56 protein-coding genes and 1 pseudogene are annotated in these 55,204 nt (G+C 59.4%); 33 read left to right on the top strand and 24 right to left on the bottom strand.

Features of this window, described 5'->3' with window-relative positions; all coding sequences use genetic code 11:
* Positions 1-258: 258 nt before the first annotated feature.
* Positions 259-1,422, bottom strand: coding sequence for a mandelate racemase/muconate lactonizing enzyme family protein (locus tag ACM5SV_RS23860; RefSeq protein ID WP_113545653.1), 1,164 nt, complete (start codon positions 1,420-1,422; stop codon positions 259-261).
* Positions 1,423-1,510: 88 nt separating this feature from the next.
* On the opposite strand from ACM5SV_RS23860, the gene ACM5SV_RS23865 reads away from it, so the two are divergent.
* Entirely contained in the window at positions 1,511-1,825 is a 315-nt protein-coding gene (locus ACM5SV_RS23865) for a hypothetical protein (RefSeq protein WP_012755597.1), read from the top strand.
* A gap of 13 nt (positions 1,826-1,838) precedes the next feature.
* Positions 1,839-2,756: a LysR substrate-binding domain-containing protein gene (locus ACM5SV_RS23870; RefSeq protein WP_012755598.1), complete on the top strand. Its 918-nt coding sequence runs from the start codon at positions 1,839-1,841 to the stop codon at positions 2,754-2,756.
* Positions 2,757-2,945: 189 nt separating this feature from the next.
* Here ACM5SV_RS23870 and ACM5SV_RS23875 read toward each other — a convergent pair whose 3' ends face one another.
* Positions 2,946-3,314, bottom strand: a complete 369-nt coding sequence (locus ACM5SV_RS23875; protein WP_017996224.1) for a winged helix-turn-helix transcriptional regulator — start codon at positions 3,312-3,314, stop codon at positions 2,946-2,948.
* Positions 3,315-3,414: 100 nt separating this feature from the next.
* Between ACM5SV_RS23875 and ACM5SV_RS23880 the strand changes: the two genes are divergently transcribed.
* Positions 3,415-4,161 (top strand): NADPH-dependent F420 reductase, encoded by a 747-nt coding sequence (locus ACM5SV_RS23880; RefSeq protein ID WP_017996223.1) that lies wholly within the window; start codon positions 3,415-3,417, stop codon positions 4,159-4,161.
* Between the two features lie 164 nt (positions 4,162-4,325).
* Here ACM5SV_RS23880 and ACM5SV_RS23885 read toward each other — a convergent pair whose 3' ends face one another.
* The gene (locus ACM5SV_RS23885) at positions 4,326-5,318 is read right to left on the bottom strand and encodes a LacI family DNA-binding transcriptional regulator (RefSeq protein ID WP_222051652.1); all 993 of its coding nucleotides are present in this window, start codon (positions 5,316-5,318) and stop codon (positions 4,326-4,328) included.
* Between the two features lie 213 nt (positions 5,319-5,531).
* Between ACM5SV_RS23885 and ACM5SV_RS23890 the strand changes: the two genes are divergently transcribed.
* From ACM5SV_RS23890 to ACM5SV_RS23915, 6 genes are all read left to right on the top strand, one after another.
* Entirely contained in the window at positions 5,532-6,479 is a 948-nt protein-coding gene (locus tag ACM5SV_RS23890) for a sugar ABC transporter substrate-binding protein (RefSeq protein WP_128438849.1), read from the top strand.
* Between the two features lie 131 nt (positions 6,480-6,610).
* Complete coding sequence (locus ACM5SV_RS23895) at positions 6,611-7,732, top strand: ABC transporter permease (protein ID WP_012755602.1); 1,122 nt, start codon at positions 6,611-6,613, stop codon at positions 7,730-7,732.
* A 2-nt stretch (positions 7,733-7,734) separates the two neighbouring features.
* Complete coding sequence (locus ACM5SV_RS23900) at positions 7,735-8,535, top strand: ATP-binding cassette domain-containing protein (protein ID WP_222051651.1); 801 nt, start codon at positions 7,735-7,737, stop codon at positions 8,533-8,535.
* Between the two features lie 21 nt (positions 8,536-8,556).
* Positions 8,557-9,354 carry a TIM barrel protein gene (locus ACM5SV_RS23905; RefSeq protein WP_222051650.1) on the top strand — a complete coding sequence of 266 codons (798 nt, stop codon included), beginning with the start codon at positions 8,557-8,559 and terminating at the stop codon, positions 9,352-9,354.
* A 29-nt stretch (positions 9,355-9,383) separates the two neighbouring features.
* Complete coding sequence (locus tag ACM5SV_RS23910; protein ID WP_222051649.1) at positions 9,384-10,406, top strand: Gfo/Idh/MocA family oxidoreductase; 1,023 nt, start codon at positions 9,384-9,386, stop codon at positions 10,404-10,406.
* Between the two features lie 32 nt (positions 10,407-10,438).
* Positions 10,439-10,765 (top strand): RpiR family transcriptional regulator, encoded by a 327-nt coding sequence (locus tag ACM5SV_RS23915; RefSeq protein WP_012755606.1) that lies wholly within the window; start codon positions 10,439-10,441, stop codon positions 10,763-10,765.
* Positions 10,766-11,078: 313 nt separating this feature from the next.
* On the opposite strand, the pseudogene ACM5SV_RS23920 reads toward ACM5SV_RS23915, so the two are convergent.
* The 3 genes and pseudogenes from ACM5SV_RS23920 to ACM5SV_RS23930 all read right to left on the bottom strand — a co-directional run bounded on the left by ACM5SV_RS23920 (position 11,079) and on the right by ACM5SV_RS23930 (position 11,936).
* Positions 11,079-11,368: pseudogene (locus tag ACM5SV_RS23920) on the bottom strand (type II toxin-antitoxin system RelE/ParE family toxin).
* The gene (locus ACM5SV_RS23925; protein WP_033183212.1) at positions 11,368-11,622 is read right to left on the bottom strand and encodes a type II toxin-antitoxin system ParD family antitoxin; all 255 of its coding nucleotides are present in this window, start codon (positions 11,620-11,622) and stop codon (positions 11,368-11,370) included. Before ACM5SV_RS23925 ends, ACM5SV_RS23920 begins: the two are co-directional and overlap by 1 nt.
* Positions 11,623-11,669: 47 nt before the next feature.
* Positions 11,670-11,936 (bottom strand): hypothetical protein, encoded by a 267-nt coding sequence (locus tag ACM5SV_RS23930; RefSeq protein WP_313904211.1) that lies wholly within the window; start codon positions 11,934-11,936, stop codon positions 11,670-11,672.
* 161 nt (positions 11,937-12,097) lie between these two features.
* On the opposite strand from ACM5SV_RS23930, the gene ACM5SV_RS23935 reads away from it, so the two are divergent.
* From ACM5SV_RS23935 to rsgA, 3 genes are all read left to right on the top strand, one after another.
* Positions 12,098-13,282, top strand: coding sequence for an MFS transporter (locus ACM5SV_RS23935; RefSeq protein ID WP_012755610.1), 1,185 nt, complete (start codon positions 12,098-12,100; stop codon positions 13,280-13,282).
* Positions 13,283-13,729: 447 nt separating this feature from the next.
* Complete coding sequence (locus tag ACM5SV_RS23940; RefSeq protein ID WP_003549623.1) at positions 13,730-13,906, top strand: hypothetical protein; 177 nt, start codon at positions 13,730-13,732, stop codon at positions 13,904-13,906.
* A 34-nt stretch (positions 13,907-13,940) separates the two neighbouring features.
* Positions 13,941-14,993, top strand: a complete 1,053-nt coding sequence (gene rsgA, locus ACM5SV_RS23945; protein ID WP_221971031.1) for a ribosome small subunit-dependent GTPase A — start codon at positions 13,941-13,943, stop codon at positions 14,991-14,993.
* Between the two features lie 86 nt (positions 14,994-15,079).
* On the opposite strand, the gene ACM5SV_RS23950 is transcribed toward rsgA, so the two are convergent.
* The 6 genes from ACM5SV_RS23950 to ACM5SV_RS23975 form a co-directional block, all read right to left on the bottom strand.
* The gene (locus ACM5SV_RS23950; RefSeq protein ID WP_025398143.1) at positions 15,080-15,328 is read right to left on the bottom strand and encodes a hypothetical protein; all 249 of its coding nucleotides are present in this window, start codon (positions 15,326-15,328) and stop codon (positions 15,080-15,082) included.
* Between the two features lie 388 nt (positions 15,329-15,716).
* The gene (locus ACM5SV_RS23955; RefSeq protein WP_221971030.1) at positions 15,717-16,022 is read right to left on the bottom strand and encodes a MurR/RpiR family transcriptional regulator; all 306 of its coding nucleotides are present in this window, start codon (positions 16,020-16,022) and stop codon (positions 15,717-15,719) included.
* A gap of 76 nt (positions 16,023-16,098) precedes the next feature.
* Positions 16,099-16,908: an ATP-binding cassette domain-containing protein gene (locus ACM5SV_RS23960; RefSeq protein WP_221971029.1), complete on the bottom strand. Its 810-nt coding sequence runs from the start codon at positions 16,906-16,908 to the stop codon at positions 16,099-16,101.
* 9 nt (positions 16,909-16,917) lie between these two features.
* Complete coding sequence (locus ACM5SV_RS23965) at positions 16,918-17,952, bottom strand: ABC transporter permease (protein WP_221971028.1); 1,035 nt, start codon at positions 17,950-17,952, stop codon at positions 16,918-16,920.
* A 1-nt stretch (position 17,953) separates the two neighbouring features.
* Positions 17,954-18,931 carry a sugar ABC transporter substrate-binding protein gene (locus ACM5SV_RS23970; protein WP_221971027.1) on the bottom strand — a complete coding sequence of 326 codons (978 nt, stop codon included), beginning with the start codon at positions 18,929-18,931 and terminating at the stop codon, positions 17,954-17,956.
* 148 nt (positions 18,932-19,079) lie between these two features.
* The gene (locus tag ACM5SV_RS23975; protein WP_222051648.1) at positions 19,080-19,889 is read right to left on the bottom strand and encodes an alpha/beta hydrolase; all 810 of its coding nucleotides are present in this window, start codon (positions 19,887-19,889) and stop codon (positions 19,080-19,082) included.
* Between the two features lie 203 nt (positions 19,890-20,092).
* Here ACM5SV_RS23975 and ACM5SV_RS23980 point away from each other — a divergent pair, with 203 nt between their 5' ends.
* The gene (locus tag ACM5SV_RS23980; RefSeq protein ID WP_221971025.1) at positions 20,093-21,079 is read left to right on the top strand and encodes a LacI family DNA-binding transcriptional regulator; all 987 of its coding nucleotides are present in this window, start codon (positions 20,093-20,095) and stop codon (positions 21,077-21,079) included.
* 249 nt (positions 21,080-21,328) lie between these two features.
* On the opposite strand, the gene ACM5SV_RS23985 is transcribed toward ACM5SV_RS23980, so the two are convergent.
* Positions 21,329-22,381: an AraC family transcriptional regulator gene (locus ACM5SV_RS23985; RefSeq protein ID WP_221971024.1), complete on the bottom strand. Its 1,053-nt coding sequence runs from the start codon at positions 22,379-22,381 to the stop codon at positions 21,329-21,331.
* Between the two features lie 223 nt (positions 22,382-22,604).
* Here ACM5SV_RS23985 and ACM5SV_RS23990 point away from each other — a divergent pair, with 223 nt between their 5' ends.
* From ACM5SV_RS23990 to ACM5SV_RS24000, 3 genes are all read left to right on the top strand, one after another.
* Complete coding sequence (locus ACM5SV_RS23990; RefSeq protein WP_221971023.1) at positions 22,605-23,411, top strand: SDR family NAD(P)-dependent oxidoreductase; 807 nt, start codon at positions 22,605-22,607, stop codon at positions 23,409-23,411.
* Between the two features lie 41 nt (positions 23,412-23,452).
* Positions 23,453-23,806 carry a hypothetical protein gene (locus tag ACM5SV_RS23995; protein ID WP_221971022.1) on the top strand — a complete coding sequence of 118 codons (354 nt, stop codon included), beginning with the start codon at positions 23,453-23,455 and terminating at the stop codon, positions 23,804-23,806.
* A 73-nt stretch (positions 23,807-23,879) separates the two neighbouring features.
* Complete coding sequence (locus ACM5SV_RS24000) at positions 23,880-24,176, top strand: YciI family protein (RefSeq protein WP_221971021.1); 297 nt, start codon at positions 23,880-23,882, stop codon at positions 24,174-24,176.
* Between the two features lie 309 nt (positions 24,177-24,485).
* Here the strand turns inward: ACM5SV_RS24000 and ACM5SV_RS24005 are convergent, their stop codons facing one another.
* Positions 24,486-25,544 carry a LacI family DNA-binding transcriptional regulator gene (locus tag ACM5SV_RS24005; protein WP_017996211.1) on the bottom strand — a complete coding sequence of 353 codons (1,059 nt, stop codon included), beginning with the start codon at positions 25,542-25,544 and terminating at the stop codon, positions 24,486-24,488.
* Between the two features lie 246 nt (positions 25,545-25,790).
* On the opposite strand from ACM5SV_RS24005, the gene ACM5SV_RS24010 reads away from it, so the two are divergent.
* The 6 genes from ACM5SV_RS24010 to fba all read left to right on the top strand — a co-directional run bounded on the left by ACM5SV_RS24010 (position 25,791) and on the right by fba (position 32,728).
* On the top strand, positions 25,791-26,774 hold the full coding sequence (locus ACM5SV_RS24010) for an autoinducer 2 ABC transporter substrate-binding protein (RefSeq protein ID WP_222051646.1): 984 nt from the start codon (positions 25,791-25,793) through the stop codon (positions 26,772-26,774).
* 127 nt (positions 26,775-26,901) lie between these two features.
* Positions 26,902-28,416 (top strand): sugar ABC transporter ATP-binding protein, encoded by a 1,515-nt coding sequence (locus tag ACM5SV_RS24015; RefSeq protein ID WP_222051645.1) that lies wholly within the window; start codon positions 26,902-26,904, stop codon positions 28,414-28,416.
* Positions 28,409-29,437 carry an ABC transporter permease gene (locus ACM5SV_RS24020; RefSeq protein ID WP_222051644.1) on the top strand — a complete coding sequence of 343 codons (1,029 nt, stop codon included), beginning with the start codon at positions 28,409-28,411 and terminating at the stop codon, positions 29,435-29,437. Before ACM5SV_RS24015 ends, ACM5SV_RS24020 begins: the two co-directional genes overlap by 8 nt.
* Entirely contained in the window at positions 29,437-30,423 is a 987-nt protein-coding gene (locus ACM5SV_RS24025; RefSeq protein ID WP_222051643.1) for an ABC transporter permease, read from the top strand. The genes ACM5SV_RS24020 and ACM5SV_RS24025 overlap by 1 nt, the downstream gene beginning before the upstream one ends.
* 11 nt (positions 30,424-30,434) lie before the next feature.
* Complete coding sequence (locus ACM5SV_RS24030) at positions 30,435-31,283, top strand: sugar phosphate isomerase/epimerase family protein (RefSeq protein ID WP_222051642.1); 849 nt, start codon at positions 30,435-30,437, stop codon at positions 31,281-31,283.
* A gap of 380 nt (positions 31,284-31,663) precedes the next feature.
* On the top strand, positions 31,664-32,728 hold the full coding sequence (gene fba / locus ACM5SV_RS24035) for a class II fructose-bisphosphate aldolase (RefSeq protein WP_222051641.1): 1,065 nt from the start codon (positions 31,664-31,666) through the stop codon (positions 32,726-32,728).
* A gap of 7 nt (positions 32,729-32,735) precedes the next feature.
* Here fba and ACM5SV_RS24040 read toward each other — a convergent pair whose 3' ends face one another.
* From ACM5SV_RS24040 to ACM5SV_RS24070, 7 genes are all read right to left on the bottom strand, one after another.
* A complete protein-coding gene (locus tag ACM5SV_RS24040; RefSeq protein ID WP_222051640.1) occupies positions 32,736-34,487 on the bottom strand; it encodes a glycerol-3-phosphate dehydrogenase/oxidase in 1,752 nt (583 codons plus the stop codon).
* 37 nt (positions 34,488-34,524) lie between these two features.
* A complete protein-coding gene (locus ACM5SV_RS24045; protein WP_222051639.1) occupies positions 34,525-36,054 on the bottom strand; it encodes an FGGY-family carbohydrate kinase in 1,530 nt (509 codons plus the stop codon).
* Positions 36,055-36,091: 37 nt separating this feature from the next.
* Positions 36,092-36,934, bottom strand: a complete 843-nt coding sequence (locus tag ACM5SV_RS24050) for a DeoR/GlpR family DNA-binding transcription regulator (protein WP_003562490.1) — start codon at positions 36,932-36,934, stop codon at positions 36,092-36,094.
* A gap of 150 nt (positions 36,935-37,084) precedes the next feature.
* The gene (locus ACM5SV_RS24055; RefSeq protein WP_012755626.1) at positions 37,085-38,032 is read right to left on the bottom strand and encodes a D-ribose ABC transporter substrate-binding protein; all 948 of its coding nucleotides are present in this window, start codon (positions 38,030-38,032) and stop codon (positions 37,085-37,087) included.
* A 111-nt stretch (positions 38,033-38,143) separates the two neighbouring features.
* On the bottom strand, positions 38,144-39,196 hold the full coding sequence (locus ACM5SV_RS24060; protein ID WP_003562489.1) for an ABC transporter permease: 1,053 nt from the start codon (positions 39,194-39,196) through the stop codon (positions 38,144-38,146).
* A gap of 22 nt (positions 39,197-39,218) precedes the next feature.
* A complete protein-coding gene (locus ACM5SV_RS24065; RefSeq protein ID WP_419425428.1) occupies positions 39,219-40,763 on the bottom strand; it encodes a sugar ABC transporter ATP-binding protein in 1,545 nt (514 codons plus the stop codon).
* The gene (locus ACM5SV_RS24070) at positions 40,760-41,416 is read right to left on the bottom strand and encodes a DUF2291 domain-containing protein (RefSeq protein WP_012755628.1); all 657 of its coding nucleotides are present in this window, start codon (positions 41,414-41,416) and stop codon (positions 40,760-40,762) included. The genes ACM5SV_RS24065 and ACM5SV_RS24070 overlap by 4 nt, the downstream gene beginning before the upstream one ends.
* A gap of 252 nt (positions 41,417-41,668) precedes the next feature.
* Here ACM5SV_RS24070 and ACM5SV_RS24075 point away from each other — a divergent pair, with 252 nt between their 5' ends.
* The 11 genes from ACM5SV_RS24075 (at position 41,669) to ACM5SV_RS24125 (ending at position 51,814) form a co-directional block, all read left to right on the top strand.
* Positions 41,669-42,148: a hypothetical protein gene (locus tag ACM5SV_RS24075; RefSeq protein ID WP_206615921.1), complete on the top strand. Its 480-nt coding sequence runs from the start codon at positions 41,669-41,671 to the stop codon at positions 42,146-42,148.
* Between the two features lie 57 nt (positions 42,149-42,205).
* Positions 42,206-43,786: an FGGY-family carbohydrate kinase gene (locus ACM5SV_RS24080; protein ID WP_245461242.1), complete on the top strand. Its 1,581-nt coding sequence runs from the start codon at positions 42,206-42,208 to the stop codon at positions 43,784-43,786.
* 26 nt (positions 43,787-43,812) lie between these two features.
* The gene (locus tag ACM5SV_RS24085) at positions 43,813-45,324 is read left to right on the top strand and encodes a glycerol-3-phosphate dehydrogenase (RefSeq protein WP_128449364.1); all 1,512 of its coding nucleotides are present in this window, start codon (positions 43,813-43,815) and stop codon (positions 45,322-45,324) included.
* 11 nt (positions 45,325-45,335) lie between these two features.
* Positions 45,336-46,268 (top strand): sugar phosphate isomerase/epimerase family protein, encoded by a 933-nt coding sequence (locus tag ACM5SV_RS24090; protein WP_128449363.1) that lies wholly within the window; start codon positions 45,336-45,338, stop codon positions 46,266-46,268.
* A gap of 70 nt (positions 46,269-46,338) precedes the next feature.
* Positions 46,339-47,274 carry a sugar-binding transcriptional regulator gene (locus ACM5SV_RS24095; RefSeq protein WP_027686361.1) on the top strand — a complete coding sequence of 312 codons (936 nt, stop codon included), beginning with the start codon at positions 46,339-46,341 and terminating at the stop codon, positions 47,272-47,274.
* 99 nt (positions 47,275-47,373) lie between these two features.
* On the top strand, positions 47,374-48,150 hold the full coding sequence (locus ACM5SV_RS24100) for a DeoR/GlpR family DNA-binding transcription regulator (protein ID WP_128449362.1): 777 nt from the start codon (positions 47,374-47,376) through the stop codon (positions 48,148-48,150).
* Entirely contained in the window at positions 48,147-48,917 is a 771-nt protein-coding gene (locus tag ACM5SV_RS24105; protein ID WP_128449361.1) for a triose-phosphate isomerase, read from the top strand. The genes ACM5SV_RS24100 and ACM5SV_RS24105 overlap by 4 nt, the downstream gene beginning before the upstream one ends.
* An 11-nt stretch (positions 48,918-48,928) precedes the next feature.
* Complete coding sequence (locus tag ACM5SV_RS24110; RefSeq protein WP_017996196.1) at positions 48,929-49,384, top strand: RpiB/LacA/LacB family sugar-phosphate isomerase; 456 nt, start codon at positions 48,929-48,931, stop codon at positions 49,382-49,384.
* A 352-nt stretch (positions 49,385-49,736) separates the two neighbouring features.
* On the top strand, positions 49,737-50,777 hold the full coding sequence (gene ligD, locus ACM5SV_RS24115) for a non-homologous end-joining DNA ligase (RefSeq protein ID WP_128406723.1): 1,041 nt from the start codon (positions 49,737-49,739) through the stop codon (positions 50,775-50,777).
* A 367-nt stretch (positions 50,778-51,144) separates the two neighbouring features.
* Positions 51,145-51,378 carry a BrnA antitoxin family protein gene (locus tag ACM5SV_RS24120; protein ID WP_113545621.1) on the top strand — a complete coding sequence of 78 codons (234 nt, stop codon included), beginning with the start codon at positions 51,145-51,147 and terminating at the stop codon, positions 51,376-51,378.
* Between the two features lie 40 nt (positions 51,379-51,418).
* The gene (locus ACM5SV_RS24125; RefSeq protein ID WP_012755637.1) at positions 51,419-51,814 is read left to right on the top strand and encodes a hypothetical protein; all 396 of its coding nucleotides are present in this window, start codon (positions 51,419-51,421) and stop codon (positions 51,812-51,814) included.
* A gap of 91 nt (positions 51,815-51,905) precedes the next feature.
* On the opposite strand, the gene ACM5SV_RS24130 is transcribed toward ACM5SV_RS24125, so the two are convergent.
* The 3 genes from ACM5SV_RS24130 to ACM5SV_RS24140 form a co-directional block, all read right to left on the bottom strand.
* Positions 51,906-52,805, bottom strand: coding sequence for a carbohydrate ABC transporter permease (locus tag ACM5SV_RS24130; RefSeq protein ID WP_012755638.1), 900 nt, complete (start codon positions 52,803-52,805; stop codon positions 51,906-51,908).
* A 12-nt stretch (positions 52,806-52,817) separates the two neighbouring features.
* Positions 52,818-53,750 carry a carbohydrate ABC transporter permease gene (locus tag ACM5SV_RS24135; protein ID WP_012755639.1) on the bottom strand — a complete coding sequence of 311 codons (933 nt, stop codon included), beginning with the start codon at positions 53,748-53,750 and terminating at the stop codon, positions 52,818-52,820.
* 84 nt (positions 53,751-53,834) lie between these two features.
* Positions 53,835-55,139, bottom strand: coding sequence for an ABC transporter substrate-binding protein (locus ACM5SV_RS24140; RefSeq protein ID WP_128438831.1), 1,305 nt, complete (start codon positions 55,137-55,139; stop codon positions 53,835-53,837).
* Between the last annotated feature and the right edge of the window lie 65 nt (positions 55,140-55,204).

Here is a 55,204-nt window from a genome sequence, read left to right on the forward strand (position 1 = left end):
ATGGTCTTGACCAGGCTGAAGATCGTCATCCTTGCTCCCAACGTTGGCTTTGACCAGTGCGTCGAGAGGCGAGACTGTCGCATCTCTAACTGGCCCAACTGTCGCATTACTAAATAGCCCTTACACAACTGTATCGCATAAGATAGCTTATGGAACAAAGTGATTGCACTGGCGTACGCGTGATCAGCGAACCGAAGTTCGTTAGACTATGCTCTTCATCGCGATCACGCGACCGTCCTGGTCCCCCGGAACACGCGACTATTCGGCGAGTTCGCGCATGACCTTGATAAGGTCGGACTTGCCTTCGAAGCCGATGCCCGGCAGCTCAGGCATCGTGATATGCCCGTCGATGACCTTTACGCCGTCCGGGAAGCCCCCGTATGGCTGGAAGAGATCCGGATAGCTCTCATTGCCACCGAGGCCGAGGCCGGCCGCGATGTTGAGCGACATCTGGTGACCGCCATGCGGGATGCAGCGGGACGGCGACCAACCGAACTGGCGCAGGACGTCGAGGGTCCGGAGGTATTCGACGAGACCGTAGGACAGGGCGCAGTCGAACTGCAGGAAGTCGCGGTCGGCGCGCATGCCGCCGTAACGAAGCAGGTTGCGGGCATCCTGGTGGGAGAAGAGGTTCTCGCCGGTTGCCATCGGAGCGTCGTAGAATTCGGAGATGGCCGCCTGCAAGGCGTAGTCGAGCGGATCGCCGATTTCCTCGTACCAGAAAAGCGGGTAGTCACGCAGCATCTTCGCGTAGGCGATGCCAGTCTCCAAATCGAAGCGGCCGTTCGCATCGACCGCGAGTTTCGCCTCGGAACCGATCTCTTCCAGCACGGATTCGATGCGGCCTCGGTCCTCGTCGATCGAGGCGCCACCGATCTTCATCTTCACGACATTGTACCCGCGGTCGAGATAGCCGCGCATCTCCTTGCGAAGCGCACTGTTGTCCTTGCCGGGATAGTAGTAGCCGCCGGCGGCGTAAACGAAGACCCTGGGGTCCGCCTCGCGGCCCTTCTTGTCGGCCAGCATGCGGAAGAGAGGTTTACTTTCGATCTTCGCAACCGCATCCCAGATGGCCATGTCGATGGTACCGACAGCCACGGAGCGCTCGCCGTGACCGCCGGGCTTTTCATTCATCATCATGGTCGACCAGATCTTGTGCGGATCGAGGTTGGTGCCGGCGTCGTTGATCAGGCTGTCCGGGTCTGCCTGCAGGATGCGGTCCTTGAACCGTTCGCGGATCAGGCCGCCCTGGCCATAACGGCCGTTCGAGTTGAAGCCATAGCCAACGACGCGGCGGCCGTCCCTGACGACATCGGTCACGACGGCAACGAGACTGGCCGTCATCTTCGAAAAGTCGATATAGGCGTTGCGGATGGGCGACGCGATGGGCTTGGTAACTTCGCAGACGTTTACGATACGCATTTTGATCTCCGGTTTCTGAACATTTGGATGTCTGGCTAGTGCCGGGCTTCGTCAGCGACAACAGTGATCCGGCGGGGAACGTCCCCGCGTGTTCGGCGTCGACGGTGGCCCGGTCAAAAGCCCCTTCCCACTTGGCGATGGCTATTGTTGCAACCCCGTTGCCGATGAGGTTCATGAAGCGATCGACGCCGAGCAGGAGGATGAGACCTGCGATGGGAATGGCATGAAAGCTGGGCAGCGTGGCAGCAAGGGTAACGAAGCCTGCGAGGTGACCGAGATCGATGGTGACTTCATTTCTTCCTCCCATTGCCGTCGCGTCTCCAACAACGGCGTTCCTCAACGCAACATTCGCGAACAAGCGATTGACCGTCCAATGCCGTTTCGGCTTCAATTGATGCCGTAAGTGAGAGGATGAGATGGATACTGCCTGGCTTTTGGATTTGCGAGCTCTCGCCGACACCCTCAATTTTTCGAGGGCGGCGGAGTTGCGCAATATTACGCAGCCCGCCTTTGGTCGCCGGATAAAGGCCTTTGAAGATTGGAGCGGATCCGTTCTGGTCGACCGATCAACGCACCGCATCAGGATTACGCCTGCTGGCGAAATTATGCTTGATGCCGCAAATGACATTCTTCAAAGGATCGAAAGGGCTACCCACGACTTGAACCAGGAACGATCCGCCACTGCGACCCTGACGTTTGCGGCGACGCACGCTTTATCCTTCACCTTTTTTCCGGGTTGGGTGCAAAGTCTGGGCTCGTCGGTAGCGACAGTGCCAATCCGGCTTCTTTCCGACAACATGAATGAGTGCGAAAAGATGATGGCGGAAGGCAGGGCGCAGTTTCTCCTGTGCCACTTCCATCCAGACAGCGAAATTCGTTTGCATGAAGCCGACTTCAAGTACATGGAACTTGCCAGCGACGTTCTTGTCCCCGTTGCTCGAAGAGGCAAGGAGGGCGCGCCAATCCATAAGTTGCCCGGTACACCGGAGATTCCCGTCCCTCATATATCGTTTGACGAGAAATCGGGAATGGGCCGAATACTGGCGGCCAACCTTTCGCCGGTCGAGAGCGAATTGCATCTGGTGCGCGTCTTCACATCGCATTTGGCAATGGTCTTGAAAGCGCTGGCACTTGAGGGAAAAGGCGTGGCCTGGATACCGCGCAGCCTTGCCAGCTCTGAGCTGGAACCAGAAGGGAACCTGGCAGTCGCCGGCGACGAACGGTGGATGGTGCCGGTCAAGATCGTACTGATCCGATCCAGGACCCGGATGACGGAGTTGGCAGAGAAATTCTGGATGACGGTCGAAAGTGCATCGAAGCGAACGCCAGTATGAACAGTCTTTACTTGCGACCCGTGGCCCCTCATAGGGGGCAATTGAATTTGATTTGGCATTCTATTTTGCAAGCCAGGGGCAAAGGTGCGTGCTTCTTCCCGTACTCGCCGGAACCGTGAGAACGATTGACGAGAACCTACTGGCCGAGCCACTCGATAAATGGATCCGCGACTTCAATCCTTCGCCGCTTCAGTCACCATTCATGCCAGCGCGTCGCAGTAGTGCCCAGTCGATCAACGCTTCCATCGCCGGACCCAGTGCAACACCAAGTTTGCTTAAGTTGTACTCTACCCGTGGGGGCACCTCCGGATAAACGGTTCGTACGATTATTCCGTCCTTCTCCAGCTCTTTCAGTTGTTGGATGAGCATTTTCTGGTTCACGCCGTCGACACGCCGTTCCAACTCAGAAAAGCGGAGGGGACCATGCGCTGCAAAGAGCTGGCAGATGATGACAGTCTTCCACTTGCCCTCGAGAACCCGCAGCGCCTCACTGGTCGCCGCAGCCCATACCTTCCGCTGCTCGGGATTCTGGCAATTCCAGTCGTGCTCAGTCCGCATACATACCTCAGTCGGCAGTAACACACCAAAAGGTGGGTTCTTGCCTGCTTAGCTATCTACTCCTATTTTCATTAGTACAGAAATGCGGAAGGAATAGCTTATGAAAATCGGCATCTTTGGCACCGGCAATATCGGCGGTACCCTCGCACGCAAGCTTGCCGCCGCAGGGCATGATGTCCGGATCACCAATTCAAAACCCTCCGAAAAGCTCAACGCATTCGCTGCTGACATCGGCGCGACCCCGGTTGATGCACAGGGCGTGGTGGATGGCGCTGATATGATCATCTTGTCGATCCCATTCCCGGCCGTTGCAGAGCTTCCGCAGGATCTATTCGCAAATCTTGCCGCCAACGTCCCGGTCGTCGATACGGGCAACTACTATCCTGGCATGCGCGATCCGCACATTGCCGAGATTGACGACGGATTGCCGGAAAGCGTCTGGGTTTCGAACCAGATTGGCCGCCGCGTTATCAAAGCCTTCAACAACATTCTGGCTGCGACCCTTGCCGATGGCGGGCGTCCGGTTGGTGCACCCGATCGCATTGCAGCGGCCGTTGCGGGCGACGACGAGGCTCAAAAAAGAATCGTCATGGGCATCGTGGACGAGGTCGGTTTTGATCCCATCGATTCAGGGTCTCTCGACGACTCCTGGCGCCAGCAGCCGTCGACGCCCGTCTATTGCTGCGACTGGAACGTCGAGGAGACGCGCAAGGCCCTTGCTCAGGCCGTGAAGGGAAAGGCCGCTGCAACGCGGGATAAATTGCCCGAACAATTCGCGGCACTCGGCCCCAACCCAAAGCACGCCGATGTCATCGCCTCCAATCGGGAGAACAATGCCCCGGCGTAAGGAAATTATCCAACGACACCACTCATCAGATGCCCAGTGTCTCTAGTTTAGCAAGCTTACGCGTTAAAGCGCTCACTTGCTCGAGATATTTGTTTGAACGATGTGGTTTTTCGCCTGGAGGATTTTGCCCAAATACGTTTTGGCCTATTCTATTGCTTGATCAATCAGGCTGAATCTCTCACCACAAGCTTGCCTTGGAAATTAACTGTCTCCCTCGGCGCTCTTTCCAGAATCATGTCTATTGCCGCTTTGACCATCTGGTCGGTGGGTTGCTCGTAGGTTGTAAGGCTGTATGCGGGGGATGCCGCAGGGGCAGCGTTGTCGAAGCCCACAATGGCGAGATCATCCGGCACACGTAAGCCGAACTCGCTTCGGGCAACATCGATCGCTCCGAACGCGAGAGCATCGTTTTCGCACATGAGGACATCGATCCGGTCTTCCGGCGCAACGTTAGACAAATAGTCCCGGGCGGCTTGCGCGCCTGCTTCTGCGCTGTAGCGCTCGGCAGACATTTCTACGAGTTCGACGCCGAGAGCGGTTCGCCAGAACGCCTTGAAGTTTCTCCGCCTGCCAAGCGCTGTAGACAATGTAAGCGCCCCGGCCATAAATCCCGGTCTCCGATATCCGCGTTTTAATAGGTGCTCGCCGATCTCGGCAATCGCCACGACGGCATTGCAGGAGATAGCGGGAACACCTTCGATCTGGCTATCTCGAGCAAGAACAAACATCGGAGGCCCGCCGCGTCCCAGCTTATGATCCGTCAACATCTCGTCGCGAAACGCTGTGCCAAATAGCACGATCGCATCAACCTGCCGCTGGTCGGCATTCAATATGGCATGCACGTGGCTGTAGTGCTGATTGATATTGATCAACATGGTCACGAGCCCCTCCGCCTGCAGGCTGGCGGTTAGCTTTTCAAGAAACGGAAGCTTGTGCGGGTTTGCGAAGTCATCAACGAGAACCGCGACCTGATGTGTAGAATTGGTGGCAAGGCTCCTGGCCAACAGGTTAGGCCGATAATTGAGCCGCTCTGCCGCCTCCAGCACTTTGGCTTTGCTTGCTTCCGTGATCGAGGCACCCGGCGTAAATGCGCGGATGACCGTCCACTTTGAAACGCCGGCCTCCATCGCCACGTTCTGCGCCGTCGCTCGCTTCATAGTCGAACCTCTCCGTTTCGAAACGTTTATTCCATTTCTGCCGGAACGCGAAATGAATGGTTGATTTCTTTTAGCAAGAATCTTATAGCTATGCACGTTTGCTACCGGTAGCATAAAATGTGCACCCGGTAGCAAATTGGAGGACGCGCCGTCTGAGGCGTTTTTGGTGGTTCTCGCGCTAGGAGGCGCGGGACACCTTTGGGAGGAGTTTTTATGAAATCGTTTCTTCGTAAAATTGTGCTGGGCGTTGCCGTGGTTAGCGCACTTGGCGCTGCATCTGGCGTTGCCATCGCACAGGATATCAACATCATCGCCGTAACGCACGGCCAGGCCAACGACCCCTTCTGGTCGGTTGTTAAGAACGGGGTAAGCGCCGGCGCCAAGGATGCCGGTGTCAGCATCGACTATCGTGCGCCGGAAACCTTCGACATGGTGGCCATGAGCCAGCTGATCGACGCCGCCGTCAACCAGAAACCAGCCGGCTTGATCGTCTCGATCCCGGATTCGTCCGCATTAGGCCCGTCGATCCAGAAGGCCGTCGCCGCCGGCATTCCGGTCATTTCCATCAATTCCGGCTCCGACGTTTCGAAGTCACTGGGAGCGCTTCTCCATGTCGGCCAGGACGAATACAGCGCCGGCAAGGCAGCAGGTGAAAAGCTCAAGGAGATGGGCGGCAAGGTTGCCATCTGCGTCAACCAGGAGGTCGGCAACGTCTCCCTCGATCAGCGTTGCCAGGGCTTCTCCGACGGCTTTGCAGGCAGCGTTACGGTCCTGCCCGTCTCCAACGATCCGGCGGACGTTCGGGCCAAGGTGAAGGCTGCACTGAGCTCGAACGCCGCAATCGACACGATCATGGCACTCGGCGCAAGCACTGCCGGCGAACCGTCTCTGGCTGCCGTCGCCGATGCAGGCATGACTGGCAAGATCAAAGTCGCCACTTTCGACCTTTCTGCAGACTTCCTGAAGGCTGTCGCTGCTGGCGATGCCGCTTTCGCCATCGATCAGCAGCAGTTCCTCCAGGGCTATCTGCCCGTGGTCTTCCTCGCAAACTATGCCAAGTACGGCCTGATCCCCGGCGGCAACGTGCCTTCCGGTCCGAACCTGATCACCAAGGAAAAGGCCGCCCAGGTCGTCGAACTATCGGCAAAGGGCATCCGCTAATCCACGACTGCCGAAAGGCGTGATTGTCGAACACCCTCCCCGCTTTCGAAGAGGGTGTTCGACAGACGACGTGCGCCGTGAGGAATGCCCTCGGCGCTTCGGCGAATTGCATCCATTGGGAGGTAGGTATCATGGCTCCGATCGAGCAAAAAATAGGAGATGCGTCAAACTCCGACGAGCGCATCAAACAGGTGGGCTTTCTCACACATATGATGCGTCGGCCCGAGCTCGGCGCGGTTGCTGGCCTCGTCCTGGTGGTGACGTTCTTCTTTCTTACCGCAGACCGTTCGATGTTTTCGCTTTCAGGTGTGATGACGATCCTGGCCCCAGCCTCACAGCTGGGAATTCTCGCCATTGCGGCAGCTCTGCTGATGATTGGTGGCGAGTTCGATCTTTCGATCGGCTCGATGGTGGCCTTCGCCGGATTGATCTTCGGCGCGGCCCTGACCAATTTCGGTCAACCGCTCTGGATTTCCATTATCATCACGATGCTGCTTGCAGCCGCCATGGGCGCGGTGAACGGACAGATTGTGATCAGGACACGGCTGCCGTCGTTCATCGTCACGCTTGCCTTCCTCTTTATTTTGCGGGGTCTAACCCTTGTTGGCCTGAAATGGGCGACAGGCGGCTCAACTCAGCTTCGCGGGATAGGTGAGGTCGTCGGCGACGGTCCCTTGAAGCGCCTGTTCTCAGGCGTCGCCTTCCAGGATCTTTTCAGCTGGCTTGCAGCCCATGGCCTGATCGAGAAGTTCGACAACGGCGTTCCGAAAGTCACGGGCGTGCCGGTGTCCGTGGTCTGGTTCATCGCCATTGCCGGGCTCGCCACCTGGGTTCTTCTGCGCACCCGGATCGGAAACTGGGTCTTTGCCGCCGGCGGCGATCCCAATGCGGCAAGAAACTCCGGGGTCCCGGTCGATCGCGTGAAGACGGGGCTCTTCGCGCTCACAGCCTGCGCCGCGGCGCTTGTGGCAATTATCACCGTGCTGGATGCCGGCTCGACGGACGCGCGCCGCGGTTTCCAGAAGGAGTTCGAGGCGATCATCGCTGCCGTGATTGGCGGATGTCTGCTGACCGGCGGTTATGGATCGGCGATCGGCGCCTTCTTCGGCGCGATCATCTTCGGTCTCGTCTCGATCGGCCTGACCTACACGAAGTTCGACTCGGACTGGTTCCAAGTCTTCCTCGGCTCCATGCTGCTGCTGGCCGTTCTCTTCAACAATTTCATTCGCCGCAAAGTGACAGGGGAGCGCTGATCATGACTGATAACCAATCAGAAACCGCTCCGCCGGTCATTGAAGTCAAAAATATCGTCAAGCACTACGGCTCCGTCATCGCGCTCTCGGGCGTTTCGATGAAGGTATCACAGGGCGAAGTGCTCTGCCTGCTTGGAGACAATGGAGCTGGGAAATCCACACTCATCAAGACGCTGTCGGGTGTGGTCCGTCCCTCGGGCGGCGATTTCCTGGTCGAGGGCAAGCCGGTCGCATTCACCAGTCCGCGCGATGCACTCGATGTCGGCATCGCGACCGTCTATCAGGATCTGGCGATGATCCCTTTGATGTCGATCACTCGAAACTTCTTCATGGGACGCGAACCCGTGAAAGGCATTCCGCCGTTTCGCCATGTCGATTTCAAGTATTGCAGCGAGGTGACTCGCGAGGAGATGCACAAGATCGGCATCGATATCCGCGACCCGAACCAGGCGGTCGGCACCCTTTCCGGCGGCGAGCGGCAATGTGTGGCGATCGCGCGGGCCGTTTATTTCGGGGCCAAGGTCCTCATCCTCGATGAGCCGACGTCCGCATTGGGCGTTGCCCAAACCTCGATGGTGCTGAAGTACATCCATCAGGTTCAGCAGAAGGGCCTCGCTGTGATCTTCATCACCCACAATGTTCGCCATGCCTTTGCTGTCGGCAATCGTTTCACGGTTCTCAATCGCGGAAAGACGCTCGGCACTTTCGACAAGAGCGAGATTTCGCTTGAGGAACTGCAGAACCTCATGGCTGGCGGCAAGGAACTGCAGGTGCTCTCCGCCGAACTCGGCGGCACGATCTGACATATTGCATGAGGAACAATCATGAAAACGACTACAAAAAAATCACCTTTCACGCTAGCGGTCTGCGCTGAAATGGTGTTTCGCTCCCTGCCCGTTCTTGATCGGCTGAAACGGATCACAGAGCTCGGCTTCCAGGCGGAAATCTGGGATTGGACGAAACACGATATCGAGGCGATCGCAAAGTCCGGCGCCACGTTCTCGTCGATGACGGGCTATATCACCGGCACGCTGGCAGACGATGCCGGCGCGGAGGAGTTGCTACGCACCGCGCGCCAGTCGATCCCGGTGGCAAAGGAACTGAATTGCCCACGCCTCAACTTGCATGGGACGGGGCTCGATGGACAGGGCCTGCCCGTCGTCAAGTCCGAAGTCGTCACCGGCGCCATGTGGCTGAAGGCGGCCGATACGCTAAGCCGCATCGCTGATCTCGGCGAGGAGGAAGGCGTTACCTTCGTCCTCGAAAACCTGAACGAGGTGGTTGACCATCCAAAGACGCCGTTTGCCAAGGCGGCCGATACACTTGCATTGGTCGCGGCCGTCAACCGGCCGTCGCTGAAGCTCAACCTCGATCTTTACCACGCACAGATTGGTGAGGGGAACTTGATCGAGCTTTGCCGCACCGCTCTTCCACATATCGGTGAAATCCAGGTCGCCGACGTTCCCGGCCGCAAGGAGCCGGGCACCGGCGAAATCAACTATCCAGTCATCGCACGCGCGCTGGACGAGATGGGCTACCGGGGGACGATCGGCATGGAAGCCTGGCCTTCCGGCGATGACGAACTTGCCCTCTCCCGCTTCCGCGACGCGTTTTCCCTTTGATCCGACAGCAGCATTTTCAGGAGCTTTCCATGCCCGCCCACCGTCTTGTCAATCTCGCTCTCATCGGTGCCGGCCGCATCGGTTCGTTCCACGCCGAAAGCGTCGCCCGGCGCCTGGTTGATGCCAATTTGCTCGCCGTCGCCGATCCGGCGCCGGGTGCTGCCGAAAAACTGGCGGAAGCGCTCGATGCACCCAAAGCCTATACCAGCGTGTCGGAGCTTCTCGCCAATCCGGAGATCGATGGCGTCATCATCGCCACGCCGGCGCGTTTCCACACGAGCGTCGTCGTGGAAGCCGCGCGGGCCGGAAAAGCGGTCTTCTGCGAAAAGCCGATGGCGCTGACGCTCGGGGAAGCAGACGAGGCTATCGCTGTCACAAAGGCTGCGAAGGTGCCACTCCAGGTTGGATTCAATCGACGTTGGGACCAGGCTTTTTACGAGGGCCGCGCAGCGATCGATGCTGGCAAAGTTGGTTCCGTCCAACTTCTTCGCTCGTTGACGCGAGACCCGGGTCCCTACGACGGCAACCCGGAAAAGACGCCGCTGTGGACGATCTTCTATGAGACGCTGATCCACGACTTCGACACGCTGCTGTGGCTGAACCCGAAAGCAACCCCGATCGAGGTGACGGCGATTGCCGATGCGCTCGTGGTACCGGACTTTGCCAGAAAGGGTTTTCACGACACCGCCGTCGTCACCATCCGCTTCGACAACGGTTCGATCGCCGTGGCGGAGGCGAATTTCTGCGCCATGTACGGCTACGACATCCGCGGCGAGGTCTTTGGCTCCGGCGGCATGGTGACGATGGGCGATGTACGCCGTTCCTCGATGACGCTCTACGACAAGAACGGAGTTTCGAACGATACCTGGCGGCGTGACACGGATCACTTTGTCCACGGCTACACCGCCCAGCTCGCCTCCTTCGTCGAGGCCATAAGGACAGGCACCGTCACTGGCCCGACCGGTGAAGATGCCCGCAATGCGCTTGCCATCGCGCTTGCCTGCATCACGTCGGTTACCGAGCGCAGGACGATCCAGCTTTCCGGTCTCTAGGCCGGATCGCAAAAGACGGAGTGTGCCACGAAATGCCGCAGCATATCCGCAGTCTGAGCAGCCCGCCGGCTAGTTTCGAAGAGCTGAAGTGCGCTATCGCCTGCCGCCAGGTCACCTTCCCTCTTCGTGTCGAGAATGTCGCGAAGAGGGTCCTGGCCAAACCGGAACTCATGGCCTTTGCTAGCACGACCTCAATCGCGAACGACTGCGGCGTCTCCGTCTCTACGGTCATGCGCTTTGTTGCGCATATCGGCTTCCACGAGATCGGGCAGGCACGCGCAATTTTCAGAAATGAGTTGCGCCGCCGCCTGGCTGTGTTGTTGCCCGGGCCGGGTATGAAAAACGGGAGCGATGGGTAGATGGCCGTCGCCACAGTCGGTACGCTCAAGCGCAGGTTCGTGCTTTAAGCTGGATCTGAAGATTGGTCCGATGAAGGCCACTGGCGCGTTCATTGGTGGGTTCCTGTGCGTCACCACCCGCGGCCGCCCTACTCGCCATCACTATCGGTTTGAAAGCGAAGAGGCGCTCGCATTGAAGGAAACCGAGCGCGGACCCGTTGTCCTCGTCACGTGGGATAACAATGATTTATGGAAGCGAGCTCATTTGAGAGGCGTTACATTCCTGGCTACATGAACCCGATGCAACTGTGCTTATGCTCGCAATCGGCGAGGCCTAACCAGGATCGCCGGCCCAGTCTTCATGTCCATGGCGTATTCGGATCACGAAAATGGCTCCGTTCTCTTCGATCCGGTAGACAACGAGATGCTGAACGGATGGATCCTAACGTGCGGCCAAATCTCTTCTCGTTCACGCGCCATTTGCGGATTCGCGGCAATCAGGTCAAGCACCGCGAACAGCTCGTCATGATACCTTCTAGCCTGTGCAGATCCGAAAATTCGGACACTTTGCTCGGCGATTGCAATGATGTCCTCTTCCGCTTCGACAGAAAGGCTAAAACGCATTATCTGCTGCCGCGGGTCGGTTCCGCGCGCGCGACTGCCGCTGCAAAGAGTTCGTCCTTCGAGCGACCGCCAACACCACTTTTGAGACCGTCGTCGACAAAGCGCTGCATGGCAGCAATCTTATCACTGCGTGCTTGGTCCCTGCGAATCAAGTCGCGCACATAGTCACTGGCATTGGAATATCGCCCGGTCCTCGCTTGCGCCTCGACCCAATCTTTCATTGGGTCTGGTAAAGATACGTTCATAGTAGCCATTCGAGCCTCCATACTGCGCACAAGCTACGTGAAATTGGCAAAGTTTGTCAAACTGGCTCCTCATTCTCTATATAGGCGAAAAGCGACGCACCTGGTTTGGACCAAAGGAGATCGTTGGGAGGCTTGATGTGAGATAGCCCCACGAACCGCGCGCGGTTGCAACCGATCCTGCCCGAGGAAGGCAGCAAGTTCGGCTTGAAAACACGTTGCACGCGGGCCTCGTCCGGCACGAGCACATGGTTCTTGCTCTCAAGCGGTACGAAGCTCGCATTCGGAATCGCGGCGGCAAGCTTGCAACCTTGATCAAGCGGCACGCGCACGTTTCCGCGGCTCGGCAAATCGCGCCGGTCCCCAATATCACGTTCTCCGACGCATTCCCTCAGAAACCAGTTTCGATCTTGGGCTCTGTGAGATAGACATCCCAGGTCCATACGCGCGTGTTTTGCGTCGACGCGTCAATCCCCGGAGTTGCATCATGAAAATTGCCCCGCAGCAGCGGATCTATGTCTGCTTCTTTCTCTTCGCTGTGTCGCTGGGGGCGCTGCTGTCGAGGATGCCGGATTTGCAGGTTGCACTTGGCGTCAACAAGTCCGAGCTTGGGTTGACCCTGATAGGGGCTGCGATCGGCGCCTTGATTTCGTTGACTTTGTCTTCGCCCTTGATCGCCCGGCTCGGCGCGCGTACGACGGCATTCATTACAGTTCTCGGCACGTCTGCGCTGCTATCGCTGGTGCCGTGGATTGGGGCGGCGCCAGTCGTGTTCTGTGTGCTCTTCGTCGAGGGGCTGCTCGCCGGGGCGCTGGAGATCAATCTCAATGTTGAGATCGACCGGATCGAAGCGCAGCTAGGACGCGGCGTGATGAACAGGGCGCATGGTTTCTGGAGCCTCGGCTTCTTCGTCACGGCGCTTGTCTCCTCGGTCGTCCGCCAAGCCGGAATTTCGATGGAACTCCATCTCGCCGTGACCTTTGTCGCGGTTGTTGTCATCGGCATCTGGGCGATTTCCGGCATGCGGAATGCGCCGGCGCGGATCGCGTTGCATGAAGGCAAGGCGCCGCTGGTAGCGCTTCCCACCTGGGGCCTAATGCCGCTCTGCGTGATCGGCATCGCGGCCTTTCTCGTCGAAGGCGCCGGGATCGACTGGTCGGCGATCTATATGCGCGATGTGTTTTCGGTCGAGCCCTTCATTGGCGGACTGGGATTGACGCTCTTTACCTTTTGCATGGCGCTGGCGCGCCTGTTCGTCGATCCGCTGGTCGATCGGTTTGGCGCGCGGGCCGTCGCCACGATGTTGCTTGTTCTTTCGGCGATCGGCATCTGCGCCGTGTCGGGGGCGCCGCATCCCTATGTCGCGCTGGCGGGCTTTGCCTTGATGGGCGCCGGCTGCAGCGCGGTCTATCCTCTCGCTGTCTCGGCGGCGGCCCAACGCACCGATCGCGCGGCGTATCTCAACGTCGCCGCCCTCGGCCAAATGAGCTTTGTCGTCTTTTTCCTGGCGCCGCCGCTGCTCGGTTTCATTGCCGAACATGCTGGCATCCGGACATCCTATCTCGTTTGCCTTCCCCTTATCATTTACGCGCTCTTTTCGGCCAAGGCGCTTGCTACGCGCCGGGCTGCCGGCGGCGGTAGCGCTGCGACTGCTCGGAGCGTCAACGGGTAACGGCCTGGGCTACTGGTTTTGGCCGCGCGATTGGTTCGGCGAAAACCCGAGCACGTCGTTGCGGCGTGCTCGGTGCTCTCCCTAAGCAATACGGCTGGCTCTGCTGGTCGAAGTAGATCGCCTTGCGAGTCGCGCGTCTGGTCGAGGGAAATGCGGGCGCAGGCGCGAGGCCACTTGCTTGCCGCCGAGTTTGTTGACGGCAAGGGTATCTGAGCCGGCGGGCTCGACCACGTCGATTGGGCGATCGCCCTCGCCATCGTGCCCATTGATTACCGGTAATAGAGCCTGGCGGTGGCTCTTTGTCGAATTTGCAGACGAACGGTGGTCTGGACGGTATCGAACTGGCGTTGGCTAATCGTGAAGCACCTGATACGTCATAGACCGCTGAGTATGAGGTCTTGGCACCATCTTCAGAGACAACCCTCGGACCGGACAGGAGAGCTTTTGATGGGCTGGAAAACACCGAAGATCGAATACGTGAACGGCTATAAGATCGTTGAAGTTGAGGGGCCTGCCTTCAAAGTCTACGATGGCGACCGTCAACTCGGGGACGATTTCCCCTACCCCGGCGAAGCTGCTGCTTACGCAACCTCGTTGCCAAAACGGGATCATCCACGCAGCTAGGCAAAAGGCCGCGGAAGATCATTGAAAACCCTTTATGGCAGCCTTACCGAAAGTGGAACCAGATTTGACCAGCTCCCAACTTTCTTCACCGCTAGAACTGCTTGGGTGGTCTGAATTCTTCGCGGACCAGGTCCAGCCCAGCGAAGCGGACCTGATCCCCCGACGCATCGCTTCAGTTCACCGGGCACGCATCGAGGCAATCGATGTCACCGGGCCGGTCGGACTGGAATTTCCATCCAATACCAGTACTGGTGACTACGCCGTGGGCGACTGGGTTCTTGCCGATGCATTGACTGACATGCTTGTCAGACGTCTCGATCGAAAAAGCGTCTTTCAACGACGCTTGGAAGGCGGGCGTGGCCAGCAACTTGTTGCCGCCAACATCGACACCCTGTTGATCGTGACCTCGTGCAATGCCGATTTTAATCTTGCTCGGCTGGAACGTTACCTGGCCATGGCCAACCAGGCCGGGAGCAATCCGGTGATTGTGCTGACAAAGGCTGACGCCGCGGAAGATGCCGGCATGTTCCAGGCCCAAGCCGAGACCTTGCAACGCGATCTGCCTGTCATTGCCTTGAATGGGCGCTCCGCGGACGCCGTTTCCCTGTTAAGGCCTTGGTGCGGCGTTGGCCAGACGGTTGCGCTGGTGGGATCTTCTGGTGTCGGAAAATCAACGCTGGTGAACACCATGACCGGGCCTGAATCTGACACAAAGCAAAAGACAGGCACCATCCGCGAATATGACGCGCAGGGCCGACATACCACCACGGCGCGATCGCTGCATGCAATTTCAGGCGGCGGCTGGGTCATCGATACGCCGGGAATAAGAACGCTTTACGTGAGTGATGTTGCGGGCGGTATAGACACCCTCTTTGCTGAAATAACTGAACTGGCGCCGCTTTGCCGCTTTCGCGATTGCACCCATGCCCATGAACCTGGGTGCGCGGTCCAGGCAGCTGTCGCAAGCGGTGCCCTGGGCGTCGATCGTCTCGAACGCTGGCGGAGCCTGCTTGCCGAAAACAGCGACCGAACACCGGTCGTGAGCGGACCCCGCGGCAACAAGATCGTTCGCAAGAAGAAATATTGACAGTGTTGAATGTCTGCGACGGTGCTCATCGGCGTCAGCCACAATCCGCCACCTGAATTGGCTGGACTGGGGAATGGCGTGAGCGCTTAATGATTGGGATTGCGGTCAAGAAGAAGACCCTGCAAGCGGCCGCTCCCGCTAGTGAGGGATATGTCTTTGAACAGCCGCGATATGAGACGCGGTCGCAATCCTTGCCTCTCATCGATGAGGAGGAATGACATCCTCTTTATCTCGATCGTGATCACGCCTGCATTGTCATGGCGACGATAATTCCCGGAATCAATCGCATGGAATCCATTTTCAACCGCCCAGGCGGCTATCATATCCGCGTTCATCAAGGTCCTGCTTTAAGAGATGCGGACGTGCTGTCTCTAGCTGTCCCGCTCGTGCAAATCGCTCTGCTCGCAGTCCTACGGATACCGTAACTGAAACGTTCTAATCCAGCCAAATCCGTCCAAGATTACAGTTCCTGGTCAGGTGTTGCGAGAAAGACTCGAAGCAATCATTGGAAATCTGTACCACTCAGCCGAGGCCCCGCCCGTTTAGCGCTCTTGGAGGCAGCCGAACCAACGATCTGTTGTTCGAATTAGCATTTCAGAGGGGTTCTCTAGGCGTCGCGTGAACTTGAGCTTGTTGGAAGCCGCAGAGGGGCCGCTTAAAGTCCGTCCGCTGCTAGATGTTTGATCCCAGGCTTTGATGGGGCATCCTTGCCGCGAGACAGGGCTAATTTTTTGACAGGCCGGGAGTGTTCTTCTTCGCGCTCATGCGCAGATGTTGCCGAAAGAAGTTTCTGAATTCGCGAAAACTGCCAAATCCAAATGCGTTGGAAACGCGCAAAACGGTTGACGGAGAGACCGAGCAGAGCCTAGCAACGGATGCAGTCGTGCCAAAGGCAACGACATCCGGCCTTGCAAGCACCGCTCTCGCAACAAGCTCCTGTTGCGTTGGCAGCGTCAGCCGATTTGCCACCACCCACTCTTTGAGATCAATCAGGCTCTCTGGCCTCTCGGTGTCCGAACGTTCTGCCATTAAAATTCTCTGACGTGGAGTGGCCGACATAGGGATGGTAGGACGCGCGGCTCCTGGCACGTCCTATCTGTTGCTCTCAATTGGCAAGGTCGTTCTGATGCAGGACCAGATGGCTGTCGATTTCCGCTTCCAACTCGGCCATTGCCTCGCCGCCTGCCATGAGGTCTGTGATCTCTTCACGGGATTTCTCACCCCTACGGAAGTCAGCGGCCTTGGCCCCTCGGATGAGCACGGCGAAATGGTCCCCGACCGTTAAGGCATGGACGACGTTATGAGTGATGAAAATAACCGCGAGACCGCGCTTGCGAGCCTGAAGAACGATCCGCAGCACATGAGCCGCCTCCTTCACTCCAAGAGCGGCGGTCGGTTCGTCCAAAATCAGGAGACGAGCGCCGAAGTGCACAGCTCGAGCAATAGCCAGTGATTGTCGTTCACCGCCCGAAAGGCCGCCCACAAGTCGATCACCATCGTCGATACGCGTGATGCCAAATCCTCTGACGGCACGGACAGCGATCTCGTTCGCCGTCCTTCGGTCATAAACTTTCAGTGGGCCAAAACGCTTGGTGGGTTCAACGCCAACAAAGAAGGATCGGCCAATGCTCATTAGGGGAAACGTTCCACCAAACTGGTGGACAGTGGCGATGCCACGTTCACTGGCATCGCGAGGACTGGTGAAGGCGACGGGCTGGCCGTCCATTTCAATTGTGCCGGATGTCGGCTTGTAAACGCCTGACATTGTCTTGATAAGGGTTGATTTCCCGGCGCCGTTGTCCCCGAGAAGACAAAGCACCTCACCTGCCCGCACTTCAAGCGAGATGTCGTGCAAGACGTCGATGGGACCAAAAGATTTGTTGACGCCTTCGAGTTTCAAAATTGGAGTGGACATGGTTGCACCTCACTTTTTCTTGCTGCTGTAGGACAATGCCATCGTGCGGAACGTATTGTTGAGCAGAACCGCCAGCAACATCAGCACACCGATGATAAGGCTTGCCAGATTGGCATCGAAAGACGTGAAGTAGATCCCCTGGTTGACGATCGCGAACGTGATTGTTCCCATCACCACACCAACGATCGAACCATATCCACCCGTCAACAGGACGCCGCCCACGACCACGCTGATGATGGAATTGAAGATAAAAGAGCTACCTGACGAAACCTGAGCGGAATTGAACAGGATTGCCTGGCTGACGCCGACGAACGATGCCGACACGCTGCTCGCCACGAACAGTGAAACGGTTATCTTGTCTGTCGGTATGCCGGCATTTCTTGCACCGACCTTGTCACCCCCCAATGCGAAGATCCAGTTTCCTGCCGGGGAGAAATGCAAGATGAACGTGTAGATTGCGGCAATACCAATCCACCAGAAAATCGTAACCTGGAACATTCCGCCGACAAATTCACCTAGAATCGTCTTCACGAATGGAGGCACGTTTACAGCGACGCTTGTCGTCCCAGTGATGAAAACCGAGAGACTGAGGGTAAGGCCCGCGACGGCAAACAGAGTGCCAAGTGTTACGATTAACGATGGGACCGATGTCTTGAGAACGAGCAATCCATTGATCAGTCCCACGATAATTCCAAGTAGCAAGGCGGTGGCGATCCCAGCCCAAACCGGGAAGCCATAATAGCCAGTGATGATTGCGAAAATCATCGACCCTGCGGGGATCATCGAGCCGATCGAGATGTCGAGTTCGCCTGCTATCATAAGCAACCCGACAGGCAGCGCTACAATGCCAAGCGTAGAAGCGACGTTTAGCCAACTTGCGACACCCGCCGCGGAAGTGAAGTTGGACTGACCGAAGACGACGAAGAATCCGAAAACGGCTAGCATTCCCAGAAACGATCCTGTTTCCGGCCGGCGGAGCATACCGCCGACCGAGGACACCTTGCTACGCTTTGATATTGGAGTGGCAGCGAGAGCAGCGGTCATGTCAGCGTGCTCCTTTTTGAACGCCGCCGAGTGTCGCGTCGATGTTGGCGCTGTCTACAAAGCCCGGACCTGTAAGAATGGGAGACGTGGGAAGTTCCAGACCGTACTCCAGGTAGCTGTTCATCAAACTAACGGCGAGATAGCTTTGAAGATAGGGCTGCTGATCAATGGCGAAGGTCTGGGTGCCAGCCTTGATGCGGCTCAAGCCTGCTTCGTTCATATCAAACGATCCCAGCGCAACTTTCCCGTTCATGCCTGCCTGCATAATGCCACTTGCAGCCCAGTCGGCGACCGCGGGATTAAGCGTGAGAATGGCGTCAATTGACGGGTCTGTTAGAAGTGTCGCTTTGATTGACTGTGCTACAGCCGCAGCGTTGTCGGCTTGGGTTGACGGCAGAGGCAGTTGCTTGCTTTTTCCACCCTTTGGGGTAATCGCGTCCGCGACGCCCTTGCAACGCTGCTCCAGAGGGAACGATCCAGGCACGTGGTTTACACAGAGCACGTTCTTAAAGCCCTTGTCGAAGAAGTATTTTCCTGCTGCTTCCCCGGCGACATATTCGTCGCTTCCGACATAGTTCATTGCGCCGAGTTCTCGTGCCTTATCGATATTGCCGGCATTGTACAGGATGACTTTCACGCCCTTCGCTACTGCATCCTTGATCGCAGCATCCATCGCGTCAGGCACCCAATTGGCCACGACGATCCCGTCGACACCCTGGCTGACCGCGGTTCTGACCATGTTCGCGGCGTCCGGACCGAGATTGTCATAATTCGCGAGTTGGAGAAAACTCACACTCCCCTTTGTGAGCTCGACCACCTTTCGCGCATCATCGACGCCTTTCTTGACCGGCTGCCAGAATGTATCATCTGGCTTCCCGGCGATGACGGCGATATTTGCGGCCGCAGCAGTTGTTGCCGAGCCTGACACTGCAATAGCGACGGCAAGGATCCCGCCGACCAGCTTTGAATAAGTCATCATTTCTTTCCTCCTCCAGAGTAAACGGCCAGGTTTCACAACAGGATATGGCCGATGCATCCTGCTGGCATTGTCTGCGGGTTTGGATCAAACCTTCAGCTACGGGGTACTGCTCTGTCTCAACCGTTCCCCTTGTTCGCCGTTGGACACGCTAAAGATCGTGGGCCGCCAGAAAGGTAAGTGCGGCCGCGATTATTCGGTCTCGATCCAAGTCAAGTTGCGACACATGGTAAGACTGCTCGAGCCAAAGAACGTCCTTGCTCGGGGCTCCACTGCGAGCCAAGATTTCGTCAGCGCTAGCCTTGGGCACAACGGGATCCAAAATGGATTGCACGACCAGCATTGGAGAGGTGACGAGCGGGAGCAATTCGCGCGCCAGACCGCACATTGAATACAAGTCCGCGCCGCTCTTCTTGTGTCTTTTAGGATAGCTTATCTCTTCGACCGGCTCACCGAAGAAGCTCGGAACGTTCCAGCCTTCCAGATAGGGATCTGCCGAACTGGCGACTATCTCGCTTGCGAATGACGAATTGCCCATGAAAATGGGCGCGTTGATAGTGACCAGTCCGTCGATAAGCGGCGGTGAAGTCGCGGCAAGTTGGATAGCCAGCGCTCCGCCCATCGAGACACCGATCACGACAACGGACTGAAAATTGTGTCGTAGTGTTTTGGCAGCATCGCGCGCTGCCTCGTTCCACTCCACTGGCCCGACGGTCAACATCTCTAAGTTTGACGAGCCATGTCCTGGCAAAGTCGGGGCGAGCACAGCATGCCCTGCTCCAGCAAGTCCCGATGCCAGGAACCTGACGCTCTCCGCACTGGCGGACCATCCGTGAAGCAATAGAAACGCGGTACCCGACGATCCTTCAATAAAATAGGGGGCGGCACCAGAAATAGTGACCGACTGCTTTTGCCGGGCAACGTAGTCCAATGGGTTCTGTAAATTTAGATGCTGATTCATATCGCGCAGGTCTGCAATGCTTGCAACAGCTGCTGCAGGCGATGCGAAACCTCCTCCTCGTTCATCCTCCGAGCGCCAGTTAAAGCGCTTTACCTGGGGTTAATTGAAGCGCTTTACCTTGCTTTGTCAAGAGCCGATTGCTACAGAAATTCATGAGACATTCGTCGCTTGATAAAATCCTGATTCGGGACCGGAAAAGCTAAATGGCTACGATGGATGACATTGCCGCTCGAGCAGGTGTGTCCAGGGGGGCGGTCAGCCTAGCCCTTCGGCGCTCGCCGAAGATTTCCGCCAAAACGACAGAGCATATTTTCAAGGTTGCAAGTGAGATGGGTTATCGACCCAACCTCAATGCCAGTCGTCTGGCGGCAAAGGATTTCTCCACTTTCGGACTTCTCGTTTCCGATCTTCATAACCCCATTATGGCGGACATCTTGGATGGTTTCGTCATGACAGACGATGGGGACATACCGGATACCTACCTCGCCTCGGGCTTCAACTCGGCCAAAACAGAGCGTGCAATGATCGACTCGTTTCTCTCGCACAGGGTGAAAGGGGTGGTGCTTTTGGGCTCGTTGCTGCCCGACGACGAAATCCGGAAACTGGCGCAGCAATTGCCTACCGTAGCTGTGGGACGCAGCATCGACAGTGTTGACTGTGTGCTTGTCGACGACGTCCTGGGAGGGCGATTGGCAGCAGACCACATCAAAAAGCCCAGACACACGCATGTAGCGCATATCGATGGCGGCGATGGAGCGGGGGCGGCACCACGAAAAACGGCCTTTCTAAACGTCTTTGAATCCAACGATGCTGTCGATCTGACGGTATTGAAAGGTGACTATACGCAGGAAGGCGGCTATCGTTGCGCACGCGCGCTTTTCTCGGGACCGCGGCCACCAAGCGCCATATTCGCCGCAAATGATCTAACCGCTCTCGGGGTGCTGGGCGCTGCCAGAGAATTTGGACTGATCGCTGGAAAGCATTTCGATCTTGTCGGTTTCGATGACATCACATTAGCGGCCTACGACTATATCTCACTGACGACAATCTCTTACTCACGGGCCGATATGGGAAAGATAGCAAGGGAGCTCGTACAGCGACGTTGTTCCGACGTTCATGCGCCTTTTCAAACTATCGAATTGCCGCCCCAGCTGATAGTTCGGAAAACGTCAAATTCGTCACTGGATTGACTGCCGCGAAGGAAGCGGAAAGCAGCGTCATATTGAAGGAAGCTTCGTCGTGCTTCATTGGCTGGGACTGGAACAGGCATGCGTCTGGATCGATACCAGCGTCAATTAGGCCGCTAAGAGAGGGTCGTCCCTACCAGAGGGGCTCCAGCGTTAAGCCGTGCGCCAAAAAACGCTCTCGAAGGACCGCGATATCGAATACCAGGTGCAAACGTGATGACCGACTTAGAATAGTCGATGGGTATCAAATGCTCACGCAGTCCCGCGCCGAACAGCCAACGGTGTTGTTCCGGTCCACCCCCGGAATGCTCTCACGAAGGAATTCCCATCCTCAAAACCGAGCAGCAAGGCTATTTCGGCGCTCGACATCATGGTCTTGCGCAAATAATGCTCGGCCAACGAGGACCGCACGTTGTCCAGCGTCTGCTGAAAGGAAGTACCCTCCTCGTGCAATCGGCGCTGAAGCGTACGGGTTCCAACCCCCAATCGCTTGCTGACAGACTGCATGGAAACGTCGCCCGCTGGCAGAGCTTCGAGCAGGGCGCTTCTAACCCGCTCGACCATGCTTGCCGTCCGATTCAAATCCGCCAAGCGCTGGCGCAGCGAAGGTTCGAAAAACAGCCAGATCTTGTGGTTCTCGGTCAGAAATGGGCGTTCGACATCCGCCGTGTCAAACACCAGGGTGCCAAGCACCATGTTCTCGACGGGCACACCGAAGAACTCCCGGTACAAGCCGGCGTCTGTTTCCGGCACATCATCCGTGAGTGGCCAGCCAACTTTCAGCGGTTTCATGGCCGTGCGAGTTGCAAGACGCGCAAGCTGGACAAAGAAAACCAGCTTGAAGGCTGAAAAGACATTCGGCGGCGGCTTTGTCTGATCCAGAAAGTCGATGGTAAGGGTTGTCTGAACCGGAGTTCTGTCGAGCGTGATCACCATCGGAGCGATCAGCCGGACATATTTTCCAATGCGCTCTATGGCATTGCCCAAGTTGGCGCTGCACAAGGCGGCAAACAGCTCGGGATCAAACCAATCGCTGGTCATGACCTGCGCAATTCGCAGCGGCGCCGGCAACGCGGCGTCCAGCGATCGTGCCTCCGACTCGATCGCCTCCCATAGATGAAAAAACTCTAGCGACGTTAGACGAACCTGGTCGCGAGCGAACAGATCCCCTGGCAGTTCCGCGCGGCGCAAGATTGGAGGAGCCGCTAAGCCCGCATCCTGCATCAGCAGTCGCCAGCCTGGCCAGACCGCATAGTCCAGAGTTGAAGTAGATCGGCCAACGGCGGGTGCGTGCGTCTTGGTCATGTTCCAATTTTATCGAGCAGATCATGCCAGCACAATCGCAGATGACGCCAATCTACATTGCTGGCTTAGTTCCTAGAGATGCAATTGAAAATAGGACGCGCGCCCGCGGATTGGCGTCTTTCGTATTTCCTTTGGCGTGTTTCGCTAGTGAAAAGACGTCTGCTGCGAGGCATATTCCGTCTCACACAACATCTCATCCGCAGTCACACGACGGAGTAAAGACATGACGAAAACAGTTCTCATCACCGGCGCATCATCGGGTTTCGGTGTGATGCTCGCCAAAAAGCTTCATAGCCAGGGTTTCAACGTGATCGGCACAAGCCGCGAGCCCGAGAAATACGCGGGCAAGTTTCCCTTCAAGCTTCTGCGCCTCGACATCGATGACGACGCGTCCATCCAGGCATTTCCGGTTGAACTGTTTCAACATGTCAAGCAGCTGGATGTCCTCGTCAACAATGCCGGCTACATGTTGACAGGTCTTGCCGAAGAAACACCGCTCGACTTGGCCCGGAAGCAATTCGAGACCAATTTCTGGGGAACCGTGAAGGTCACGAATGCGATCCTGCCGCATTTTCGCAAGCAGCGCTTCGGCAAGATCATCACCGTCAGCTCGATCGTTGCCCTGATCGGTCCGCCCAATCTTTCATTCTACACGGCCTCGAAGCACGCCGTCGAAGGCTATTTCAAGTCGCTGCGTTTCGAGCTGAACCCGTTCAACATCAAGGTCAGCATGGTCGAGCCGGTCTGGTTCAAGACCAATCTTGGCAGCAATGCTATCAAGGCGATTGCCGGGACGATCTCCGACTACAATAGCTATCGCAAGCAAGCCAATGCCGCGACGCAGAAAGGCATTGATGATGCCGAAAAGCCGGATGTCGTCGTCAAGACGATCGTGGATCTGATCGCGGCGAAGGATCCGAAGTTCAGCAACCCCGTTGGAAAGATGACCGGGATGTTCCTCTTCCTGCAGAGCTACGCGCCGAAGATGTTCGAAGGCTCGATCCTGAAGAGCGTCTCCAAGGCAGCCTAAGGGCATCGCGCCGCCTGCTGCATCAACATAGGATCTCCAAAATGAAAAACGATGTCTTACAGGACAGCTCTGGGCAGCCCAGAGGCAGTTCACGCCGCGACGCCTTTCGTGCAGGCGCTGCTGCCCTCACCGCCCTCTCCTTGTCTGGACCTGGCTTGCCCGGCGCCGCACGGGCGAAATCGCAGCCCACATCGGAGGTGCCCACTCAGTTGGTAGAGTTGGGTGGCCGCAAGCTCGCATACCGTTCCGTCGGAAAGGGCAAGCCGATTGTCCTGGCACACCGCTTCCGCGGCGTTCTGGGTCTGTGGGATCCGGCATTCATTGATGCTCTGGCGTCTCGAGGCCATCAGCTCGCGACCTTCGCAGCCTTCATCAGGAATACCCACAAAGCCTGAAGCCGATGGGCACCGATTAACTCCAAGCAAAATCCGCCCGATGCCAAAAGCGCGCGGATCATGGAGCAAGTCAATGAAATGTTACCTTTGCAAATACATCCCGCCACGCGACGATTTCCTGGCGACGATGAGCGCCGACGAAAAGACATGGATGGCGCAGCACGGTGCCTTCCTCGACGACTTGCTCGTAAAGGGAGTGATCGTTGCGCATGGCCCCGTCATGGATCCGGCAGGTGGCTATGGCGTCTCGCTTTACCGGATCGCCGATGATCAGGACATCGCGACGATTACCGCGCGTGATCCCATCGTGACGAATGGCGCCGGCCACTACGAGCATCACCCGATGCTGCACCTGAAGACGCGCGACTGACATCGGTAAGGTCGGCGAATAGGAGCAGCAGGCTCCGCAGCCTCGGCAATCGAAATCGATCAGTGATTTCATGGCCCGTTCCTACAACACAGCCTGCCAAGAGCAAAGCCGTTGGCTATCCGCTTCGCTTTGAGCGAGCGCGTCTATCTTCATCAGGCTCCTCTGGTCGGCGATCAATTTCTCGAGGTGGCGCGTGCTATGATCGGATCCTCGGCGGCACTAGGGTCATCAGGCGCGCCTATGTGGTGCAAGCTGCACGCCCAGCAGTCCTCCCCCATCCTTGATCGTAGCGAAACGCGGCAGGGCGCATTACTCGATATCTTTCAGCGCATCGAGCGGGCCGGTCAGCGCCGTGCGGGGTGGGACGAGCGTCGGCCGCACCAGATGCGTGATTGGCGGGCCGCGGCCCGCATCGAGGATCGCAAACCCCTTGGTGATCATTGCCTCGCTGTCCTGCCGGATCATGAAGACGGGGAAAGGCAGGAAGGAGCCGAAGGGATCGTAGTCATAGCAGCCGACGACGATATCGGCGAAGGTCTCGTGCGGGTGCAGCGCGAGGAAGCGCATCAGCCCTTCGAGATTGATCGAGGAATTGACGAAGAATGCGCGCGGCAGCTTTCCGTGGCCTTCGTAGAAGGCTTCGAAGGCGCGGGCCGTCATGGCGGGTGAATAGCCGGTCGGCTGGATGCAGACGTCGGGATCCGCGCCCAGCAATGCGCGCTTTACGTCCCGGAAACCGCGAATTCGCTCATGGCTGGCATGGTCGTTGCGGCCGCCGAACAGGTACAGATCGTCGGGTGAAAGCGGGCCATCCTCTTGCGAGCGCTCGATGATCGCCTGTGTCAGCATGCGCGCACCTTCATGATTGTCGCTGATGATCGACGGCGCCAGCGTGCCCGGCAGATCGATGTTGACGTGCTTCAGCCCGGCCTTTTCGCAAACCTTGTGCACGCCATCCGGATCGGTTGCGCCGGCGATGAAAAGCTCATCGATCGAATAGGAGATCAGCGTCTCGACGACCTTGCGTTCCTCCTCCGGATCGCGACAGGCACTGACGACGAGGGGGCACTGGCCACGGCTTCTGACCTGCGCCTCGAAAGACTGCGCCATGGAGGAGAAATAGCGGTTGTCGTGCACCGGCAGCAGAAGACCGACGAGACCGGAGCGGGACGAACGCAGGCCACGGGCCTGCAGGTTTGCCGTATAGCCGTGCTCGTTCGCCAGGTTCTGAATGAGCTGCGCCGTCGCCTCCTTGATACGCCTCTTCCGCCAGCTCCCGTTCAGCACGGCGCTCACGGTCGAAGGCGACGCACCCGATAGCATCGAGAGATCGTAGATCGTCGCCTTTTTCTTGCCGATGTCGGTCATATCTCGCCTTTCCTTTGTCGCTTCCCTTAGAAACAAACCCCTCTTGACGAAAGCTCTACCTTGATCGATAGTCATTGCACCATCGATTGTGCAAAAAAGAAAGATCGATTGTGCAAAAGATGGTTCGCCGGAGGAGGCGGGATGGGAGGCAAGGGTATTCCCTCGCCAAGAAGCAACCAGGAAAAACCTGCCGCGAACCGGCCGGTGGTCGTCGTTCGTATGAGCGACCTTTGAGGAGGAGTGAGGATGAGGAGCCTTATCGTAGCGGCATTTGCCGCATCGCTGTCGCTTGCCGGGGCGGTGGTCGCGTTTGCGCAGGACGCGCCGAAAGTCGGCATTGTCGTCAAGATCGGCGGCATTCCCTGGTTCAACGCGATGGAAGCCGGCATCAAGGAACAGGGTAAGAAACTGGGCGTCGATGCCTTCATGATTGGCCCGACCAGCGCCGACCCGGCGCTGCAGGTGCGCGCCATCGAAGACCTGATCGCCCAGGGCGTCAAGGTTATCGGCGTGGTCCCGAACGATGCCAAGGTGCTCGAGCCCGTACTCACCAAGGCGCAAGCCGCCGGCATCAAGGTCATTACGCATGAATCGCCCTCGCAGAAGGGCGCCGACTGGAATTTCGAACTCGCATCGGCCACCGGTTTTGGTGAAGCGCATGGCAAGCTGCTCGCTGAGAAAATGGGCGGCAAAGGCGAATATGCCGTCTTCGTCGGTTCGCTGACCGTGCCGCTCCACAATGCCTGGGCGGACGCTGCAATCGCCTATATCAAGGCAAACTACCCAGACATGAAACTCGTCGGCGAGCGCTACGGCGTGGCGGAAGACGTCGACAAGAGCCGCTCGACGGCGCTCGATCTCATCGCTGCGCATCCGGATCTGACCGGCTTCCTCGCCTTCGGCAGCCAGGGTCCGATCGGCGCCGGGCGCGCTATCGAGGAACGCCGCAAGACGGGCAAGATCTTCGTGCTCGGCCCGTTCTCGCCAGGCCAAGGCCTGAAGCTGATCAAATCAGGTGCGATATCGGGCGGCTTCATGTGGAATCCGAAACAGGCCGGCGAAGTCTTCGTCACGCTCGCCGATCGCCTGATCAAGGGCGAGAGCGTCAAGGAAGGTGATGACATTCCGGGTCTCGGCGTGATCAAGCCTGTTGGTAACGACATCATCGTCGATCAGCTGCTGCCGATCAACAAGGATACGGTCGACGACCTGGCCGCTATGGGCCTCTGAAGAGGCCCCCTCCCCGGATGTCGGGCCGGTCCATGTCGACCGGCCCGGCGTTCGGGAAAAGAGAGCGGTATTCGGCCATGGCCGGACCATTGATCTTTCATGGCATTCGACTGGACAGGCAACCGGCATGAGCACGGCAACGGATGATGGTGTGAAGGCCCAGCCGCTTCTTTCGCTTCGCGGCATCAACATGACATTCGGCGGTGTGAAAGCGCTGAAAAACGTCTCCTTCGAAGTCTTGCCCGGCGAAGTGCATTGCCTCGCGGGTGAAAATGGCTCCGGCAAGAGCACGCTGATCAAGGTGATCTCCGGCGTCTATCGGCCTGCTGACGGCGCCGAGATCGTCTTCGACGGCGAGACGATATCCCACATGACGCCAGGCATGGCCCAGTCCCGCGGCATCCAGATCATCTGGCAGGACCTCGCGCTCTTTCCGGAGATGAGCGTGGCTGAGAATATCGCCTTCCAGACCCTTTCCGGTTCGCGCCCGCGCTTCGTCAGTTATGCCGCGATCCGCAGGATAGCCGAGGACGCGCTCGCCCGGCTCGGCATCACCCTCGACGTCGACAGACCCCTCAAGGACTTCGCCATCGCCCAGCGCCAGATCGTCGCAATCGCCCGCGCGCTGGTCGGAGAGGCCCGCATCGTCTTCATGGACGAGCCGACCGCCTCGCTCACTCAGTCCGAGACCGATCATCTGCTGGCGATCGTGCGCACGCTGTCGGCTTCGGGCGTTGCCGTGGTCTTCGTCAGCCATCGTCTTGCGGAAGTGCTGGAAATCTCCTCGCGCATTACGGTGCTGCGCGATGGCGCGCTGGTCGGGGTCTATCCGGTGGAGGGCATGACCCAGTCTAAGGTCACCGAGCTGATGACCGGGCGCACCTTCGACCAGAACGTTCGCGCCCGCGACCGATCGCAGAACCCGGTCCTGCTCTCCGTCAGCAAGCTTTCCCGGGCTGGCGAGTTCGAGGACATTTCCTTCGATCTGCGCCGTGGCGAAACGCTCGGGATCACCGGCCTGCTCGGCGCAGGGCGCACCGAACTTGCGCTGACGCTCTTCGGCATGCGCCGTCCCGCCGCCGGAACGATCGTGCTGGAGGGAAAGCCGATGCGCTTTGCCTCCAACCGCGGGGCGATCACATCAGGTGTCGCGTATCTCTCCGAAGACCGCCTTTCGCTTGGTCTCAACCAGCCGCAATCCATCGCCGACAATCTGGTCATGGCCTCGCTCAACCGTATCCTGGGCGGCCGGCTCATTTCGCCGGAAAAGAAGCGCGCGCTCGTCGCGCGCTGGATCGCCGATCTCGGCATCAGGATCGGCAAGCAGGACGATGCGATCTCGACGCTTTCGGGCGGCAACCAGCAGCGTGTCGCGATCGCCAAATGGCTCGCCACCGATCCAAAAGTGTTGATCCTCGATGCGCCCACCGTCGGCGTCGATGTCGGCGCGCGCGCCGGCATCTTCGAAATCGTTGCGCGTCTGGCCGAGGCGGGGCTTGCGATCATCCTCATCTCGGACGAGGTGCCGGAGGTCTATTTCAACGCCGATCGGATCGTCCATATGGAAAAGGGCCGGATCGCCGGCTGGCACGATCCCCGCACGACCACACTGAAGGACCTGGAGGCGGCGGTCTATGCGTAAGCTGTTTCTGGCCTATACGACTGAATTCGTGCTGTTTGGCGTCATCATCGCGATGAGTGTTGTCCTGGCTTTTACGACCGACCGCTTCTTCACGCTCGGGAATGGGTTCGACCTGCTTAATATCAGCGCGGTCAACATCATCTTTGCCGTCGGCCTGCTCGTGGTGCTGATATCAGGTGGGATTGACATCTCCTTCGCCGTCGCCGCCTCGATCGTACAATATGTCACCGCACTTGCGCTCGAGAGGATCGGCGGCGGCGGATGGCTATCCGGCTTCCTGATTGCGGCCGGCATCGGCATCGTGCTCGGCATGATCAACGCCTTCCTGATTCATCGCTTCCGGATCATCTCGATCGTCGCGACGATTGCCACCTTCAACGTCTATTTCGGCCTGCTGATGTTCTTCACCAAGGGCGTGTCGATCTACAATCTGCCCGACTGGCTGACGAGCCGCGTCATTATCTACGAGCGCGAAATGGCCGATGGGAGCTGGGCTGAGATCACCTTGCCGGTTGTCGTCATGGCCGTCTGCACGCTCGCCACCTGGTTCTTCATTACCCGCACGACGACCGGACGGCAGCTCTATGCCTTCGGCGACAATCCGGAAGGCGCGCGCCGCTTCGGCATCAATATCGGCGCCATGCAGTTCATCGCCTTCGGCTGGCTTGGATTGATGGCAGGCATCGCCGGGCTCATGCAGGCGCATTATGCGCAGGAGGTGGTGCCGAACGCACTGTATGGCCGCGAGCTCGATGTCCTGGCTGCGGTGGTGCTCGGTGGCGCGCGGCTGGGCGGCGGCAAAGGCTCCGTGCTCGGTTGCGTGCTGGGCGTGCTTCTCGTCTCGATCACCCAGAACGGCCTCAACCTGATGGGTGTCTCGCCCTTCGCCTTCAAGATGATCGTCGGCGCGATCATCCTCGTTGCGATCACCTTGTCGAGTGCCCGCATCGGCAATCTGGTGCCGGTGTTTGCGACCCGCAAATCGACCGGTGACAGGCCCGCAGACAGGGGAGAGAGCTGATGGACGCGCTCGCCGCCCGCTTCAACGCCATCTTCGGGGCCGACATGGCAGGTCCCCTCGCCGCGCTGGCGGCGGTGCTTATCGTCTTCGGTTTCGCCTCGCCGCATTTCCTGACAGGCGCGACCTTCGGATCGGTCGCTTTTCAGCTTCCCGAGCTTGGCGTCCTGACGCTTGCCATGCTGATGCCGATCCTCACCGGCGGCCTCAACCTTGCAATCACCTTCACCGCCAACATCGCCGGCCTGACGCTCGCCTGGACGCTGCAGGCCAATGGCGGCATCGATGCCGGCCCGGGCGCCTTTTTGCTCGGTTCGGCTCTGGCGCTTGCCGTCGGCGCGGCAAGCGGCCTGGTCATGGGCCTCGTCATCGCTTTTACCCGCGCCCATCCGATCCTCGTTTCGCTGTCGATGATGATCTTCCTGCGCGGCCTCGGCGAGTTTCTGACGCGCGGCGGCGATATCTCGGGCTTTCCCACCTTCGTCGCTCCGATCGGCCACGGCAGCGTCCTCGGCATCCCGGTCCCGTTGTTGATCCTGATCGCCTGCGTGATCGCCAGCCACATCCTGCTCTCGCGCTCCAAGCTCGGCTTTTCCACCTATATGATCGGCTCCAATATCGAGTCTGCCCGCTATTCTGGCATCAACACCCGCAAGGTCCTGGTGCTGGTCTATATGCTTTCCGGGGTTATGGCTGCGGTTGCCGGCATTATTATGCTTGCGCGGTTCAATTCGGTGCGTGTCGGCCACGGCGAATCCTATCTGCTGATCACCGTGCTCGCCTGCTTTCTCGGCGGCATCAATCCCTTCGGCGGCTTCGGCCGCGTCCTGCCCGTCTTCGTGGCGCTCATCGTGCTGCAGCTCCTCTCTTCGGGGCTCAACCTGCTCGGCGCCAACCAGCACCTCACCACTGCCGTCTGGGGCATCCTGCTCATCGTCGTGATGGTGCTGCGCTGGCTCTCGGCCAAGTTCATCAAAATCGTCAAATAGGAGATACGACCATGGAAGGTTTCGGCGTTCACACCAGCATGTGGACCATGAACTGGGATCGCGCAGGCGCCGAAAAGGCAATCGCCGGAGCCGTGCACTACAAGATGGACTTCATCGAGATCGCGCTGCTCAACGCGCCGGCCGTCGATGCCAAACACACCCGCGACCTGCTTGAAAAGAACGAGCTGCGCGCCGTCTGCTCGCTCGGCCTGCCGGAGCACGCCTGGGCCTCCGTCCGCCCGGATGCGGCGATCGAGCACCTGAAGGTTGCTATCGAAAAGACTGCGGAAATGAACGCCGAGGCGCTCTCGGGAGTCATCTTCGGCGGCATCGGCGAGCGCACCGGCCTGCCACCGACGCAAGGCGAATACGACAACATCGCCAAGGTGCTCGACGCAGCAGCAAAACACGCGAGCAAGTACGGCGTCCAGCTCGGCGTCGAGGCCGTGAACCGCTATGAGAACCACCTGATCAACTCGGCGCAGCAGGCCGTCGATATGGTGGAGCGTGTCGGCGCGGACAACGTCTTCGTTCACCTCGACACCTACCACATGAATATCGAGGAGAAGGGTGCGGCAAACGGCATCCTGATCGCCCGCGACCACCTCAAGTATATCCATCTTTCCGAAAGCGACCGAGGCACGCCGGGCTACGGCAATATTCCTTGGGATGCGATCTACGCCGCGCTCGCTGCGATCGGCTTCAAGGGCGGACTTGCGATGGAGAGCTTCATCAATATGCCGCCCGAGGTCGCCTATGGCCTGGCCGTCTGGCGCCCCGTCGCACGCGATATGGAAGAGGTCATGGACAAAGGCCTGCCATTCCTGCGCAACAAGGCGGAACAATATGGTCTTATCTGACCCCAGTTGCCGGATGTCGCCCATTCGGTTGCATCAGCTTTAGATCGAGGCTGATGCTGGCCGTCTGCGATTGGTCACAAGCCGCAACCGTAGCGTCCACATGGGGCGTTTGACTGAAGAGATCTCGCCATCGCTGGCAGAGGACCGTGTCGGCGGCCCGCCTCTTCAGCACATCCCCTGAATATCACTTGGCCTCGGGCAGGCGAAATGACTGTCAAGAAATATCATACTGTTTGTGATATTGTTATTATTGCTTGTTACATTCTTTCTCCTATGCCATTTTGCCTATTAAAATAAGAGGCTTGAACGGCTCACGCCCGGGCTCTAGTTTCAAAGAGATGGCGGCGTTTCGATCGACCATCGATATGGGGGAATCTTGGATGGCACGCATTACGCTGAGGCAACTGCTCGACCATGCTGCGGAGGAAGGCTACGGCGTTCCCGCTTTCAACATCAACAACATGGAGCAGGCGCTCGCCATCATGGAAGCCGCCGACGCGTGTCATGCGCCGGTTATCATGCAGGCGTCGCGCGGAGCCCGCGCCTACGCCCATGACATCATGCTGAAGCATATGATGGATGCCGTCGTTGAAATCTATCCGCATATTCCGGTCTGCGTGCATCTCGATCACGGCAATGATCCCTCCAACTGCATGACGGCGATCCAGGCGGGCTTCACCTCGGTGATGATGGATGGTTCGCTGAAGGCCGACGCCAAGACGCCCGCCGACTGGGCCTATAATGTCGGCGTCACCAAGATGGTGACCGATATGGCGCATTTCGGCGGCATCTCGGTGGAAGGCGAACTCGGCGTTCTCGGTTCTCTCGAGACCGGCATGGGCGAGGCCGAGGACGGCCACGGCGCCGAGGGCAAGCTTTCGCACGACCAGCTGCTGACCGATCCAGACGAAGCCGTGAAGTTCGTGCGTGAAACCAAGGTTGATGCGCTTGCCATCGCGATGGGCACATCGCATGGCGCCTACAAGTTCACCCGCAAGCCGGACGGTTCGGTGCTGGCGATGAACGTCATCGAAGAAATTCACCGTAAGCTCCCGAACACGCATCTTGTCATGCATGGCTCGTCCTCGGTCCCGATCGAGCTGCAGGAGATGATCAACAAGTATGGCGGCCAGATGAAGCCGACATGGGGAGTGCCGGTCGAGGAAATCCAGCGCGGCATCAAGAATGGCGTGCGCAAGGTCAATATCGACACCGATGGCAGAATGGCGATGACCGGTCAGATCCGCCGCGTGCTGCAGGAAGACCCAAGCGAGTTCGACCCGCGCAAATATCTGAAGCCGGCAATGACGGCGCTGACCAAGCTCTGCAAGGAGCGGTTCGAACAGTTCGGCACTGCCGGCATGGCGGGCCGCATCACGCCGCTTCCCGTTTCGGAAATGGCGAAGCGTTATAAATCCGGTTCCCTCGATCCGGCTTTCTCTTGAAACTGGGTTAGCCTGAGGCCGGGCGGGGTGCCTTTTCCGGCTCGGCGGCCGCAGGCTTGCCCGTCAGCGTTTGGCCGTGGAAACGGCTCAGCTGGCTGACAACCTCCTGGATTTCGCTTGCCGTGCGTTCGCCGTCCCAGCCCAGCGCTGCCTCGGCAACGCCGGCGATTTCCCGCAAGCCTTCCAGCGTCAACCGACCCTGGATCGCAAGCGTCGTGCGGCGCATCACGATGTCCGACAGGTGGATAACGAGTTCATTCCGGGCGATCCAGTCGATCTCGCGGAGGCTGTAATGCGGCGCACCCGTCAGGCGCTGTTCGTCGGAATAGCTTGAAGGGGAAGAAAGCAGGGCCGTTGCCGTCGTGCCGTAGCGGCCGAGCAGTTCGTCGGCTCGCTCGGCAACAACAGCGCCGCGCGCCGCGGCATCGCTGATCCAGGCGTGACGCTGCTCAGCATCCGCCGGAAAGGCCTTACCGCCGCCGATCGCCAGATAGCGTGTCGAATGGCTGCGGCGGCGCTGTAGCCGGGAGAGAACGGTGTCGGCGACCTCTTCCGCAAATCCGCGGAACGTCGTCCACTTGCCGCCGACCAGTGAAACGATCGGAAACGGTCTGCCGCTTTCTGGCTCCTTTACCGGCGCGGAGTGATCGCGGCTGATCAGCCCCGGTGCTGTCGCATCCGATGCCGGCAGCGGGCGGATGCCGCTATAGCTGTAAACGATCTGATCGCGATCGAAGCGAAGCGTCGGCAGCAGCGAGCGGATGCTTTCGAGGAAATACTCCGTTTCCGGCTCCTCGCAGGAGACATTGTCCGGATCACCGGCCGGAATGTCGGTCGACCCGACCAGTGCCAGCCCGAGATAGTCGTAGACCAGGCAAATGCGGCCGTCGTCGGCCTCGAAATAGATCATATGGCCGTTGAGGCTTCGCACCAATTCGGGATGGTTAAGCAGGATATGGGAACCCTTGGTGCCGCCGATCAGCCGCGATGGAGCGCCGAGCAAAGTGTTGACCTGATCGATCCAGGGACCTGCCGCATTGACGACCAGCTTGGGAGCGACGCTGAACTCGCGGCCATCGGGCTGACGGAAGGTCAAACGCCCTTCTGAAACGGCAGCCAGTGTCGCGAAATTTGCCGTGAGGCTTCTCGCGTTCGCGTCGAGACCATCACGCACGAGCTCATAGACGAGCCGCTCCGGCCTGCTGATCTTGGCGTCGTAATAGATGCCGCCGGCGACGATGGCGGGGGTAATATGCGGCATTTCTCTGCGCGCCTGTTTCTTCAGGATCAGCCGGTGGCGCGGCATGACCTGATCGCGCGAACCGAAGAAGTCGTAGAGCCGAAGCCCGATCTTGATGAGAACCGCACCACGGCTGCGTGGCGCCGTCTTCGACCCAAAGAGCGTCCGGATCGCTGCCCAGATGCCGCGGGTCCAGGAAAAGACCGGAATGAAGGTCGGCAGCGGCTCGACGCAATGCGTCGCGTTCTTGAGCAGGAGGTTGCGCTCAAGCGTCGACTGCGCAACCAGTCCGAACTCACCCGTTTCCAGATATTTCAGGCCGCCGTGAATAAGCCGCGATGGTGCGGCGCTCGTGCCGGAGCCAAAGTCGGCCTTGTCGACGATCAGGCAATTGACACCCTGTAGTGAGAGGTCGCGGAACAGGCCGGCACCGTTGATGCCCGCCCCGATGATCAAAACGTCGATATCGTTCTCGCCGAGATTCGAGAAGCGCTGCTGCAAATCGGAGGTCATGCTCATCGTCCTAAATCGCCCGCCGCAGCAGGCATCTATCTTTTCAGTTTGCCGATTGCTCCGGCGCAAGCGCGGCAATCCTAGGCCAAAGGGGGACCATCGCGTCGGCAATGTCGCGGAACACCTGATAACGCTTTTCATAATCCGCGCTGCGCACTGCATCCGGCCGGCAAGTCTTCGCGATGGAGGCGGTGTCGCGCGGATCGCTCTGCGGATCGGCAAAGATACCCACGCCCGAGCCGGCACAAAGCGCAGCACCCCAGGCGGCCGCCTCATCCGTCTCGGTTACCGTCACTGGCATGCCAAGCACATCGGCAAACATCTGCACGACGGCAGGATTGCGCGAGACGCCCCCGGCGAGCCGCACCTGATCGAAGGCAAAGCCGTCGCGAAGCGCATCGACATGGATGCGATGATTGAAAGCGATGCCTTCAAGCACGGCGCGCAGCATGTCGCCGCGGTCGTGCCATCCACCGAGCCCGAAGAAACCGGCGCTGGCGGCTGCGCCATAAGGCGAGCCGAACAGATAGGGATGGAAGAGCGCCGTCGAGGGGCGCTCGAAGGCGGCGTCGATCTCGGGCGCCAGCAGGGCGTGGATCGAGTTGCCTTGGACCTCGCCATTCGTTCGCTCGGCAGCGCAGAGCGTATCCAGAAACCAGTCGTAATTGGCTGTCGATGCCGGGGAGATCGACATGCTGTTCCAGATCCCGGGCGCAATCCCGTTGCGGCAGAACCAGCGCCGATCGACACGCGGTTCCGACGAAAGCGTCTCGTTGATCGAATAGGTCCCGGCAATGACCGCGACAACGCCCTTGGCATAGCCCCCTGCCCCGAGCGCCGAGGCGGTGACATCGTGCAGACCGGCAACGACAGGCGTCCCTTCGGCAAGGCCCGTCAGCTGCGCGGCTTCACGGGTCACGCGTCCGACCATCTGGTCGGAGCGCGAGGCTGGTGGCAGGGCGTGGACGAGATCCTGCAATCCAAACAGCCGCAGGGCGTCCTCACTGTAGTTCTGCGTTTTGACATTGGTGAAGGAGGTGCTGGCTTCGGTGCGGTCCGTACCGATGATCCCGGTCAGGCAGAACCGCAGCCAGTCCTTGCAGCTGCAGAAATGGCCAATGCGCTTGTAGCGCTCAGGCTCCATGTCGCGGATCCAGGCAAGCAAGGCCGATGGAGCGGAGACATGCGGGATCTGCCCGGTCAGCTCGATCGCCAGGTCGGCGACATCGCTCTCCATCCACCGGTCGACGATCGCCCCTGCCCGGCTGTCCAGCGAAAGAATGGCCCGGCCGAGCGGCTTTTGGGCGTGATCGAGCAGGTAGATGCCGTCTCCATGTGCGGTAGCGGCAATGCCCTCTATGTCGCTTGCCGGTCGCCCGCTGAGCGAAATCGCTTCGCGGATGGCATCGGCCGTCGCGTTCCACAATTCATCCATGTCACGCTCGATATGGCGGGCCTTCGGAATGAACTGCGTGACGCGGCGCCGGGCGGCTGCAAGCGGCGTGCCGTCGATATCGAAGATGACCGCCTTGGTGACTGTCAAACCACTATCGATCCCGAGCAGTGTCGGCATTTAAATTTACCTCACGAGGAGCAACGGGCCGGCGCCGTCAGGAGCGCCCTCCGGCGCCCTTGGCGATGACCACGTTGATATCTCTGGACCGCATGCGGTCGATGTGCACCGGCTGGGTCTTGTCGTCGACGATAACGACGTCGAACTCATCCAGTGCTGCGAAACTGTGGAGCGCACGCCGTTCGAACTTGGTATGATCGGCAAGCAGGATGCGCTTTACGGAGCAGTCGAACATGGCGCGCTTGGTATCGACTGTCTCGGGAGACTGGTGCAGCACCGTGCCATCGCTGATCGCCGACATCGAGATGAATGCGACATCTGCCCTGAGAGCCTTGATCTCGTTGATGGTCATGCGACCCATGAAGGCATTGCACCAATTGTAATATTGGCCGCCGAGGGCGAGCAGCGTCACGTCGTGCAGGCCCGTCAGCGCATTCATCAGGGTCAGGGAATTGGTAATTGCGGTGACCGGTACCTTCGAAGGCAAATGCGCCGCCATCTGAAGTACCGTGGTCGAGTCATCGAAAAAGATCGCCTGTCCCGGTTCGACGAATTGCATTGCCGCCTCGGCGATCAGCTTCTTTTCCGCCGACTGGCGGTTGGAGCGGTAGACGTCGCTGGATTCGATGAGATTGGTCGCCGCCGCAGTGACGATGCCGCGTGTCTTCCTGAAGAGGCCGCGGCTGACGAGTTCATCGACATCGCGGTGAGCCGTCATCAGGCTGATCCCAAAGCGGTCGGTCAGGTCTTCAATCCGCATCGAGCCTTCACCCATCACGGCTTCTGCAATCATGCGGCGGCGCGCAATCTGGCGCGTCTGCCGGCTGTCGCTGGTGAGCTGGTCCAACAGATCGTCGTCCCGGCTGGTCTTCTGTGTCACGGGTCACCCCTGTCGCTGAATAATGGATCCCAGCTTCGTACAGCGATTGCCGCGCCAAGGCAAAAAGGCGAAACACAACTGGCGGTTGGACCGCCGGCCATAGCTTCGAGCATGAAAATGAGGGCGCTCTTGCGAGCGCCCTTTACCGTTTTACTGCGACAGGACGAACGGGCCAGTGTATTTGTCGATGTTGTCCTTGGTGATCAACAGGCAATCGAAGAGCTGCTTCTCGCTCTTGGCACCCGTGTTACCCGTCTTGATCAGGTTATCGGCCTGCTTGACCGCTTCTTCGGAAAAGACGGCAACCGGTTGGAGGACGGTGTATTGGAGTTCGCCCGCCTTGATGGCAGCAACGGCATCCGGTGAACCGTCGAAGCCGCCGACCTTCACATTGGCGAGCTTGCCGGCTTCCTTGAGTGCGGCGATCGCACCAAGCGCCATTTCGTCATTGCCCGAGATGACGCCGACGATATCCGGGTTGGCCTGCAGCATGGACTGCATCTTGTTGTGGCCCTGGGTGCGGTCCCAGTTGGCAACTTCCTTGGCGACCTTCTTCAGATCCGGATACTGCGAAAGGACAGTCTCATAGCCATTCGACCGCGTTGCCGCGTTGTTGTCGGACGGAGCGCCGAACAGTTCGGCATAGTTGCCCTTGTCGCCGATTGCTTCGACCCATTGCTGTGCGCCGAGGGCGGCGCCCTGTGCGTTGTTGGAAACAAGCTGCGCCTTGGCCAGGCCTTCCTGGTTGATTTCGGCGTTGACGAGGATGACCGGGATGCCGGCAGCAACGGCCTTCTTGACCGCACCGACGGAACCGTCGGCGTTTGCCGGGTCGAGGATAATCGCCACCGACTTGTTGGTGATCGCCGTATCGATCAGGTTGCTTTCGGTATTGGTGTCACCCTTGTGGGCGTTGACCGAGGCCGTATAGCCGAGCTTCTCGGCGGTTGCCTTGGCGACATTGCCTTCCGTCAGCCAATAGGGATTCGACGGATCGTTGACGATGATCGTCATCATGCCCGCTGCCCAAGCCGAGCTTGCCAGAAGCGGTGCTACGGCCGCGGCGGCCAGAAGTATGCGCATGCCTTTCTTAAACATAGTCTCTCTCCCATTCGTGAGCTCAGTTATTGCCGGTGATCCGGCGTTGCTTTCCCCAATCGGCTTTCTGGACTCCAGGCTGCCGTCGTGGATAAGTTTCGGTCTCAGCCGTCAGGACGATTTGACCCGGCGGCCGTATTGGATGCTGTTCATGAGGACGGCGAGAACGATCACAGCGCCGGTAAATACTGTCTGCCAGTAGGCCGAGACACCGATGATCACGAGGCCGTCCGAAAGGAAACCGATGACGAAGGCGCCGAGCATCGTGCCGCGAACCGTACCGCGGCCGCCGGTCAGCGCCGCGCCGCCGATGACCACGGCTGCTATCGCCGTCAGCTCGTAGGTTGTGCCTGCCGTCGGGCCGGCGGAGGTCAGCTGCGAGGAGAGGACCAGGCCGGCGATTGCGGCACAGACGCCCGAAAGCACATAGACGATGATCTTCACGCGCTTCACCGGAACGCCGGAGAGATCGGCAGCACGCTCGTTCCCACCTGAGGCGTAGAGCCAGCGGCCGAAGGCGGTGCGGCTCAGCACGATGCCGCAAATGATGGCGAGAACCGCAAGCACGATGACGCCGATCGGAATGCCTGCGAGGCGGTTGAAGCCGAGCCAGTCGAAGCCGGTATTGCCGAGTTCCGGACGGCCACCGAGATTGTTGTAGGTCAGGCCGTTTGTCATCAAGAGCGCGATACCGCGGGCGACGTAGAGCACGCCGAGCGAGGCGACGAAGGCCGGCACCTTGAGATAGGCGATCAGCACGCCGTTGACCGCACCGACCAGCGCGCCGAGCGCACATGTGATGACGACGACGGCCCAGACCGGCGGGTAGAGGATGACGCCGAAATAGGTGAGCGTGACGCCGTGCATCAGGAAACCGGCAATGCAACCCGCAAGCCCCAGTGTCGAGCCGACCGACAGATCGATGCCGCCATTGAGGATAACGAGCAGCATGCCGATCGCCAGAATGCCGAAGATCGCGACGTGCGACGCCATGATCAGGAAGTTGTTCAGCGTGAAGTAATAGGGCGACAGGAACGAGAAGACCGCGATGATGACGATCAGCGCGAAGAAGGCCCGGCCCTCCAGGATGAGACGCACGATATTGGTGTTGCGCTTCGGCCCGCTGGAAACTGATTTCTTTTCGGTGACGTTCGTGACTGACATAATCAGTGCTCCATAATCCAGGCTAGTGCGCGATCACGGCTTCGCCGGAGGCGGCCATGATCTTTTCCTTGGTGACATCCGAGCCGAACTCGGCCGATATCCTGCCGCGGTGCATGACGATGATGCGGTGTGCGATACTCAGGCATTCATTGACTTCGGACGTCGAATAGATGACCGCCAATCCCTGCTTGGCGCGCTCCGCGAGCAATCTGAAAACTTCCGCCTTGGCGCCGATGTCGATGCCGCGGCTTGGCTCATCAAGCAGGATGACCTTCGGCTGGGTTGCCAGCATCTTGCCGATGACGACCTTCTGCTGGTTGCCGCCGGAGAGCGAGCCGATCGAAGCCGCACCGCCATCGGTTTTCACATGCACCCGCCGGATCGCGTCATTGACGAGATCGCGCTCCCGATGGCCGGAGGTGAAAAGCCCTTTGGTGAAGGCGCGGATACTCGCAAGCGACAGATTGGAGCCGACCGTCATCGTCTGGACGAGGCCGTCGCGCTGGCGATCTTCGGGCACGAGCACGAGACCGCTGGCAATGCGCCTGGCGATGCTGAGCGCACTGACGTCCTGTCCTTCGAGCAGAACCTGTCCGCCACTTGCGCGCAGACGTCCGGCAATGCACTCGAGCAGTTCCGTGCGCCCCGCCCCCATCAGCCCGTAGATGCAGACGATTTCGCCGGCACGCACCTTGAGAGACAGACGATCGACTGCATTATAAGCAGCGCCGGAGGGACCGGGGACACTGAGGTTTTCGATGGAAAGCGAGACGTTTCCGAACGGGTGATCCTCCGGTGGGCTGCCAAGGTCGAAATTCTCGCCGACCATGTTGCGGACGATCCATTCGAGATCGATATCCTTGCGCTCGGCATAGGCCGTCATGTTTCCGTCGCGCAGAACGACGGCGTGATTGGTGATCTGCAGCGCCTCTTCCAGATGATGCGATATGTAGACGATCGACACGCCGCGGCTCGTCAGGTCGTGGATGACCTTGAAGAGCACTTCCACCTCCGTCGCGCTCAGCGCCGAGGTCGGCTCGTCCATGATCAGGATGCGCGAATTGACGGAGAGTGCCCGTGCAATCTCGACGATCTGCTGCTGGCCGAGGCGAAGATCCTCGACGCGCGTCAGCGGATCGATGTCTTCCTCGAGCTCTTCCATCAGCGCCCGGGTCTGACGCTCCTCTTCAGCGAAGTCGACGACACCGCCCTTGATGATCTCCCGGCCCATGAAAATATTGTCGCGGACACTCAGATTGGGGGCCAGGCTGAGCTCCTGGTGAATGATCGAGATCCCGCACTCGCGCGCATGGGTCGATGAGCTAAAGCTGATCGGTGAGCCGTCGAGAATGATCTCGCCGGAGCTTGGCTGCGCCACACCCGAAAGGATCTTCATCAAGGTCGACTTGCCGGCGCCGTTCTCTCCGAACAGCGTTGTGACCTGGCCGCGATGGATGTCGAAGTTCACTCCCTTGAGGGCGTGAACGCTGCCGTAGGATTTTGCGATATTGCGGGCGGCGAGGACGACCTCGCCTTTCGGCCCGTTGTTGCGTTGCGGCTGGCTCATTTGAGCTCAACCTTCACCGGCGTGACCAGCCAGTTCTTCGGGTTGATGAGCTTGAAGACGCCGACCACGGTCGCCTGCTTTCCGTCCAGGGCGTCAGCATCCAGGCCCGCAAAAACCGCCTTCTTCATCTCGTTATTGATGGCCGAGCCGGCATCCTGATACTGGATCTGGTTGGTAAACTGGCCGAATTCGATGGTGCCGGTTGCATCGCGGAGGTCCGTGCCGTTGACCGCAGGGCCGGTCTGGACACGGACCACCGTCTCGGGAGGCAACCCATCGATCTTCATTTCGTTGGTGTTCGACTTGCGGGCGCCGAAAACGCCGGTCAGCGTGACGGGAATGACCGGTCCGGTGCTCGTCGCAGTGCCGTATTTCTCGGCCGCCGCCTTCTTGTCGGCGGCAATGGCGGCCGCGAGATCGGCGGCTGCAATCGCCCGCTCCTCGACATTTGCTTTGATCTTCGGGAATTGCTCGGCGCCGAAGGTTTCCGGAGAGAATGCCTGCTGGCGCACATCGTTTTCGGAGCCGATCTTGACCACCGTCGTGTCGAAGGCGATCGCTGCAACGACGATGACCGCCAACGCCGCGCTGACAAGGAGCCCGCGATTGCCGCTGCTCGGCTTTGATGCTGCATGATCGGGTGAGGTACTCATGTCCGGACGGCCTTTGGCTTGGAATGGCAAGATGGAGAGGGCTAGCGAGATGATGATCGCAGGCGGCCTGGAGCATTGCGCCGCACCGGATCAGAAACCGGCGGGCCACCCGCAAGAGCGCAACTCTGGACGAATATTCGCACTGGAAGCCTCCTCAACAAGACCGGCGGCTGTCTCCTCCAACCGCCTGGGCCTGCAAATTCTCCATCAGGAAGCGCATTCCGTGATAGAAGTATGTTAGTTATGCCGTAAATGATGTTATATATTTTATCAGCTGTCAACGGCACTTTCGCGGCAACTCGACTGGAATGCACGACCTCACATCTTGGTCATCACGCTGCAGCGCAGCAAAAAGCGACGGAAAATGCAGACATTTTGACATTTGTCACTCAGCCGCAAAGTGGCGCCATCCATATGTTTTTAATGCAATATACGACAGATGAAACATTGCGTGCACTGCCGCTTTTGATGCCGCCCCCCGCTGGCGCGACGGCGCGCAAGCAAACTCCTTGCTCTTCTATTTTAGATGAAAAAAATTACATCGCTAGAAAAATCTTACTGGCATTGTGGTATCTTTATGTTATCTTTTCGAGCGAGCTCAGGGAGGTTTCAGCTGCGCGCCGTCTGGGATTTGTCAAAAGCGGCGCGCTTGCCGTTGCCCATGGACGAGCCGACGTTGGCAGCCGGATGCATCATCCCAGAGAGTTTAGGGATCGGGAGGACTTCAGATGAATTTGATGCGCGTATTGCCCGCCGCGGCGCTTGCGGTGGTGGCGAGATAGGCCTGCGATGACATCGACCCAGAAGATCATCATTGGCATAGATGCCGGCACCTCGGTCATCAAGGCCGTCGCCTTCGATCTGTCCGGCCGCCAGATCGCCACGGCCTCCGTTCGCAACCGATACGCCACCGGAGACGATGGGTCGGCAACGCAGTCGCTGGATCAGACCTGGCTCGATTGCGCCAGCGCGTTGCTTGGTCTCGGCGAAAAAGTCCCCGATCTTGCGTCACGCACCGCAGCCATCGCCGTCACCGGACAGGGCGACGGCACCTGGCTCGTCGGCCGCGCCAATAGGCCGGTTGCCGATGCCTGGCTATGGCTCGACGCGCGCGCCGCAACGACGGTTACGGCACTCGCCGGCGGAACGCAGAATCGTGCCCGCTTCGAGGCGACCGGCACCGGCCTCAACACTTGCCAGCAGGGTGCGCAACTCGCCCATATGGACCGCTTCACGCCGGATCTTCTCGATCGGGCGGAGACGGCACTGCACTGCAAGGACTGGCTCTATCTCAACCTAACAGGCGTGCGGGCAACCGATCCATCGGAGGCAAGTTTCACCTTTGGCAATTTCAGGACGCGCCAGTATGATGCCGTCGTCATCGACGCGCTCGGCCTTGACCACAGGCGCGGGCTCCTGCCCGAAATCATCGACGGCAGCGAGATCAGTCACCCGCTGACATCGGAGGCGGCGAAGGCCTGCGGGCTTCTTGCCGGAACGCCGGTCTGCCTCGGCTATGTCGACATGGTGATGACGGCGCTTGGTGCAGGTGTGCGCAGCGGCGCTCGCAACGCTGCCTGCTCGACGATCGGCTCCACCGGCGTGCATTTGCGCGCCAAGTCCGTTGCCGACGTTCAGCTCAATCGCGAGGGCACCGGCTATGTGATCGCCCTGCCTATCCCCGGCATCGTCACTCAGGTCCAGACCAATATGGGCGCCACGATCAACATCGACTGGATCCTTAATGTCGCCGCCTATCTGATGGCCGAGGCAGGCAAGCCTGCTTTGCATGCAGACCTCATTGCACGCATTGACGGCTGGTTTGCAGAAAGCCGACCGGGGTCGGTACTTTACCACCCCTACATTTCCGAGGCGGGCGAACGTGGGCCTTTCGTCAACGCCAATGCGCGCGCGGGCTTCACTGGGCTTTCGATGCGTCACGGCTTCCCTGACCTGCTGCGCAGCGTGGTCGAAGGGTTGGGTCTTGCCACTCGCGACTGCTACGCGGCGATGGGTGCGATGCCCGAAGAACTGCGGGTCACAGGCGGGGCAACACGCTCCGTCGCCCTTCGCCGTTCACTCTCGGCCGCCGTTAACGCACCGATCCGCCAGTCGCGCCGCGAGGAGACGGGGGCGGCCGGCGTGGCGATGATGGCCGCGGTGGCTGTCGGCGTCTATTCCAGCATGGACGATTGCATTGCCGACTGGGTGACGCCGCTGCTTGGCGATCCGGAGACACCGGATGCCAGCGAGGCCCACCGGTTCGACCGGCTCTTTTCTGCCTATACCGATGTGCGCCAGGCAATGGCGCCCGCCTGGGACAAGCTTGCCGCAGCCGCAACGACGTCGCCGGTGGGCGCGCAATTCTGATGCAGCAGGCATCGAAGGAGCATGACATGACCGAACCCGAACTCCTGGATCTCTTCATCATCGGCGGAGGCATCAACGGCGCGGGGATAGCACGCGATGCTGCCGGCCGCGGCCTGAAGGTCGTGCTGTGCGAAAAGGACGATCTAGCCCAGGGAACCTCGTCGCGCTCGGGCAAGCTGGTGCATGGCGGCCTGCGTTACCTCGAATATTACGAATTCCGCCTGGTGCGTGAGGCGCTGATCGAGCGTGAAGTGCTGCTCAACGCCGCGCCGCATATCATTTGGCCGATGCGCTTCGTCCTGCCGCACAGCCCGGAGGATCGCCCAGCATGGCTCGTGCGGCTCGGCCTCTTCCTCTATGATCATCTCGGCGGCCGCAAGAAGCTGCCCGGGACCCGCACGCTCAACCTGCTCCGCGACCCGGAAGGCACGCCGATCCTCGATCAATACACACGCGGCTTTGAATATTCCGATTGCTGGGTCGACGACGCCCGCCTCGTGACCTTGAACGCGGTCAGCGCAGCGGAAAACGGCGCTCTGGTTCTCACCCGCTCGCCGGCCGTGTCGGCCCGTCGCGAGAATGGCGGTTGGACCGTGGTCACGAAAAGCAACGCCACGGGCGAGATGCGAACCTTCCGTGCCAAATGTCTGGTGAACTGCGCCGGCCCCTGGGTGATGGACATCATCAATCGCGTCGCCGGTTCGAACTCCGGCCGCAATGTCCGCCTCGTCAAGGGCAGCCACATCATCGTGCCGAAGTTCTGGGCAGGCGCCAATGCCTATCTGGTGCAGAACCACGACAAACGCGTCATTTTCATCAATCCCTACGAGGGCGACAAGGCGCTGATCGGGACGACCGACATCGCCTACGAAGGCCGGGCCGAGGATGTCGCCGCCGACGAGACGGAGATCGAGTATCTGCTCAAGGCGGTCAATCGCTACTTCAAGGAAAAGCTGCGTCGCCACGACGTGCTGCACAGCTTCTCCGGCGTGCGCCCGCTGTTTGACGATGGCAAGGGCAACCCGTCCGCCGTTACCCGCGACTATGTCTTCGATCTCGACGAGACAGGCGGCGCTCCGCTGCTCAACGTCTTCGGCGGCAAGATCACCACATTCCGCGAGCTTGCCGAACGCGGCATGCAGCGTCTCAAGCATATTTTCCCGAATATGGGAGGCGACTGGACTGAGAAAGCGCCGCTGCCGGGCGGCGAGATTCCGAATGCCGATTACGAGAGCTTCGCCAACAGCCTGCGCGATATTTATCCCTGGATGCCGCGCAAGCTCGTGCATCACTACGGCCGTCTCTATGGCGCCCGCGCCAGGAATGTGGTTGCCGGTGCGACGGGCATAGAAGGGCTCGGACGGCATTTCGGCGGACAGCTCTATGAGGCCGAGGCCCGCTATCTCGTCGCCACGGAATGGGCCGAAACGGCGGACGACATCCTCTATCGCCGCACCAAACACTACCTCCATCTGAACGAAGCGGAGCGCGCGGCCTTTGGCGAGTGGTTTGCTTCAACCCGCCTTGCCGCCGCCTGAAGGATGCCGCCATGCCGCTGACCCTTTCGCTCAATACCAATCCGCTGGTGAACCGCTTCGCCGACCCAGACGATCTGATCGATACGGTTGCGCGTGACCTGCGGATCCGCGACCTTCAACTGACCCACGAGTTCATCAATCCGAGCTGGCAGGCGCCCGTGATCAGCCGCCTGACGCGCACGATGAGCGCTGCACTGAATCGCACCGGCGTGCGGGTCACCTCGGGCATGACGGGCCCCTATGGGCGCCTCAACCATTTCGGACATCCGGATGCCGATGTGCGCCGCTACTACGTCGACTGGTTCAAGACCTTTGCCGACATCACCGCCGATCTCGGCGGCCATTCGGTCGGCACGCAATTTGCGATCTTCACCTATAAGGACTTCGACGATCCGGCCAGACGCGAGGAACTGATCAAGATCGCCATCGATTGTTGGGCCGATGTCGCCGATCATGCGCGCGCCGCAGGCCTCTCCTACTTGTTCTGGGAGCCGATGAGCATCGGCCGCGAGTTCGGCGAGACGATCGGCGCTTGCCTGTCGCTGCAGGAGCGTCTAACAGGCGCCGGGATGGCTATCCCGATGTGGATGATGGCGGATATCGATCATGGCGACATCACTTCCGCCGATCCCGACGACTACGACCCCTATGCCTGGGCACGCGCCGTCCCGCCGGTATCGCCGATCATCCACATCAAACAGAGCCTGATGGACAAGGGCGGGCACCGGCCCTTTACCGCCGAATTCAACGCCAAAGGCCACATTCAGCCGGCACCTCTGCTCCAGGCGCTGGCCGAAGGTGGGGCGAAGGACAATGAAATCTGCCTGGAACTCTCCTTCAAGGAACGCGAACCGAACGATCGCCAGGTCATTCCGCAGATTGCCGAAAGCGTCGCCTTCTGGGCGCCGCATATCGACACCGGCGTCTCTGACTTGAACATCTGAGGCGGAGATCTTTAAAAGGCAGCACTGTGATACGGCGGAATCGCCGCATGACCTTCGAAAGGGAGCCGTGATGACGGACGCCGATGATACGCTTGCCGTGCGTGCTGCCTGGCTTCACTATGCCGGTGGCCTGACGCAGTCCGACGTTGCTCGCCGCCTCGGCGTTCCGTCGGTAAAGGCCCATCGCCTGATCGCCAGAGCGGTTGCCGATGGCGTCGTCAAAGTTACCATCGACGGGGATATCGTCGAATGCGTCGAACTGGAGATGCGGCTTTCGGAACGGTTTGGGCTTCAATATTGCGAGGTCGCACCCGATCTCGGCGAGGAAGGCTTGCCGCTGCGCGCACTCGGCCATGCCGGCGCCGGCTATCTCAAGCGCGAGATCGAGCGCGGCGACAATACCGTCATCGGCCTTGGTCATGGCCGCACGCTTTCCGCCGCCGTCCAATATATGCCGAGGGTAAGCGCGAAGAACCTGCGCTTCGTCTCGTTGCTTGGCGGGCTCACACGAAACTACGGCGCCAATCCCTATGACGTGATGCATCGCATCGCCGAAAAGACCGGCGCCCATGCCTATGTCATGCCGGTTCCCTTTTTCGCCAATACCGGCGAGGACCGCGAAGTGCTGAAGGCGCAGCGGGCCGTCAAGGAGGTCTTCGATCTTGCCAACAATGCCGATCTGAAGCTCGTCGGCCTGGGAACTGTCGATGCCGAGGCGCAGCTTGTTTTGTCCGGGATGGTCGAACCCGGTGAAATCGACGACATCGCTGCCGCAGGCGGCGTCGGCGAAATCCTCGGACATTTTTTCGACGCCGACGGCCATATCCTCGACACCGCGCTGACGGCGCGCACGCTCTCCGCGTCTTTCCCCAAGACGAAGAAAGAGCGGCTTGTGGCGCTTGCGGGCGGGCAGTCGAAGGTGCCGGCCATTCGGGCAATTCTGAATAGCCGCCGTCTTTTCGGGCTGATCACCGACGAACGAACCGCACAGGCGCTGCTGAAGTAACGATCGAAAGCAACAATATTTGATCGCAAAATAACATAATAAATGTTGATTATCACGCATACTCCGTTATCTTAACATCAAACGAGGGTGGAGACCGGGATGAGGCGGGAAGAGCGGCAGCAGTTGATCGTCAACCTGCTCGTCGAAAACAAGATCGTCGATCTCGACGACCTTGCCGATCGCTTCACCGTGTCAAAGATGACGATCCATCGCGATCTCGACGATCTCGAGCAGGCCGGCGTCCTGCGCAAGGTTCGCGGCGGCGCGACCATTGACGCCGGAACGCAGTTCGAAAGCGACTTCCGCATTCGCGAACGCCAGGGCAACGAAGCCAAGCTGGCTATGGCTCAGACCGCGCTGGAACTGGTCGAACCGGGGATGACGGTGATGGTAAATGACGGCTCGATGGCGGCCGTGCTCGGCGAAATGCTGCTGCAGAAGCGGCCGCTGACCTTGATCACCAACAACGCGGCGATCATGGAGCGGTTGAAAGGCGAAGCCGGCATCGCGCTGATCGCGCTTGGCGGTATCTATTCGGCGAAATTCAACGCCTATCTCGGCGTCGTCACCGAGGAGGCACTGTCGCGGCTGAGGGCCGACATCGCCTTCATTTCAACGCCCGCCGTCAGCGGCGGGCGCGCCTATCACATGGACGATAACGTCGTGCGCGCCAAACGGGCGATGATCGCGTCGTCGACCAGGACCTGCCTTCTGGTCAACCATCAGCGCATCGGCCACACCGCCCTGCATGTCATGGCGGACCTGGCCGACTTCGACGCGATTATCACCGACAGCGCACCAGATGCTGCTGTCCTGGAAGAATTCGAGCAGGCGGGCATTACGCTCACCATCGCATCAACGCAGGATCCGACATGACCGAAAAGCCGCGCTTCTGGATTGGCACCAGCTGGAAGATGAACAAGACGCTTGCTGAAGCCGAACACTTCGCCCGCGGTCTCGAAGCTGCCGACGCCGCACGCGACCCGCGTATCCAGCGCTTCGTCATTCCGTCTTTCACCGCCGTGCGCGAGGTCAAGGCGATGCTTGCCAAAACCTCGGTGAAGGTCGGCGCCCAGAACATGCATTGGGCCGACCAGGGTGCCTGGACCGGCGAAGTCTCGCCGGTAATGCTGAAGGACTGCAATCTCGATCTCGTCGAGCTCGGTCATTCGGAACGGCGCGAACATTTTGGTGAGACCGACGAGACTGTGGGTCTGAAGACTGAAGCGGCCGTTCGCCACGGTCTCGTTCCGCTGATCTGCATTGGCGAGACGCTTTCCGACCGCGAAAGCGGAAAGGCTGCCGAAATCCTCGCGATCCAGGTGCGCGGCGCGCTTTCGAAACTTTCGGGCGCCCAGAAAAGCGCCGAAATCCTGCTCGCCTACGAGCCGGTCTGGGCGATCGGCGAGAAAGGCATTCCGGCGACTGCGGATTATGCCGATGCCCGCCAGTCTGAAATCATCGCCGTTGCCGAAACGGTGCTGGGCCGGAAGATCCCCTGCCTTTATGGTGGGTCGGTCAACCCGCAGAACTGCGAAGAACTGATTTCGAGCCCGCATATCGACGGGCTCTTCATCGGCCGTTCGGCCTGGAATGTCGAAGGTTACCTCGACATCCTGGCCAAATGCGCCGCCAAACTCTGAGGAGAAAGACAATGAAACTTGCCATTGCAGGAGACAGCGCCGGCGAAGGCCTCGCCAAGATTCTGGCTGACCATCTGAAAGAGCGCTTCGACGTCTACGAAGTCTCGCGCACGAGCGCCGGTGCCGATCCTTTCTACGCCAACCTCTCGGACCGCGTTGCCTCGGGCGTCATCGACGGCACCTACGACAAGGCGATCCTCGTTTGCGGCACCGGCATCGGCGTCTGCATCTCGGCCAACAAGGTTCCGGGCATCCGCGCCGCCCTGACGCACGACACCTATTCTGCCGAGCGTGCCGCGCTTTCCAACAATGCGCAGATCATCACCATGGGAGCCCGCGTCATCGGAACGGAGCTTGCAAAGTCGATCGCTGACGCGTTTCTTGCCCAGACCTTCGACGAGAACGGCCGCTCTGCCGGTAACGTCAAGGCCATGGATGATCTCGACGCGAAATACAGCGCCCGCTGAAGAATGACGATGCCGGGCAGGGGTGTGTTCGATGTCACTGAGGCCGCACCCGAGGACTGCTCGACCCGATCCAGATCCGGCAGCGAATTCGGGACGCGGAATACGGGAGGCATCTCCGCGTTAAGTCGTTGAATTGAGATTCGTTTCGACTCGGAACAATCCGCCGTGTGATTCGGTTGAGTCGCGTTGTTGCCATCGAAGCGAAGAAGAAGCAGATGAAAAAGCCGAGCAGGACAAAGTCCAAGGCTGGGGAAAAGCAAGGCCCGGCACCGGGCAATGTCATCAGAATCATGAGTGCTCGGCGCAAGCCGGTCGAAGTGGAAAACCGCTCGGGGAGGCGTCAGACTTAATCATGAAGCGCACGCGCCGCCCACTGCCCTTGCTCGACGAGTCTCACTCAACGCTGCATTCTCGTCCGATCCGCAAACGCGATCCTGACCAGCCCAGCCTGCCCTTCGATCCAATGCCATCGCGCGTCGAGCCCTGCCTCGCGCTGCTGAAGCCGACTGTGCCCATTGGGCCGGATTGGCTCTATGAGGTGAAGCTGGATGGCTATCGATTGGCAATCCACGTTGAGCCGAAGGGCGTGCGGGTCATCACCCGTGGCGGCCATGACTGGACCCATCGCTTCCCCACCATCGCCGCGGCAGCGAAAGAGCTTGGCGTAACGACCGCCATTCTCGACGGCGAGGCCGTTGTACTCGATGATAACGGCCGATCGGATTTTGGTGCCCTGCAGCGTTCGCTCGGCGGGCGGGGAGGCAAGCGAGTATCGACCGAGTCGATCCTCGTCGCCTTTGACCTTCTCTATCTCGATGGACACGATCTGACCGGCACCGAGCTTGACGTACGCCGACACCTGCTCGAAGACCTGATACCGGGCGGCGACGATCAGACGATCCGCCTCTCCGAGCAGATAGAGCTGCCGGCCGAAGAACTCCTCGAGCACGCCTGCCATCATCATCTGGAAGGTATCATCGCCAAGCATCGCGACCGGCCCTACGGCAGTGGCCGTACGGGCGACTGGCTGAAGATCAAATGCGTCCAGAGCGAGAGCTTCATGATCGTCGGTTATGAGCAGTCCGCATCCGCCCGCGGCGGCATCGGCAGGCTACTGCTGGCCGGCAGACGAGGGCTCGACTGGATTTACGTTGGCTCCGTCGGAACTGGTTTCGGTGCCAGGGATGCTGAATACCTGAAAAAGACGCTGGACCGGTTAAAGACCAACCGGCCGGTCGTTCCGCTGAATGGCAAGCGCCTCGTCCTCGTCCAGCCGACGCTGATCGCTGAGATCGAGTTTCGCGGCTGGACGGATGACGGCAATCTCCGCCATGCTTCGTACAAGGGGCTGCGCGAGGTCCAGGATAATGCCGCAGTCTTCGATATGACCTAACCGCTCACACTTTTCGGCTTCATGCTCTAGATTTGAGCGCTTGCAGCAGGTCAAAACGTCGATCAGAGGCTCTTCAGAAGAAGCCCAAAAATGTGCCGTCCATTGGAATATATCGACGCTCACGTAAACACCGAGCGGACGAAGGCATCTCCTGCGCTCATGAGTTGCTGTATCGCAAAAAGGCTGATTGATGGTCAGATTCTCGGCAGGTCTGGCATCCAGAACCTGCCGGAAAGGCTCTAGCAGACCGGCGGTCGAGCAGGTCGGCTAAATCGTCCTGATAAAACAAGCTAAATAGTCGACGAAGCAGCCGAGATCCCGTATGCCGCTCATATGTCGATCCGACAGGCAATAGAAAGTCACAACGATGGCAAACACGCCCCGCAGACCTGTCAATCCAATGGATGCTGCCGAAGCGTTGTTCAAACCCGCGAAGAAGAAGCCCGAACAAGCTGTTGAGCGGCCAGCGCTGCCGAATATCAAGGAGCTCGTTTCGCTCAAGATCGACAGTGATGTGCTTGCCCTTTTCCAGGAAGATGGCCCCGGTTGGCAGGATCGGATCAACGATACATTGCGCGCCGCGATGAAGAACAGGCTCTGACCCTGTTGCGCCATCTTGTCCGCCACGGGTGGTCGCTGTGATGCCGAATGCGCTGCACCGGCTTCTCCGCAGTGGCGTTGTCCATGTTCTCTTCGCCTTTTTGGCAATGGGCAGCTGGGCGGTTTTCGCCAATCTCGCGCACGCCATGCCATTGCCGCTCTATGCCGGCCTTGTGCAGGGGACGATATCCGCCTGCCTGACGCTGTTCCTGAAATCTGTGATCGACTGGCTTTCGAAGCGCTTCGTCGGATCTGCGCGATTTTGGGCGCCGCCTCTCATTGCTTGTCTCGGCTCCGCCAGCATTCTCGTGGCAATCCATGCGGCGACCGGTACACCGGAAATACTCAAGACCATCGCACTTCCGCTGCTCGTATCGACGAGCTACGCGGCGATTTACAACTATTCGATCTCGCCAAGACGAGGTTTCGATACATAACGGGCAGGCAACTGATCCCATTGGCGGACACGCCTCCTGCGATAACAAGCAGTCGCATGCTGGAGGAAGCAAGGCGTGTCCGCGGTACATGTCACTCCTTCACTGCCCCGGTCATCGATGAGACGTAGTAGTCCACGAAGAACGAGTAGAGGATGACCACCGGGAGCGAGCCGAACAATGCGCCCGCCATCAGTGCCCCCCATTCGAAGACGTCGCCGCGCACCAGTTCGGTCAGCACGCCGACCGGGATGGTTTTGTTTTCCGACGACTGGATGAAGGTTAGCGCATAGATGAATTCGTTCCAGGACAGCGTGAAGGCGAAGATGCCAGCCGAAATCAGTCCGGGTACGGCGAGCGGCAGGATGATCTTGGTGAGAATCTGCCATCTGTTGGCGCCGTCCACCAGCGCGCTTTCCTCCAGCTCGAATGGGATCGAGCGGAAATAGCCCATCAGCAGCCAGGTGCAGAAGGGAATGAGGAAGGTCGGATAGGTGAAGATCAGCGCCAGCCGCGAGTCATAGATCCCGAGCTTGAAGACGATGAAGGCAAGCGGGATGAAGAGGATCGACGGCGGCACGAGATAGGCGAGGAAGATGACGAGGCCAACCGAACGGGAGCCTGTAAAGCGGACGCGCTCGATCGCATAGGCGCCGAAGACTGAGGCCACCAGCGAGAGGAAGGTGGAGCAGACCGCGACCAGCATCGTGTTCCACAGCCAGCCCGGATAGGATGTCTCAAAGAACAGGTATTTGACGTGATCGAGCGTCGCGCCTACCACCCAGAAGGGGCTGTAGTTGCTGTAGTCGGTCAGCTGGTCGTTCGGCTTCACCGCGGTGATCGCCATCCAGTAGAACGGGAAGAGCAGCACGACGACGAAGACGGCCATCGGCAGGTAGAGCATCACGATCCGCCGCGGCAGGCGGTTCAGATAGCTCATGCCTTCGGCATTGTCGGTCACGACCTGATCGGCGGCGTTTGAATTTATCGACATCGTCACTCTCCCCTAATCCTGGCCGCCCTGTTGCCATTTGCGCCGTTGCAAGCCGAAGAAGCTAAACATGATGGCGCCGAGCAGGAAGGGCACCATGGCGACTGCGATGGCCGCACCTTCTCCGAGCTGACCGCCCGGAATGCCGCGCTGGAACGATAGCGTCGCCATCAGATGCGTCGCGTTGACCGGTCCCCCCTTGGTCAGCACGTAGATGAGCTGGAAATCCGTAAAGGTGAAGAGAACCGAGAAGGTCATCACAACGGCAATGATCGGCGTCAACATCGGCAGCGTCACATAGCGGAACCGTTGCCAGCTCGTGGCGCCGTCGAGAGAGGCGGCCTCCTGCAGCGACGCCGGAATCGTCTGCAGCCCCGCAAGCAGCGAGATCGCCACGAAGGGAATGCCGCGCCAGACATTGGCGACGATGACGGATATGCGCGCATTGATGGGGTCGCCGAGAAAATTGATCGGTCCGTTGATCAACCCCAGCTGCATCAGCGACCAGGAGATGATCGAAAACTGGGAATCGTAGATCCACCAGAAGGCCAGCGCCGAAAGCACCGTCGGCACGACCCAGGGAAGCAGCACGATCGCCCGGAAGAAGGACTTGAACGGTAGGTGCTGATTGAGCAGCATCGCCAGCCAGAGGCCGAGCGCGAATTTCAGCACCGAGGCAACGGAGGTATAGAGAATGGTGTTGAAGACCGACAGCCAGAAGACGCTGTCGTCCATCAGGAACTGGTAGTTCTCCAGGCCGATGAAGACGCCGTCGCGGCCGATCCTCGTATCGGTGAAGCCGAGCCAGACACCGAGCCCCAGCGGATAGGTCAGAAAGCAGACGAGGAACACTGCCGCTGGCAGCATGAACAGGAAGCCGAGAACATTGTTGTTCTGCAGGAGCGAGGAGATCGGCCCGCGTCTATCCTCCGGATTCACCATCGACATTGCTTATCTCCCAGATTGCACTTGAACTCTCAGAGGACGTTGCGGCATGCCGCAGCCGGCATGCCGCTTGCTTTGAAGCGCGGCTCAGACGCGGTAGTAGCGGTTGGCCCGCCGTTCAGCTTCCTTCATCGCATCCTCGGGCGACATCTGGCCGGTGACGGCGGCGGCATACATGTCGACCAGAACGTAATCGGCCATGGTCGCTGCCGAGGCATAACCGAGTGGGCCGGCATAGCCGTTCGGACGCAGCTTTTCCGAGGCACGTGCATAAGGCGCGTGGATCGGATCGGATGTCCAGATCGGGTTCTTGGCGAAAGCCTTGAGCGGCTGGCAGCAATAGGCGCTTGAGCCCTGGATCCAGGCATTCATCTGGTCGGCTTCCATCATGAACTTGATGTAGGCCTTCGCCGCTTCCGGATATTTCGTATGCTTGAAGAGAAGCAGCGAGCTCGTCTGGAAAAGCTCGACGCTCTGGCCAACCGGGCCGATCGGGAAATTCGTCGTGCGGATGTCCTTGGCGATCTCGGCGAGCTTCGGGTCGTTCTTGGCCGTGTAATAGACCGAGACGCCGTTGGCGATCAGCGACACCTGGCCGGCGAGGAAGGCGCGGTTGTTGTTGACGTCCTGCCAGCTTTCCGTGCCCGGAATGAAGGTCGCATAGAGTTCCTTGGCATAGTTGATCGACGCCAGCGTTTCCGGGCTGTTGATCGTCACCTTGCCGCCTTCGTCGACCATCTTGCCGCCATGGCTCCAAAGCAGCCAGTGGGCGTAGTTGTTGCCGTCGCCGACGGCCTTGCCGTGCGGGAAGCCGGCCGGCGTGCCCTTGGCTTTCATCGCCTTGCAAAGCTCGAGGAAGCCTGCCGTGTCCTTCGGGAACTCGCTGAAGCCAGCTGCTTTCACGTGAGTGTCGCGATAGACCACCGCATTGCCGATTGCCGCCAGCGGCATGGCGATGAAGGTATCGCCGCGCGCGGCATAGCCCTTCACACCGTCGTACCAGCCGCCATATTTGTTGCCGAGATAGTTGGCGAGTTCGGTCAGGTCGACCAGCTTGTCGGGATACTGGTGAGCGTCGTCGAACCAGCACATGATGAGGTCCGGGCCGGAGCCGACATTGGCCGCGACGGCAGCCTTCGGGCGTATATCTTCCCAGCTTTCCTTGTCGATGCGCACCTCAACGCCGGTCGCTTCGGTGAACTTCTTGGTGTTTGCAATCCAGGCCTCCTCGTCGCCCTTGACGAAGGGTGTCCAGCGCAGCAGCCGCAGGCTGGCGCCGCTTTCCGGCGTGTAGGTCGGTTCAGCCTGCGCGAAGGTCGGCCGGATGCCGAGGCCGGCGGCGCCGGCGACGGCAGCCGAGGCGGCAAGAAAGTCACGTCTTCTGATCCTCATGAGATTCCTCCTCATTAAAAAGCGGGTGCGAACTCCCCGTCGTTCACTTCCCGCTTGGTGAACGA

Source organism: Rhizobium sp. CRRU65, from assembly GCF_048551595.1.
GTDB lineage: Bacteria > Pseudomonadota > Alphaproteobacteria > Rhizobiales > Rhizobiaceae > Rhizobium > Rhizobium leguminosarum_J.

What these genes read in the sequence shown, in the direction of transcription:
- ACM5SV_RS23860 (WP_113545653.1), bottom strand. Translation starts at nt 1,422, where the DNA reads ATGCGTATCGTAAACGTCTGCGAAGTTACCAAGCCCATCGCGTCGCCC.
- ACM5SV_RS23870 (WP_012755598.1), top strand. Translation starts at nt 1,839, where the DNA reads ATGGATACTGCCTGGCTTTTGGATTTGCGAGCTCTCGCCGACACCCTC.
- ACM5SV_RS23875 (WP_017996224.1), bottom strand. Translation starts at nt 3,314, where the DNA reads ATGCGGACTGAGCACGACTGGAATTGCCAGAATCCCGAGCAGCGGAAG.
- ACM5SV_RS23880 (WP_017996223.1), top strand. Translation starts at nt 3,415, where the DNA reads ATGAAAATCGGCATCTTTGGCACCGGCAATATCGGCGGTACCCTCGCA.
- ACM5SV_RS23885 (WP_222051652.1), bottom strand. Translation starts at nt 5,318, where the DNA reads ATGAAGCGAGCGACGGCGCAGAACGTGGCGATGGAGGCCGGCGTTTCA.
- ACM5SV_RS23890 (WP_128438849.1), top strand. Translation starts at nt 5,532, where the DNA reads ATGAAATCGTTTCTTCGTAAAATTGTGCTGGGCGTTGCCGTGGTTAGC.
- ACM5SV_RS23895 (WP_012755602.1), top strand. Translation starts at nt 6,611, where the DNA reads ATGGCTCCGATCGAGCAAAAAATAGGAGATGCGTCAAACTCCGACGAG.
- ACM5SV_RS23900 (WP_222051651.1), top strand. Translation starts at nt 7,735, where the DNA reads ATGACTGATAACCAATCAGAAACCGCTCCGCCGGTCATTGAAGTCAAA.
- ACM5SV_RS23905 (WP_222051650.1), top strand. Translation starts at nt 8,557, where the DNA reads ATGAAAACGACTACAAAAAAATCACCTTTCACGCTAGCGGTCTGCGCT.
- ACM5SV_RS23910 (WP_222051649.1), top strand. Translation starts at nt 9,384, where the DNA reads ATGCCCGCCCACCGTCTTGTCAATCTCGCTCTCATCGGTGCCGGCCGC.
- ACM5SV_RS23915 (WP_012755606.1), top strand. Translation starts at nt 10,439, where the DNA reads ATGCCGCAGCATATCCGCAGTCTGAGCAGCCCGCCGGCTAGTTTCGAA.
- ACM5SV_RS23925 (WP_033183212.1), bottom strand. Translation starts at nt 11,622, where the DNA reads ATGGCTACTATGAACGTATCTTTACCAGACCCAATGAAAGATTGGGTC.
- ACM5SV_RS23935 (WP_012755610.1), top strand. Translation starts at nt 12,098, where the DNA reads ATGAAAATTGCCCCGCAGCAGCGGATCTATGTCTGCTTCTTTCTCTTC.
- ACM5SV_RS23940 (WP_003549623.1), top strand. Translation starts at nt 13,730, where the DNA reads ATGGGCTGGAAAACACCGAAGATCGAATACGTGAACGGCTATAAGATC.
- rsgA (WP_221971031.1), top strand. Translation starts at nt 13,941, where the DNA reads ATGGCAGCCTTACCGAAAGTGGAACCAGATTTGACCAGCTCCCAACTT.
- ACM5SV_RS23950 (WP_025398143.1), bottom strand. Translation starts at nt 15,328, where the DNA reads ATGAACGCGGATATGATAGCCGCCTGGGCGGTTGAAAATGGATTCCAT.
- ACM5SV_RS23955 (WP_221971030.1), bottom strand. Translation starts at nt 16,022, where the DNA reads ATGGCAGAACGTTCGGACACCGAGAGGCCAGAGAGCCTGATTGATCTC.
- ACM5SV_RS23960 (WP_221971029.1), bottom strand. Translation starts at nt 16,908, where the DNA reads ATGTCCACTCCAATTTTGAAACTCGAAGGCGTCAACAAATCTTTTGGT.
- ACM5SV_RS23965 (WP_221971028.1), bottom strand. Translation starts at nt 17,952, where the DNA reads ATGACCGCTGCTCTCGCTGCCACTCCAATATCAAAGCGTAGCAAGGTG.
- ACM5SV_RS23970 (WP_221971027.1), bottom strand. Translation starts at nt 18,931, where the DNA reads ATGATGACTTATTCAAAGCTGGTCGGCGGGATCCTTGCCGTCGCTATT.
- ACM5SV_RS23975 (WP_222051648.1), bottom strand. Translation starts at nt 19,889, where the DNA reads ATGAATCAGCATCTAAATTTACAGAACCCATTGGACTACGTTGCCCGG.
- ACM5SV_RS23980 (WP_221971025.1), top strand. Translation starts at nt 20,093, where the DNA reads ATGGCTACGATGGATGACATTGCCGCTCGAGCAGGTGTGTCCAGGGGG.
- ACM5SV_RS23985 (WP_221971024.1), bottom strand. Translation starts at nt 22,381, where the DNA reads ATGACCAAGACGCACGCACCCGCCGTTGGCCGATCTACTTCAACTCTG.
- ACM5SV_RS23990 (WP_221971023.1), top strand. Translation starts at nt 22,605, where the DNA reads ATGACGAAAACAGTTCTCATCACCGGCGCATCATCGGGTTTCGGTGTG.
- ACM5SV_RS23995 (WP_221971022.1), top strand. Translation starts at nt 23,453, where the DNA reads ATGAAAAACGATGTCTTACAGGACAGCTCTGGGCAGCCCAGAGGCAGT.
- ACM5SV_RS24000 (WP_221971021.1), top strand. Translation starts at nt 23,880, where the DNA reads ATGAAATGTTACCTTTGCAAATACATCCCGCCACGCGACGATTTCCTG.
- ACM5SV_RS24005 (WP_017996211.1), bottom strand. Translation starts at nt 25,544, where the DNA reads ATGACCGACATCGGCAAGAAAAAGGCGACGATCTACGATCTCTCGATG.
- ACM5SV_RS24010 (WP_222051646.1), top strand. Translation starts at nt 25,791, where the DNA reads ATGAGGAGCCTTATCGTAGCGGCATTTGCCGCATCGCTGTCGCTTGCC.
- ACM5SV_RS24015 (WP_222051645.1), top strand. Translation starts at nt 26,902, where the DNA reads ATGAGCACGGCAACGGATGATGGTGTGAAGGCCCAGCCGCTTCTTTCG.
- ACM5SV_RS24020 (WP_222051644.1), top strand. Translation starts at nt 28,409, where the DNA reads ATGCGTAAGCTGTTTCTGGCCTATACGACTGAATTCGTGCTGTTTGGC.
- ACM5SV_RS24025 (WP_222051643.1), top strand. Translation starts at nt 29,437, where the DNA reads ATGGACGCGCTCGCCGCCCGCTTCAACGCCATCTTCGGGGCCGACATG.
- ACM5SV_RS24030 (WP_222051642.1), top strand. Translation starts at nt 30,435, where the DNA reads ATGGAAGGTTTCGGCGTTCACACCAGCATGTGGACCATGAACTGGGAT.
- fba (WP_222051641.1), top strand. Translation starts at nt 31,664, where the DNA reads ATGGCACGCATTACGCTGAGGCAACTGCTCGACCATGCTGCGGAGGAA.
- ACM5SV_RS24040 (WP_222051640.1), bottom strand. Translation starts at nt 34,487, where the DNA reads ATGAGCATGACCTCCGATTTGCAGCAGCGCTTCTCGAATCTCGGCGAG.
- ACM5SV_RS24045 (WP_222051639.1), bottom strand. Translation starts at nt 36,054, where the DNA reads ATGCCGACACTGCTCGGGATCGATAGTGGTTTGACAGTCACCAAGGCG.
- ACM5SV_RS24055 (WP_012755626.1), bottom strand. Translation starts at nt 38,032, where the DNA reads ATGTTTAAGAAAGGCATGCGCATACTTCTGGCCGCCGCGGCCGTAGCA.
- ACM5SV_RS24060 (WP_003562489.1), bottom strand. Translation starts at nt 39,196, where the DNA reads ATGTCAGTCACGAACGTCACCGAAAAGAAATCAGTTTCCAGCGGGCCG.
- ACM5SV_RS24065 (WP_419425428.1), bottom strand. Translation starts at nt 40,763, where the DNA reads ATGAGCCAGCCGCAACGCAACAACGGGCCGAAAGGCGAGGTCGTCCTC.
- ACM5SV_RS24070 (WP_012755628.1), bottom strand. Translation starts at nt 41,416, where the DNA reads ATGAGTACCTCACCCGATCATGCAGCATCAAAGCCGAGCAGCGGCAAT.
- ACM5SV_RS24075 (WP_206615921.1), top strand. Translation starts at nt 41,669, where the DNA reads ATGATGTTATATATTTTATCAGCTGTCAACGGCACTTTCGCGGCAACT.
- ACM5SV_RS24080 (WP_245461242.1), top strand. Translation starts at nt 42,206, where the DNA reads ATGACATCGACCCAGAAGATCATCATTGGCATAGATGCCGGCACCTCG.
- ACM5SV_RS24085 (WP_128449364.1), top strand. Translation starts at nt 43,813, where the DNA reads ATGACCGAACCCGAACTCCTGGATCTCTTCATCATCGGCGGAGGCATC.
- ACM5SV_RS24090 (WP_128449363.1), top strand. Translation starts at nt 45,336, where the DNA reads ATGCCGCTGACCCTTTCGCTCAATACCAATCCGCTGGTGAACCGCTTC.
- ACM5SV_RS24095 (WP_027686361.1), top strand. Translation starts at nt 46,339, where the DNA reads ATGACGGACGCCGATGATACGCTTGCCGTGCGTGCTGCCTGGCTTCAC.
- ACM5SV_RS24100 (WP_128449362.1), top strand. Translation starts at nt 47,374, where the DNA reads ATGAGGCGGGAAGAGCGGCAGCAGTTGATCGTCAACCTGCTCGTCGAA.
- ACM5SV_RS24105 (WP_128449361.1), top strand. Translation starts at nt 48,147, where the DNA reads ATGACCGAAAAGCCGCGCTTCTGGATTGGCACCAGCTGGAAGATGAAC.
- ACM5SV_RS24110 (WP_017996196.1), top strand. Translation starts at nt 48,929, where the DNA reads ATGAAACTTGCCATTGCAGGAGACAGCGCCGGCGAAGGCCTCGCCAAG.
- ligD (WP_128406723.1), top strand. Translation starts at nt 49,737, where the DNA reads ATGAAGCGCACGCGCCGCCCACTGCCCTTGCTCGACGAGTCTCACTCA.
- ACM5SV_RS24120 (WP_113545621.1), top strand. Translation starts at nt 51,145, where the DNA reads ATGGCAAACACGCCCCGCAGACCTGTCAATCCAATGGATGCTGCCGAA.
- ACM5SV_RS24125 (WP_012755637.1), top strand. Translation starts at nt 51,419, where the DNA reads ATGCCGAATGCGCTGCACCGGCTTCTCCGCAGTGGCGTTGTCCATGTT.
- ACM5SV_RS24130 (WP_012755638.1), bottom strand. Translation starts at nt 52,805, where the DNA reads ATGTCGATAAATTCAAACGCCGCCGATCAGGTCGTGACCGACAATGCC.
- ACM5SV_RS24135 (WP_012755639.1), bottom strand. Translation starts at nt 53,750, where the DNA reads ATGTCGATGGTGAATCCGGAGGATAGACGCGGGCCGATCTCCTCGCTC.
- ACM5SV_RS24140 (WP_128438831.1), bottom strand. Translation starts at nt 55,139, where the DNA reads ATGAGGATCAGAAGACGTGACTTTCTTGCCGCCTCGGCTGCCGTCGCC.